51 protein-coding genes, 1 rRNA gene and 1 pseudogene (1 of these 53 cut by a window edge) are annotated in these 56359 nt (G+C 72.3%); 39 read left to right on the forward strand and 14 right to left on the reverse strand.

Annotated features, from left to right (window positions below; genetic code table 11):
• Positions 1-105 (forward strand): 5S ribosomal RNA (rrf, locus tag ACZ7GZ_RS18945); the annotation flags it as partial.
• A gap of 29 nt (positions 106-134) precedes the next feature.
• Here the strand turns inward: rrf and ACZ7GZ_RS18950 are convergent.
• On the reverse strand, positions 135-1139 hold the full coding sequence (locus tag ACZ7GZ_RS18950; RefSeq protein WP_471025715.1) for a hypothetical protein: 1005 nt from the start codon (positions 1137-1139) through the stop codon (positions 135-137).
• 222 nt (positions 1140-1361) lie between these two features.
• Here ACZ7GZ_RS18950 and ACZ7GZ_RS18955 point away from each other — a divergent pair, with 222 nt between their 5' ends.
• Positions 1362-2159: a tetratricopeptide repeat protein gene (locus tag ACZ7GZ_RS18955; protein WP_471025704.1), complete on the forward strand. Its 798-nt coding sequence runs from the start codon at positions 1362-1364 to the stop codon at positions 2157-2159.
• 104 nt (positions 2160-2263) lie between these two features.
• On the opposite strand, the gene ACZ7GZ_RS18960 is transcribed toward ACZ7GZ_RS18955, so the two are convergent.
• Positions 2264-3547, reverse strand: a complete 1284-nt coding sequence (locus ACZ7GZ_RS18960) for a DUF1015 domain-containing protein (protein WP_471025390.1) — start codon at positions 3545-3547, stop codon at positions 2264-2266.
• 93 nt (positions 3548-3640) lie between these two features.
• Between ACZ7GZ_RS18960 and ACZ7GZ_RS18965 the strand changes: the two genes are divergently transcribed.
• The 4 genes from ACZ7GZ_RS18965 (at position 3641) to ACZ7GZ_RS18980 (ending at position 7715) form a co-directional block, all read left to right on the forward strand.
• Positions 3641-4669, forward strand: coding sequence for an HAD hydrolase-like protein (locus ACZ7GZ_RS18965; protein WP_471025392.1), 1029 nt, complete (start codon positions 3641-3643; stop codon positions 4667-4669).
• A gap of 108 nt (positions 4670-4777) precedes the next feature.
• Entirely contained in the window at positions 4778-5821 is a 1044-nt protein-coding gene (locus tag ACZ7GZ_RS18970) for a FecCD family ABC transporter permease (protein ID WP_471025394.1), read from the forward strand.
• Positions 5818-6864, forward strand: a complete 1047-nt coding sequence (locus ACZ7GZ_RS18975; protein WP_471025397.1) for a FecCD family ABC transporter permease — start codon at positions 5818-5820, stop codon at positions 6862-6864. The genes ACZ7GZ_RS18970 and ACZ7GZ_RS18975 overlap by 4 nt, the downstream gene beginning before the upstream one ends.
• Positions 6861-7715 (forward strand): ABC transporter ATP-binding protein, encoded by an 855-nt coding sequence (locus tag ACZ7GZ_RS18980; RefSeq protein WP_471025399.1) that lies wholly within the window; start codon positions 6861-6863, stop codon positions 7713-7715. Before ACZ7GZ_RS18975 ends, ACZ7GZ_RS18980 begins: the two co-directional genes overlap by 4 nt.
• On the opposite strand, the gene ACZ7GZ_RS18985 is transcribed toward ACZ7GZ_RS18980, so the two are convergent.
• On the reverse strand, positions 7699-8046 hold the full coding sequence (locus ACZ7GZ_RS18985; RefSeq protein ID WP_471025401.1) for a sterol-binding protein: 348 nt from the start codon (positions 8044-8046) through the stop codon (positions 7699-7701). The genes ACZ7GZ_RS18980 and ACZ7GZ_RS18985 overlap by 17 nt on opposite strands.
• Before the next feature lie 42 nt (positions 8047-8088).
• Here ACZ7GZ_RS18985 and ACZ7GZ_RS18990 point away from each other — a divergent pair, with 42 nt between their 5' ends.
• The 6 genes from ACZ7GZ_RS18990 (at position 8089) to ACZ7GZ_RS19015 (ending at position 14155) form a co-directional block, all read left to right on the forward strand.
• Positions 8089-8397 (forward strand): hypothetical protein, encoded by a 309-nt coding sequence (locus tag ACZ7GZ_RS18990; protein WP_471025404.1) that lies wholly within the window; start codon positions 8089-8091, stop codon positions 8395-8397.
• A gap of 7 nt (positions 8398-8404) precedes the next feature.
• Positions 8405-9220, forward strand: a complete 816-nt coding sequence (locus ACZ7GZ_RS18995) for a TlyA family RNA methyltransferase (protein ID WP_471025406.1) — start codon at positions 8405-8407, stop codon at positions 9218-9220.
• Complete coding sequence (locus tag ACZ7GZ_RS19000) at positions 9217-10122, forward strand: NAD kinase (RefSeq protein WP_351242375.1); 906 nt, start codon at positions 9217-9219, stop codon at positions 10120-10122. The genes ACZ7GZ_RS18995 and ACZ7GZ_RS19000 overlap by 4 nt, the downstream gene beginning before the upstream one ends.
• Positions 10123-10173: 51 nt before the next feature.
• A complete protein-coding gene (gene recN / locus ACZ7GZ_RS19005) occupies positions 10174-11916 on the forward strand; it encodes a DNA repair protein RecN (RefSeq protein WP_471025408.1) in 1743 nt (580 codons plus the stop codon).
• An 82-nt stretch (positions 11917-11998) separates the two neighbouring features.
• Entirely contained in the window at positions 11999-12751 is a 753-nt protein-coding gene (locus tag ACZ7GZ_RS19010) for a hypothetical protein (RefSeq protein ID WP_471025410.1), read from the forward strand.
• 267 nt (positions 12752-13018) lie between these two features.
• Positions 13019-14155 (forward strand): glycosyltransferase family 4 protein, encoded by a 1137-nt coding sequence (locus ACZ7GZ_RS19015; RefSeq protein WP_471025412.1) that lies wholly within the window; start codon positions 13019-13021, stop codon positions 14153-14155.
• Here the strand turns inward: ACZ7GZ_RS19015 and ACZ7GZ_RS19020 are convergent.
• From ACZ7GZ_RS19020 to ACZ7GZ_RS19030, 3 genes are all read right to left on the reverse strand, one after another.
• Entirely contained in the window at positions 14152-15798 is a 1647-nt protein-coding gene (locus ACZ7GZ_RS19020; protein WP_471025413.1) for a PucR family transcriptional regulator, read from the reverse strand. The two genes, ACZ7GZ_RS19015 and ACZ7GZ_RS19020, sit on opposite strands and share 4 nt — an antisense overlap.
• A gap of 68 nt (positions 15799-15866) precedes the next feature.
• Positions 15867-17198 (reverse strand): FAD-binding oxidoreductase, encoded by a 1332-nt coding sequence (locus ACZ7GZ_RS19025; protein WP_471025416.1) that lies wholly within the window; start codon positions 17196-17198, stop codon positions 15867-15869.
• Between the two features lie 46 nt (positions 17199-17244).
• On the reverse strand, positions 17245-19047 hold the full coding sequence (locus ACZ7GZ_RS19030) for a glycoside hydrolase family 15 protein (protein WP_471025705.1): 1803 nt from the start codon (positions 19045-19047) through the stop codon (positions 17245-17247).
• A 572-nt stretch (positions 19048-19619) separates the two neighbouring features.
• Here ACZ7GZ_RS19030 and ACZ7GZ_RS19035 point away from each other — a divergent pair.
• The 11 genes from ACZ7GZ_RS19035 (at position 19620) to ACZ7GZ_RS19085 (ending at position 32188) form a co-directional block, all read left to right on the forward strand.
• Positions 19620-21287 (forward strand): CTP synthase, encoded by a 1668-nt coding sequence (locus tag ACZ7GZ_RS19035; protein ID WP_471025417.1) that lies wholly within the window; start codon positions 19620-19622, stop codon positions 21285-21287.
• A gap of 82 nt (positions 21288-21369) precedes the next feature.
• Complete coding sequence (locus ACZ7GZ_RS19040) at positions 21370-21996, forward strand: NUDIX domain-containing protein (RefSeq protein WP_471025419.1); 627 nt, start codon at positions 21370-21372, stop codon at positions 21994-21996.
• 166 nt (positions 21997-22162) lie between these two features.
• Positions 22163-24220: a tetratricopeptide repeat protein gene (locus ACZ7GZ_RS19045; protein WP_471025422.1), complete on the forward strand. Its 2058-nt coding sequence runs from the start codon at positions 22163-22165 to the stop codon at positions 24218-24220.
• A gap of 147 nt (positions 24221-24367) precedes the next feature.
• A complete protein-coding gene (gene ald / locus ACZ7GZ_RS19050) occupies positions 24368-25483 on the forward strand; it encodes an alanine dehydrogenase (RefSeq protein WP_471025707.1) in 1116 nt (371 codons plus the stop codon).
• Positions 25484-25907: 424 nt separating this feature from the next.
• Positions 25908-27041 (forward strand): ParA family protein, encoded by a 1134-nt coding sequence (locus ACZ7GZ_RS19055; RefSeq protein ID WP_351242396.1) that lies wholly within the window; start codon positions 25908-25910, stop codon positions 27039-27041.
• Positions 27026-27574: a hypothetical protein gene (locus tag ACZ7GZ_RS19060; protein WP_471025425.1), complete on the forward strand. Its 549-nt coding sequence runs from the start codon at positions 27026-27028 to the stop codon at positions 27572-27574. Before ACZ7GZ_RS19055 ends, ACZ7GZ_RS19060 begins: the two co-directional genes overlap by 16 nt.
• An 18-nt stretch (positions 27575-27592) precedes the next feature.
• Positions 27593-28636, forward strand: a complete 1044-nt coding sequence (locus ACZ7GZ_RS19065; protein WP_471025428.1) for a segregation and condensation protein A — start codon at positions 27593-27595, stop codon at positions 28634-28636.
• Complete coding sequence (gene scpB, locus ACZ7GZ_RS19070; protein ID WP_471025431.1) at positions 28633-29283, forward strand: SMC-Scp complex subunit ScpB; 651 nt, start codon at positions 28633-28635, stop codon at positions 29281-29283. The genes ACZ7GZ_RS19065 and scpB overlap by 4 nt, the downstream gene beginning before the upstream one ends.
• Positions 29284-29295: 12 nt before the next feature.
• Complete coding sequence (locus ACZ7GZ_RS19075) at positions 29296-30360, forward strand: pseudouridine synthase (protein WP_471025433.1); 1065 nt, start codon at positions 29296-29298, stop codon at positions 30358-30360.
• 66 nt (positions 30361-30426) lie between these two features.
• On the forward strand, positions 30427-31434 hold the full coding sequence (locus ACZ7GZ_RS19080) for an ADP-ribosylglycohydrolase family protein (RefSeq protein ID WP_471025434.1): 1008 nt from the start codon (positions 30427-30429) through the stop codon (positions 31432-31434).
• A gap of 4 nt (positions 31435-31438) precedes the next feature.
• Positions 31439-32188: a nucleotidyltransferase domain-containing protein gene (locus ACZ7GZ_RS19085; RefSeq protein ID WP_471025437.1), complete on the forward strand. Its 750-nt coding sequence runs from the start codon at positions 31439-31441 to the stop codon at positions 32186-32188.
• Here ACZ7GZ_RS19085 and ACZ7GZ_RS19090 read toward each other — a convergent pair.
• Positions 32114-32857 (reverse strand): nucleotidyltransferase domain-containing protein, encoded by a 744-nt coding sequence (locus ACZ7GZ_RS19090; RefSeq protein ID WP_471025440.1) that lies wholly within the window; start codon positions 32855-32857, stop codon positions 32114-32116. The two genes, ACZ7GZ_RS19085 and ACZ7GZ_RS19090, sit on opposite strands and share 75 nt — an antisense overlap.
• A 22-nt stretch (positions 32858-32879) precedes the next feature.
• The gene (locus tag ACZ7GZ_RS19095) at positions 32880-33347 is read right to left on the reverse strand and encodes a Rieske (2Fe-2S) protein (RefSeq protein ID WP_471025443.1); all 468 of its coding nucleotides are present in this window, start codon (positions 33345-33347) and stop codon (positions 32880-32882) included.
• A 159-nt stretch (positions 33348-33506) separates the two neighbouring features.
• On the opposite strand from ACZ7GZ_RS19095, the gene aroH reads away from it, so the two are divergent.
• The 5 genes from aroH to der all read left to right on the forward strand — a co-directional run bounded on the left by aroH (position 33507) and on the right by der (position 37972).
• Complete coding sequence (gene aroH, locus ACZ7GZ_RS19100; protein WP_471025444.1) at positions 33507-33869, forward strand: chorismate mutase; 363 nt, start codon at positions 33507-33509, stop codon at positions 33867-33869.
• Entirely contained in the window at positions 33866-34951 is a 1086-nt protein-coding gene (locus tag ACZ7GZ_RS19105) for a prephenate dehydrogenase (RefSeq protein ID WP_471025446.1), read from the forward strand. Before aroH ends, ACZ7GZ_RS19105 begins: the two co-directional genes overlap by 4 nt.
• Positions 34952-35066: 115 nt before the next feature.
• Complete coding sequence (cmk, locus tag ACZ7GZ_RS19110; protein WP_471025449.1) at positions 35067-35762, forward strand: (d)CMP kinase; 696 nt, start codon at positions 35067-35069, stop codon at positions 35760-35762.
• Between the two features lie 62 nt (positions 35763-35824).
• Complete coding sequence (locus tag ACZ7GZ_RS19115; RefSeq protein ID WP_471025710.1) at positions 35825-36412, forward strand: lysophospholipid acyltransferase family protein; 588 nt, start codon at positions 35825-35827, stop codon at positions 36410-36412.
• A 78-nt stretch (positions 36413-36490) separates the two neighbouring features.
• Positions 36491-37972, forward strand: coding sequence for a ribosome biogenesis GTPase Der (gene der, locus ACZ7GZ_RS19120; RefSeq protein WP_471025450.1), 1482 nt, complete (start codon positions 36491-36493; stop codon positions 37970-37972).
• A 74-nt stretch (positions 37973-38046) separates the two neighbouring features.
• Here der and ACZ7GZ_RS19125 read toward each other — a convergent pair whose 3' ends face one another.
• Together ACZ7GZ_RS19125 and ACZ7GZ_RS19130 are read right to left on the reverse strand one after the other, a co-directional pair.
• Positions 38047-38445, reverse strand: a complete 399-nt coding sequence (locus tag ACZ7GZ_RS19125) for a hypothetical protein (protein ID WP_471025451.1) — start codon at positions 38443-38445, stop codon at positions 38047-38049.
• Between the two features lie 125 nt (positions 38446-38570).
• Positions 38571-39359: a hypothetical protein gene (locus ACZ7GZ_RS19130; RefSeq protein ID WP_471025453.1), complete on the reverse strand. Its 789-nt coding sequence runs from the start codon at positions 39357-39359 to the stop codon at positions 38571-38573.
• A gap of 539 nt (positions 39360-39898) precedes the next feature.
• Between ACZ7GZ_RS19130 and ACZ7GZ_RS19135 the strand changes: the two genes are divergently transcribed.
• The 3 genes from ACZ7GZ_RS19135 (at position 39899) to ACZ7GZ_RS19145 (ending at position 42290) form a co-directional block, all read left to right on the forward strand.
• Positions 39899-40591, forward strand: a complete 693-nt coding sequence (locus tag ACZ7GZ_RS19135; RefSeq protein WP_471025456.1) for a transglycosylase family protein — start codon at positions 39899-39901, stop codon at positions 40589-40591.
• Between the two features lie 80 nt (positions 40592-40671).
• Complete coding sequence (locus ACZ7GZ_RS19140) at positions 40672-41712, forward strand: helix-turn-helix transcriptional regulator (RefSeq protein WP_471025459.1); 1041 nt, start codon at positions 40672-40674, stop codon at positions 41710-41712.
• 362 nt (positions 41713-42074) lie between these two features.
• Positions 42075-42290 (forward strand): I78 family peptidase inhibitor, encoded by a 216-nt coding sequence (locus ACZ7GZ_RS19145; protein WP_450798906.1) that lies wholly within the window; start codon positions 42075-42077, stop codon positions 42288-42290.
• A 196-nt stretch (positions 42291-42486) separates the two neighbouring features.
• Here ACZ7GZ_RS19145 and ACZ7GZ_RS19150 read toward each other — a convergent pair whose 3' ends face one another.
• Together ACZ7GZ_RS19150 and ACZ7GZ_RS19155 are read right to left on the reverse strand one after the other, a co-directional pair.
• Entirely contained in the window at positions 42487-43515 is a 1029-nt protein-coding gene (locus ACZ7GZ_RS19150) for a phosphatase PAP2 family protein (RefSeq protein ID WP_471025462.1), read from the reverse strand.
• A gap of 237 nt (positions 43516-43752) precedes the next feature.
• Positions 43753-45072 carry a hypothetical protein gene (locus ACZ7GZ_RS19155; RefSeq protein ID WP_471025464.1) on the reverse strand — a complete coding sequence of 440 codons (1320 nt, stop codon included), beginning with the start codon at positions 45070-45072 and terminating at the stop codon, positions 43753-43755.
• Between the two features lie 261 nt (positions 45073-45333).
• Here ACZ7GZ_RS19155 and ACZ7GZ_RS19160 point away from each other — a divergent pair, with 261 nt between their 5' ends.
• Positions 45334-46953, forward strand: a complete 1620-nt coding sequence (locus tag ACZ7GZ_RS19160; RefSeq protein WP_471025465.1) for an MFS transporter — start codon at positions 45334-45336, stop codon at positions 46951-46953.
• Between the two features lie 88 nt (positions 46954-47041).
• The gene (locus ACZ7GZ_RS19165) at positions 47042-48232 is read left to right on the forward strand and encodes an acyl-CoA dehydrogenase family protein (RefSeq protein ID WP_471025468.1); all 1191 of its coding nucleotides are present in this window, start codon (positions 47042-47044) and stop codon (positions 48230-48232) included.
• A gap of 37 nt (positions 48233-48269) precedes the next feature.
• Here ACZ7GZ_RS19165 and ACZ7GZ_RS19170 read toward each other — a convergent pair whose 3' ends face one another.
• A complete protein-coding gene (locus ACZ7GZ_RS19170; protein ID WP_351242442.1) occupies positions 48270-48707 on the reverse strand; it encodes a cell division protein SepF in 438 nt (145 codons plus the stop codon).
• A 342-nt stretch (positions 48708-49049) separates the two neighbouring features.
• Positions 49050-49991: an ABC transporter substrate-binding protein gene (locus ACZ7GZ_RS19175; RefSeq protein ID WP_471025470.1), complete on the reverse strand. Its 942-nt coding sequence runs from the start codon at positions 49989-49991 to the stop codon at positions 49050-49052.
• A gap of 409 nt (positions 49992-50400) precedes the next feature.
• Between ACZ7GZ_RS19175 and ACZ7GZ_RS19180 the strand changes: the two genes are divergently transcribed.
• The 6 genes and pseudogenes from ACZ7GZ_RS19180 to ACZ7GZ_RS19205 all read left to right on the forward strand — a co-directional run.
• Positions 50401-51258 (forward strand): amino acid ABC transporter permease, encoded by an 858-nt coding sequence (locus tag ACZ7GZ_RS19180; protein ID WP_471025472.1) that lies wholly within the window; start codon positions 50401-50403, stop codon positions 51256-51258.
• Positions 51255-53015: an FAD/NAD(P)-binding protein gene (locus ACZ7GZ_RS19185; RefSeq protein ID WP_471025474.1), complete on the forward strand. Its 1761-nt coding sequence runs from the start codon at positions 51255-51257 to the stop codon at positions 53013-53015. The genes ACZ7GZ_RS19180 and ACZ7GZ_RS19185 overlap by 4 nt, the downstream gene beginning before the upstream one ends.
• Positions 53012-53773, forward strand: a complete 762-nt coding sequence (locus ACZ7GZ_RS19190) for an amino acid ABC transporter ATP-binding protein (protein WP_471025475.1) — start codon at positions 53012-53014, stop codon at positions 53771-53773. The genes ACZ7GZ_RS19185 and ACZ7GZ_RS19190 overlap by 4 nt, the downstream gene beginning before the upstream one ends.
• A gap of 100 nt (positions 53774-53873) precedes the next feature.
• On the forward strand, positions 53874-54938 hold the full coding sequence (locus tag ACZ7GZ_RS19195) for an LLM class flavin-dependent oxidoreductase (protein ID WP_471025476.1): 1065 nt from the start codon (positions 53874-53876) through the stop codon (positions 54936-54938).
• Positions 54935-56194 (forward strand): NtaA/DmoA family FMN-dependent monooxygenase, encoded by a 1260-nt coding sequence (locus ACZ7GZ_RS19200; protein WP_471025479.1) that lies wholly within the window; start codon positions 54935-54937, stop codon positions 56192-56194. Before ACZ7GZ_RS19195 ends, ACZ7GZ_RS19200 begins: the two co-directional genes overlap by 4 nt.
• A 24-nt stretch (positions 56195-56218) precedes the next feature.
• Positions 56219-56359, forward strand: a pseudogene (locus ACZ7GZ_RS19205) (DUF1684 domain-containing protein) (it continues 644 nt past the right edge of the window).

Consider the following 56359-nt stretch of genomic DNA (forward strand, 5'->3'; position numbering starts at 1 on the left):
AGCGTGAGGGAAACGCCCGGTTACATTCCGAACCCGGAAGCTAAGCCTCACAGCGCCGATGGTACTGCAGGGGGGACCCTGTGGGAGAGTAGGACGCCGCCGAACAATCTTTGGAGGACCCTTGGTCCCAGCGTTCAGCTGGGACCAGGGGTCCTTTTGTTTTTACAATGCTTGCGGTACCGAAGACAGGAGTCACCATGTCCACCAACTCGCCCGACGACCGACCGGAGCGCGACCAGCGGCGACGGGACAGTGGTGACCGCCCTGATCGTGGTGGCTACCGGGGCGACCGTGGTGGCTACCGCCGTGACGACGACCGTGGCGGTTACGGCCGGCGCGAGCGCGATGACAACCGTGGCGACCGCGGCGACCGCGGCGGCTTCCGCCGCGACGACCGGCGTGACGACCGCCGTGACGACCACCGGCGGGACGACCGGGGTGGCTTCCGGCGTGATGACCGTGGTGGTTACGGCCGTCGGGATGACCGTCGTGAGGGGGACCGGGGTTCGCGTCCGGCGTTCCAGCGCGACGACCGTGACCGTGGGCCGCGTCGGGACGACCGCCGTGACGACCGCGGCGGCTTCCGTCGCGACGACCGTGGCGGCGTCCGTCGCGACGACCGTGGCGGGGACCGCCCGTCCTACCGCCGTGACGACGACCGCGGCGGTTACGGCCGGCGCGAGCGCGATGACAACCGCGGCGACCGTGGCGACCGCGGCGACCGCGGCGACCGCGGCGGCTTCCGCCGCGACGACCGGCGTGACGACCGCCGTGACGACCACCGGCGGGACGACCGGGGTGGCTTCCGGCGTGATGACCGTGGTGGTTACGGCCGTCGGGATGACCGTCGTGAGGGGGACCGGGGTTCGCGTCCGGCGTTCCAGCGCGACGACCGTGACCGTGGGCCGCGTCGGGACGACCGCCGTGACGACCGTGGCGGCTTCCGTCGCGACGACCGTGGCGGGGATCGCCCGTCCTACCGCCGTGACGACGACCGCGGCGGTTACGGCCGGCGCGAGCGCGATGACAACCGTGGCGACCGCGGCGACCGCGGCGGCTTCCGCCGTGACGACCGCCGTGACGACCGCCGTGACGACCGTCGCGATGACCGTCGGGACGACCACCGTCGGGACGACCACCGCGGCGAGCGCGGTGGCGAGCGCGGTGGCGAGCGCGGTGGGTTCCGGGGCCGCGACGACCGCGGTGGCCGTGGGCCCCGTCGCGACGACCGTGGCGGTCGCCCCGGTGGCTTCCGGGGGCGTGACGACCGGCGCGACGACCGGCGTGACGACCGCCGGGGCGGTGGTGGCCGCTTCCGCGACGAGCGCGACCGCGACCGTGACCGGGAGCCGATCAAGCGGCTGCCGATCCCGGAGGACGTCACCGGCGACGAGATCGACAAGGACGTCCGGCAGGAGCTGCAGAGCCTGCCCAAGACGCTCGCGGAAGACGTCGCCAAGAACCTGGTGATGGTGGCCCGGCTCATCGACGAGGACCCCGAGGGCGCCTACGGCTACTCCAGGGTGGCTCTGCGTCTGGCGTCCCGCGTGGCCGCCGTACGCGAGGCCGCCGGGTTCGCGGCGTACGCGAACCAGAAGTACTCCGAGGCCCTCGCCGAGTTCCGGGCCGCGCGGCGGATGACCGGCACCGTGGAGCTGTGGCCGGTGATGGCCGACTGCGAGCGTGGGCTCGGGCGGCCGGAGAAGGCGCTGGACATGGCCGGTGCCTCCGAGGTGCACAAGCTGGACAAGGCCGGTCAGGTCGAGATGCGGCTCGTCGCGGCCGGCGCCCGGCGTGACATGGACCAGCTGGACGCGGCCATCGTTACCCTGCAGAGCCCGGAGCTGGCCTCCAATTCGGTCCAGCCGTGGACCGCGCGCCTGCGGTACGCCTACGCCGACGCCCTGCAGGCCGCCGGCCGGGGGACCGAAGCGCGGGAATGGTTCGCCAAGGCCGTGGAGGCCGACCGGGACGGCAGCACGGACGCCTCCGACCGGCTCGCCGAACTGGACGGCGTGGAGTTCGTGGACGCCCTGGACGAGAGCGGGAGCGAGAACGAGAGCGGGAGCGAGAACGAGAGCGGGAGCGAGAACGAGGGCGGGAGCGAGAACGAGGGTGCGCCCGAGAAGCCGTCGCAGGAGGACGGCGAGGAGGACTGACGCGTAGCCGGTGGCACCGGAAGAGGGCGGGCTCCCCAGGGGCCTGCCCTCTTCCGCGTTCCGAAGACGCGTCCCGAAGTCCGCGTTCCCGGGCCCCGAAGGGCTCAGACCTCCAGGGCCCGCAGTACCAGCCCCGACGCCGGTTTCGGGCCGAACGACGTCGACTTGCGGGGCATGGTCACGCCCTGGCGGGCCAGGTCGCGTACGACCTCCTCGCGGACGGGGTGCATCAGGACGGCCGTACTGCCGTCGTGTTCCGCCTTGGCGACCGTCGCGGCCGTGTCATGGATGTAGGCGATGTGGGCCGCGGAGTCCTCGGGGATGTGCCAGACGTGGTCCAGCAGCGTGGCGTGCAGGACCGTGGCGTCCAGGGAGCGCCAGGCGGCCGGGCGGTCGGCCGGGATCGTCCGGGCCAGCAGGTCCGGGTCCGGGCGGTCGAGCAGGTGGAAGGCGCCGTCGCCGGCCAGCAGGAAGGCGTTGCCCGCGCAGGACGCGTCCGCGAGCGCCGCCAGTGCCTCGGTGAGCGGTGCGTCCAGGTGCCGTACCCGGAACAGGCCCTCCACCGCCGCGAGCGCGTCCTCGACCGGCAGGCCGTGCAGCAGGCGGTGGATGGCGCGGACGCGCAGCGGGTAGCGGGCGGTGTCGACGAGCAGGACCAGGCCGTGGTCCCAGGGGCTGGGGGACGGGTGTTCCGCGCGCAGCCGCAGGTAGGTGGCCCAGCGGTGGTGGCCGTCGGCGATCAGGGCCTGCTGGTGGGCGAGGTCGGACTGGATGCGGGCCAGGTCGGCGGGATCGGTGATGGACCAGAGGCGGTGGTGGTAGCCGTCCTCGGTGGTCGTGTCGAGCAGCGGGGGCTTCTCCGCCGTGCGCTCGACGACCTCGGCGGCCGTGCCGTCGCCGCGGTAGGTCAGCAGCAGCGGCTCCAGGTTCGCGCGCGTGGCCCGCATCAGGGCCGCGCGGTCGGCGACCACGGGCGGCATGACGTCCTCGTGCGGCAGCACCACGCCCTCGGCGGGCTCCGAGACCCGCAGCGCGCCGATGACACCGCGCTGCAGCATGTCGCCTCCGTCCCGCTGTTCGTAGACGTACAGGCCGGGCTCCGGGTCCGCGGCGAGGATGCCTTCGTCCAGCCAGCGGCGCAGGGTGTCGGCCGCCTGCTCGGTGCGGGTGCTGGGGGTGTCGGCCTGGGGCAGGATCAGCCGAACGATGTTGTGCGGATCCGCCGACTGGAGGTGGTGCACCCCGTCGGGACGGACGACGACGTCGTACGGCGGTGAGGTGACGGAGGCCAGGCTGCCGACCCGGTCGGGGTCGTAGCGAAGGCCACGGAACGGGGTGAGTTCCAGGCCTCGGCGCGCCGTTGCTTCCGAGTGACCTGCAGTGTTCATCCCGGCATCGTACGTGTGTCAGTGGCGTGCGGGATGATCGAGGGAAAGGCGATGGGAAGCCTTTGAACGTCGGCGAACGAGGAGCGATGTGGAATGAGCCAGGCGGTCAGGACGAGGCCCGAGGGCAGTGGGCAGCCCCTGAGCGAGGCGTACGACACGGCGCTGCTCGATCTGGACGGGGTCGTGTACGCGGGCGGGCACGCGATCGCGCACGCGGTGGACTCGCTGGCGGTAGCGCGCTCGGGCGGGATGCGTCTGGCGTACGTCACCAACAACGCGCTGCGGACCCCGGACACGGTGGCGGAGCATCTGACGGAGCTGGGGATACCGACGGGCGCCGCCGATGTCATCACGTCGGCGCAGGCGGTCGCGCGGCTGATCAGTGAGCAGGTGCCGGCCGGGGCGCGGGTGCTGGTGATCGGCGGTGAGGGGCTGCGGGTGGCGCTGCGCGAGCGGGGGCTGACGCCCGTGGAGTCGGCGGACGACGATCCGGCGGCGGTGGTGCAGGGGTACGGCGGGCCGGATCTGACCTGGGGGCGCTTCGCCGAGGCGGCGTACGCGGTCGCGCGCGGCGTGCCGTGGTTCGCCTCCAACACCGATCTGACGATTCCGAGCGGGCGGGGTATCGCGCCGGGCAACGGGGCGGCGGTGGAGGTCGTACGGATCGCGACCGGTGCCGAACCGCAGGTGGCGGGCAAGCCGCTGCCGCCGATGCACCGCGAGACGATCATCCGGACCGGTGCGATGCGGCCGTTGGTGGTGGGGGACCGGCTGGACACGGACATCGAGGGCGCGTTCAACGGCGAGGTCGACTCCCTGCTGGTGCTGACCGGTGTCACGGACGGCGCCCAGCTGCTGGCGGCGCCGCCGCGGCACCGGCCGACCTATGTGGACGCCGATCTGCGGGGGCTGCTCACCGGGCAGCCCGAGGTCACCGCGGTCTCGGGGGGCTTTCGCTGCGGCGGGTTCACGGCGACGGCCGGGGCGGACCGGCTGGGGCTGGAGGGGGACGGCGAGGCGCTGGACGGGTTGCGGGCCCTGTGCGCGGCGGCCTGGACGGCTGCCGGGGACGGTGCCTGCGAGCTGGACGGGGGGAAGGCGCTGGCGCGCCTGGGGCTCTGACGCATACGCAGTCCGGCGCATACGCACTCCGAGGCTTACGGGCGCCGGCGCCGGCGCGGACGCACCCGGGGATCGAGAATGGGGGCGAGGGTAGGCTAACCTAACCTCGTGTTGGTCGACAGTCCTCCGGAACAGCGCGCGGAGACCGCCCCCGCGCCCCCAACCCGCCAGGCGGTCAAGGCCCTTGGGCTCCTGCTGTCCGTCGTGATCCTGGTGTTCGTCGCCGTGGCGAGCGTCGCGATCGGGGCGAAAGCGCTGTCGCCGGACCAGGTCTGGCACGGCCTGTTCCACGACACGGGGACCTACGGCGACGTCGTCGTCGACGAGCGGCTCTCGCGCACGGTCCTCGGCCTGCTGGCCGGTGCCGCGCTCGGCCTCGCGGGCGCGGTGCTCCAGGCGCTCACCCGCAATCCGCTGGCCGACCCCGGACTGCTCGGCATCAACGCGGGTGCCTCCGCCGCCGTCGTCACCGCCATCACCTGGTTCGGCGTCACCAGCCTCACCGGCTATGTGTGGTTCGCCTTCCTCGGGGCGGCGGCGGTCGGCGCGCTGGTGTGGTTCCTCGGCGGCAGCCGGGGCGCCACTCCGGTACGGCTCGCCCTCGCCGGCACGGCGATCAGCGCCGCCCTGTACGGCTATCTCCAGGCCGTGATGATCATGGACGACGCGGCGCTGGGCAAGATGCGCTTCTGGACGGTGGGTTCGCTGGCCTCCGCCACCAACGCGACCATCCTGCAGGTCCTGCCGTTCCTCGCGGTCGGCACGATCCTCGCACTGGCGCTGGCCCGGCCGCTGAACGCCATGGAGATGGGCGAGGACACCGCCCGCGCGCTCGGCGCCCACCTGGGCCGCACCCGCGCCCTGGCCATGCTGGCCGCCACCGTGCTGTGCGGTGCCGCGACCGCCGCCTGCGGTCCGATCGTGTTCGTCGGCCTGATGGTGCCCCACGTGGTGCGCTCCTTCACCGGTCCCGACCTGCGCTGGATCCTGCCGTACGCCACGGTCCTGTCGCCGGTGCTGCTGCTCGGCGCCGACGTCATCGGCCGGGTCGTGGCCCGCCCCTCGGAACTCCAGGTCGGTATCGTCACCGCGCTCATCGGCGGCCCGGTCTTCATCTTTCTCGTACGACGGCGGAGGACGGCCCAGCTGTGAAGACCCGCTCCGTGAACCGGGCCGTACGCACTCCCGGCGGGCTCTCCCTGCGCCTGGACCTGCGGGCCCTGGCCGTCGTCGCCCTGCTGCTGGCCGCCGCCGGTGCCGCGGGCGTCGTGCTGATGGGCACCGGCGACGCGAACATACCCGCGGACGATGTGCTCAGGACCCTCGCCGGGAACGGCACCGCGTACCAGGACTTCATCGTCAACGAACTGCGCCTGCCGCGCGTGCTGGTGGGGCTGCTCGTCGGCGCTTCGCTGGGCCTCGGCGGCGCGCTGTTCCAGTCCGTGTCGCGCAACCCGCTCGGCAGCCCGGACGTGCTGGGCCTCTCCCAGGGCTCGACGGCCGGTGCGCTGGTCGTCATCGTGCTGATGTCCGGTACGGCCTCCCAGGTCACCTTCGGCGCGCTGGCCGGCGGCCTGGTGACCGGACTCGCCGTCTATCTGCTCGCCTGGAAGCAGGGTGTGCACGGGTACCGGTTCGTCCTGGTCGGCATCGGTGTCTCCGCGATCATGACGGCGGTCAACGGCTATCTGCTCACCAAGGCCGACCTGGTCGACGCGGCCCGCGCGGTCGTGTGGATGACCGGCTCCCTCAACGGCCGCGACTGGGACCAGGTCTGGCCGCTGCTCGCGCTGTGCGCCGTCCTCGTCCCGCTGGTCCTCGCGAACGCGCGCGGGCTGAGGATGATGGAGATGGGCGACGACGCCGCCAACGCCCTCGGGGTGCGGGTGCAGCGAGTCCGGCTGGTGCTGATGGTCTCCGCCGTGCTGCTCACCGCCGCCGCCACCGCCGCCGCCGGACCGGTCAGCTTCGTCGCGCTCACCGCGCCGCAGCTCGCGCGGCGCCTGACCCGCTCGCCGGGCCCGAACCTGGTGCCCTCCCTCTGTATGGGCGCCACCCTGCTGGTCACCGCGGACTGGGCCTCGCAGCGCGCGTTCGGCGCCGACCAGCTGCCCGTCGGCGTGGTCACCGGTGTCCTCGGCGGCTGCTATCTGCTGTGGCTGCTGGTCACCGAGCGCAAGGCGGGCCGGATATGAGCGCCGTCCCCGAGTCAGACCGCAAGAGGAGCACTGTGAACCGCCTGTCCGCCGAGAACGTCACCCTCGCCTACGACCAGCGCGTCATCGCCGAACAGCTGTCGGTGGAGATCCCCGACGACTCCTTCACGGTGATCGTCGGCCCGAACGCGTGCGGCAAGTCGACGCTGCTGCGGGCGCTGTCGCGGATGCTCAGGCCGAGCGGGGGCAGGGTGCTGCTGGACGGGCAGGTCATCCAGTCGATGCCCGCCAAGAAGGCGGCGCGGATCCTCGGCCTGCTCCCGCAGTCGTCCATCGCGCCCGACGGCATCACCGTCGCCGACCTCGTCGGCCGGGGCCGCTACCCGCACCAGGGCCTGCTGCGCCAGTGGTCGGCGCAGGACGAACGGGTCGTCCAGGAGTCGATGCGGCAGACCGGGATCGCCGAACTGGCCGACCGGTACGTCGACGAGCTCTCCGGCGGGCAGCGGCAGCGGGTGTGGATCGCCATGGCGCTCGCCCAGCAGACCCCGCTGCTGCTCCTGGACGAGCCGACCACCTACCTCGACATCCAGCACCAGATCGACGTCCTCGACCTGTGCGCCGAGCTGCACGAGACCCAGGGCCGCACCCTGGTCGCCGTCCTGCACGACCTCAACCACGCCGCCCGCTACGCCACCCATCTCATCGCGCTGCGCGGCGGCGAGGTGATCGCCGAGGGCGCTCCGGACGACATCGTCACGGCCGAGCTGGTGGAGCAGGTGTTCGGGCTGCGGTGTCAGGTGATCGACGACCCGGAGACCGGGACCCCGCTGGTGGTGCCGGCGGCGCGGAAGGCACGCGCCGGGAAGAGCGTCACAGCAGCTTCCTGAGCCGGAACAGGTCCAGCAGGTTCGCCTCCAGCCTGACCCGGCCCGAACCCCAGGCGGTCGCGAAGTTCAGCTCACCGGCCACCAGGGCCACCAGGTTGTCCCCGGCCAGGGCGAGCCTGATCTGCGCCTTCGTCCGCGGGGGGCCCGGGTGGGTGTCGTCCACCTCGATCCGGCCGCCCGTCATCCGGCCCACGAAGGTCACGTCCAGATCGGTGATGTGGCAGCTCACCGAGCGCTCCAGGGCGGCGGCCGCGCGAACGTCACCGTCGGCGCCCTGCATGTTGTCCGAAAGCTTCCCCAGTGCGGCGCGGCACTCCTCGATCGTGGCCATCGCCCACGACGGTACCCCAGCGGTTCGCGGTAGCGTCTGGGCATGAGCGACTCGGTTCCGGAGACGGAGATCCCGGTGGAGGCAGTGGAGTCACCGGAGGCGTACGACCCCGCCGCACCCGCCCCCCTGAACGTCCCGCGCACCCCCACCGGCAACGCCGAGGTCGACGCGCAGTTGGAGCGGCTGGGTGACGCCGACCACCTCGCCACCGACGGGCAGGTCGAGGTGTACGAGGATGTACACCGGGGGCTGCGCGACGCGCTCACCGCGCTCGACGCCCGCCCGGGACCTCCGGTGCCCCCGCCTTCGCACGAACAAGCGCCCTCACCGGCGTACCGACACAGGAGCTGAACCGAACGTGGCAGGAGTCGCACGTCGCCGTCTGGACGCGGAGCTGGTCCGCCGGAAGCTCGCGCGGTCGCGTGAGCACGCCAGCCAGCTGATCGCCGCCGGGCGGGTGACCGTCGGCAAGACCGTGGCGACGAAGCCGGCCACCCAGGTGGAGACGGCCGCCGCGATCGTGGTCCAGGCCGACGCCAGCGACCCGGAGTACGTCTCCCGGGGCGGACACAAGCTCGCCGGCGCACTTGAGGCGTTCGTCCCGCGGGGGCTCGTCGTCGAGGGCCGGCGCGCGCTGGACGCCGGCGCCTCCACCGGCGGCTTCACCGACGTCCTGCTGCGCGCGGGCGCCGCGCACGTGGTCGCGGTGGACGTCGGATACGGACAGCTCGCCTGGTCTCTCCAGAGTGATGAACGCGTCACCGTCAAGGACCGTACGAACGTTCGCGAGTTGACGCTCGAGGCGATCGATGGGGAACCGGTGGATCTTGTCGTGGGTGATCTGTCCTTCATCCCGCTCGGGCTGGTGCTGCCGGCCCTCAAGCGGTGCGTGAAGCCGGACGCCGACCTGGTGATGATGGTCAAGCCGCAGTTCGAGGTGGGCAAGGAGCGGCTGGGCAGCGGGGGTGTCGTACGGAGTCCGCAGCTGCGCGCGGAGGCCGTGCGGGGAGTGGCCGAGAAGGCCTGGGAGCTGGGACTCGGGGTGCAGGCAGTCACCGCCAGTCCGCTGCCCGGCCCCTCGGGGAACGTCGAGTACTTTCTCTGGCTGCGGGCGGGGGCACCCGAGGTGGACCCGGCCGACGTCGACCGTGCAGTGGCGGAGGGGCCGCGTTGACACAGAACCTGGTGCGTACTGTTTTCCTGCTCGCCCACACCGGGCGGCCCGCGGCGATCCGCAGTGCGGAACTCGTCGTCAAGGGCCTGCTGCGGCATGGCATCGGGGTGCGGGTGCTGGAGGAGGAGGCACGCGACCTGCCGCTGCCGGACGAGGTGCAACTGGTCAAAGAGGCCACCCCGCAGTGCCTCGACGGGTGCGAGCTGCTGATCGTGCTCGGCGGCGACGGCACGCTGCTGCGGGGCGCCGAGTTCGCCCGGGCGTCCGGGGTGCCGATGCTCGGCGTCAACCTCGGACGGGTCGGATTCCTCGCGGAGGCCGAACGGGACGACCTCGATCGGGTGGTCGACCGGGTGGTGGCGCGGTCGTACGAGGTCGAGGAGCGGATGACCGTCGACGTCGTCGTGCACCGCAACGGGGACATCGTGCACACGGACTGGGCGCTGAACGAGGCGGCCGTGCAGAAGGCCGGCGCCGAGAAGCTGCTGGAAGTCGTGCTGGAGATCGACGGGCGGCCGGTGTCGGAGTTCGGGTGTGACGGGGTGATCCTCTCCACGCCCACCGGGTCCACGGCGTATGCCTTCTCCGCGGGCGGGCCGGTGGTGTGGCCGGAGGTGGAGGCGCTGCTGATGGTGCCGATCAGCGCGCACGCGCTGTTCGCCAAACCGCTGGTGACGTCGCCGGATTCGGTGCTCGCGGTGGAGGTCCTGCCGCACATTCCGCCGGGCGTCCTGTGGTGTGACGGGCGGCGGACCGTCGAGCTGCCGCCGGGAGCGCGGGTGGAGGTGCGGCGGGGGGCTGTGCCGGTGCGGTTGGCGCGGCTGCACCATTCGTCTTTCACCGATCGGCTGGTGGCGAAGTTCGCGTTGCCGACCACCGGGTGGCGAGGGGCGCCCCACTAGAAGCATCACCGGAAAGAGCGGCCCGTGTGCACTCCCCGCCCCGGACCTCGTATGGTCTGTTCCGTGTTGGAGGAGATGCGGATACGGTCGCTCGGGGTCATCGACGATGCGGTCGTCGAGCTGTCGCCCGGGTTCACCGCCGTCACCGGTGAGACGGGTGCGGGCAAGACCATGGTGGTCACCAGCCTCGGGCTGCTGCTCGGTGGGCGGGCGGACCCGGCGCTCGTGCGGATCGGGGCCGACAGAGCGGTCGTGGAGGGGCGGGTCACCGTCCCCGCGGACGCCGCCGTCGCCGTGCGCGCCGAGGAGGCGGGGGCCGAGCTGGACGACGGGTCCCTGCTGATCAGCCGTACCGTTTCCGCCGAGGGCCGTTCCCGGGCCCACCTGGGCGGGCGCAGCGTCCCCGTGGGGCTGCTCGCGGAGCTGGCCGACGAGCTGGTGGCCGTGCACGGGCAGACCGACCAGCAGGGGCTGCTGAAGCTGTCCCGGCAGCGGCAGGCCCTGGACCGGTACGCGGGCGACGCCGTCGCCGTGCCGCTCGCCAAGTACTCCGAGGCCTACCGGCGGCTGCGGGCCGTCTCCGCCGAGCTGGAGGAGATCGTCACACGCGCGCGTGAGCGGGCGCAGGAAGCCGGCATGCTGCGGTACGGGCTCGAGGAGATCGCCGCCGTCGAGCCGCGGGCCGGGGAGGACGCCGAGCTGGCCGAGGAGGCCGAGCGGCTGGGGCACGCGGAGGCGCTGTCGTCCGCCGCGACGGCCGCGCACGCCGCTCTCGCGGGCAATCCCGAGGACCCCGAGGGGATCGACGCCTCGACGCTCGTCGCGGGTGCCCACCGGGCGCTGGAGGCCGTGCGCTCGCACGATCCGGCGCTGGCCGCCCTCGCCGACCGGATCGGGGAGATCGGGATCCTGCTCGGCGATGTCGCCGGGGAGCTGGCGGGCTACGCCGACGACCTCGACGCCGATCCGCTGCGGCTGGCCGCCGTCGAGGAGCGCCGGGCCGCCCTCACCGCCCTCACCCGGAAGTACGGCGACGACATCAACGCCGTACTCGCCTGGGCCGAGCAGAGCGCCGCGCGGCTGACCGAGCTGGACGGCGACGACGAGCGGATCGAGGAGCTGACCGGCGAGCGGGACGCGCTGCGGACCGAACTGGGCGGTCTGGCTCAGGCGTTGACGGATGCCCGGGCGGAGGCCGCCGAGCGGTTCGCCGCCGCCGTGACCGCCGAGCTGGCCTCGCTGGCGATGCCTCACGCGCGCGTGTCCTTCGACATCCGCCAGACCGAGGACCCGGAGGGCGTCGAGGTCGGCGGGCGTACGGTCGCGTACGGGCCGTCGGGCGTGGACGAGGTCGAGCTGCTGCTCGCCCCGCACCCGGGCGCGCCGCCGCGGCCCATCGCCAAGGGCGCGTCCGGCGGTGAGCTGTCCCGGGTGATGCTCGCCGTCGAGGTCGTGTTCGCGGGGACGGACCCCGTGCCGACCTATCTCTTCGACGAGGTCGACGCCGGTGTCGGCGGCAAGGCCGCGGTCGAGATCGGGCGGCGGCTGGCGAAGCTCGCCAGGACCGCGCAGGTCGTCGTGGTCACCCACCTGCCCCAGGTCGCCGCCTTCGCCGACCGGCAGCTGCTGGTCGAGAAGACCAACGACGGGTCGGTCACCCGCTCCGGTGTGAAGGTGTTGGAGGGTGAGGAGCGCGTCCGCGAGCTGTCCCGGATGCTGGCCGGCCAGGAGGACTCCGAGACGGCCCGCGCACACGCGGAGGAACTGCTGGCCACGGCGCGGGCCGACCTGTAGACGGGTGTCCACGACGCGGGCAGGTCTGTAGACGGGTGTCCACGGCGTGGGCCGGCCGGTGGGCGGGTTCTAGGGTGGCGGGATGATCGCCAAGCGAGGGTTCCGCTCGTTCGTGCTGTCCGCCGCGCTCACCCGGGCCGGCCAGACCCTGCTCCGTACCGCTTTGCCCGGCGGGCGGGAGCGCTGGGAGCGGACGAACCACGCGGGCCGGACCGTCGAGCTGTACGCCGGGCCCGCCTGCGCCGTCTCGGTCGCCGTCGGGGCCGGCCGGGCGCACCCCGGTGCCGGGCTCGCCGTGCTCGCGGCCGGGGTGTGCGGGGCGTACGACGACGTCGCCGGGGCCGGGGATCCACGGCGCGGGTTCCGGGCGCATCTGGGGGCCCTGCGGGACGGGGAGGTCACCAGCGGGGCCGTGAAGCTGTTCGGGATATCGGCGGCCGGGCTGGTGGCCGGTGCGCTGATGAAGGAGCGGTTCGTCGACAAGGTGCTCGCCGGAGTCGTCATCGCCGGTGCCGCACACGTCGTCAATCTCGTCGACGTACGGCCGGGTCGGGCGGCCGGTGCCGTGCTCGCGCTCGGGGCGCCGGGGCTGCTGCGCGGCGGTCCGGCGGGGGAGCTGGCCGCCGCCGCGGCCGGCGCCGCCGCGGCCGTCCTGCCCGACGACCTCGGCGAGCGCACGATGATCGGGGACACCGGGGCGCACGCCCTCGGCGCGGCGCTGGGGGCGGCCGTCGTGGCCGGCAGCCAGCGCCCCGGCCTTCTCGCGCACGCCGTCGCGGTCGTGGCCGCCACCGTGCACGGGGACCGGGTGAGCGCCTGGGCGCGGGCGTGGTGAGCGTCTGACCTTGCCGTATGCGGTGGGGGCCGGTCGTCCGTGCCGGGGCGTCGCTCACCCGTGTGGGTGACGTGCTCCGGCGCATTGCCCCGGCCCGCCGCACTGTGCGCCCGCCGGATTTCCCGTAACGGCCGGTCCCCCTGGCATGCTTGAGGGAACACGGTCCGCGCGGGAGGCGCGCGGGGTACGTCCTTCCGCCCCCCTGAGCCCGCTACCTTCTGTACGTTTCCTCGTGACCGCCCACGCAGAACCAGGAGCGACGGCCCCGTGACCCCCCTGATCAGCAACGCACCGCACGGCCAGTCGCCGCTGCGCACCGTGCAGGTGCTGGGTGGAGGCAACGCCGGCAGCAGTGCGCATGTGCGCTCGCTGGCCGAGGGGCTCGTGGCGAGGGGCGTGCGGGTCACGGTGTGCGCCCCCGTCGAGGCCGACCGCGCCTACGACTTCACCGGCGCCGGCGCCGAACACGTGCACGTGCCCCGCAGCAGCGACCCCGTCTCGGTGGCCGCACTGCGCACGGCCTGCGCACACGCGGACCTGGTGCACGCGCACGGGTTGCACGCCTCCTTCCGCGCCGTCCTCGCGCTCAGCGGCCGGCCCACCCCGCTGGTGGTCACCTGGCACAACCGGGCACAGGCGGAGGGCCCCCGGGCGCATCTGCTGCGGCTGCTGGAACGTCGGGTGATGCGAACGGCGGCCGTGGTCCTCGGCACCAGCCCCGACCTGGTGGACCGGGCCAGGCGGACGGGGGCGCGGGACGCCCGGCTCGCCGCCGTCGGCCTGCCGGGGCAGCGCCGGCCCGTCGTCCTCGACGACCCCGACCGGCTGCGCCCCAAGGTGCGGGCCGAACTCGGCGCCACCGGCCGCCCGTTGCTCATCGCGGTCGGCTCCCTCGACCGGCAGCGCGGCTACGACGTCCTGCTCGACGCGGCCCGCGCCTGGCGCGACCTGGACCCCGTGCCGCTGGTCGTCATCGCGGGGGAAGGGCCGCTGCGGGCGGTGCTGCAGCGGCGGATCGAGGACGAGGACCTGCCGGTGCGGCTCATCGGGCACCGCGAGGACGTGCCCGAGCTGCTCGCCGCCGCCGATCTGGCGCTGCTGACCAGCAGTTGGGAGTCCCGGTCCGTGCTCGCCCAGGAGGCGCTGTACGCGCGCGTGCCGCTCGTCGCGACCCGGGTCGGCGGCATCCCCGACCTCGTCGGCGACGCGGCCGAACTCGTCCCGTACGGCGACCCGGAGGCGCTCGCGGACACCGTCGTACGGCTCCTGGCGGATCCGGAGCGCCGGGAGGAGCTGCGCGAGCGGGGCCTGCGGCAGGCCGCCGGATGGCCGACCGAGGACGAGACGGTCGCCCAAGTGCTCAGCGTCTACGATGAGTTGACGCAGCCCAGGCCCCTGGCTTAGGGCACGTGCCGGCGCGCCCTGAGCGCCAGGCTCAACGCCAGGACCGTCTGCGGGTCGTCGAGGTCGGTGCCCAGCAACTCGCCGATGCGGGCGAGCCGGTTGTAGAGGGTCTGGCGATTGAGGTGCAGCTCGCGGGCGGTCTCGGCCTTGCGCCCCGCGTGCGCCAGATAGGTCTCCAGGGTGGGCAGCAGCGGCGGCTTGGAGCGGTGGTCGTGGTCGCGCAGCGGGCCGATCGCACGGTCCACGAACGCGGCGAGGTCCGGATGGTCGCGCAGCCGCCACATCAGCAGGTCGATGTCGAGGCGGCGGGCGTCGTACCAGGGCCGGTCGGTCAGGCCCTGCGCCGCCGTCGCCGTCTCCGCCGCGTGCCGCAGCCCGGCCGACGCGGCCGCCCAGCCGCCCGCCACACCGACGACCACCACGGGCGGCGGCGAGCCCGGCCGGCGCATCCCGGCCCGCTCCACGCCCGCCCGCAGCGCCGCCGCCACCCGGTCGGCGACCGCCGAGCGCTCCGACTCCGAGCGCAGCCCGAGCAGCACCAGCACCCGGCCCTCCACCGGCCGTACGCCCAGCAGCACCGGCACTCCCACCGCGGCCAGCTCCTCGGACACCGCCCGGGCCAGCACCGCCCAGCCACCGCCGGGGGAGAGGGAGTCCCCGATCCGCATCACCACCGGCAGCAGCGGGCTGTCGCCGGGCTTGAAGCCGAGGACCCGGGCCTGCGCCGGGGCGTCCTCGGCCGTGATACGGCCCTCCGCGAGATCGGTGAGGAAGTCACCACGCCCCCGGGCGGCCAGCTCCTCCTCCTGCCGGGCCTGCATCAGCACCACGGCCAGGATGCCGGCGGCCCGCTCGGCGGCGATCCGGTGGACCGGTGCCAGGGACGCGCGGACCGGCAGCAGGACCAGCCGGGCCCGCACCGAGCCCGCCGTACCGGGGCCGCCGCCGGGCACGTCCACCAGGACCGAACCGGCGGGCGGCGGGGCGTCCTTGTGCGGGCCGCGCAGCCCCTCCCACACCTGGAGCGGGTCCGCGCCCTCGGGCCCTTCCCCGGCGGCGTACAGCAGCCTGCCGTCGGCCGTCTCCAGGAACACCGGGTTGGTGCTGAAGTCCGCAAGGATGCCCAGTACCTGCGGTACCCCGCCGCCGCCCAGCAGCGCCTCGGTGCAGCGCCGGTGCACCTCCTCGGCCCGCTGCAGCAGCGCGTAGTGGCCGTTGACGATCTCGGTGTGGATCTCCTCGGTCACCGTCACGAACGGCACCTCGCGGTGCAGCTGCACCAACGGCAGCCCGGCGCTGCGCGCGGTGTCCACCAGGGCGGCGGGCAGCCGGGAGAAGCGCGGGCCCAGCTCCACCACCAAGGCGGCGATCCCGCGCTCGGCGAGGGTGCGCACGAACGCCCGCTGCTCGGCCGGGCGGGTGCCGAGGCCGTAGCCGGTGGTGAGCAGCAGCTCGCCGCCCTTGAGCAGCGAGGCGATGTTCGGCACCTCGCCCGCGTGCACCCAGCGCACCGTGCGCCCCAGCCGGTCGGCACCCGCGAGGATCTCCGGCAGTCCGCTGCGCAGCCCGGGCAGTTCCAGCGCCCGCTGCACGGTGATCCCGGCGCCCTGGGTGTCGGGTCGATTGTCCGTACGGCTGTCCATGCAGCGGACGCTACCTGCGGGAACGCCCGGAGCACATCTCCTGGCCGCACCGGCTGAACATCTCCTGCCTACACCGGCTTGATGTTGTGGTTGAAGCGGAAGACGTTGTCGGGGTCGAAGCGGCGCTTCACCTTCTCCAGCCGGAGCAGATTCCCGGCACCGAAGCCCGCCCGCACCCGGTCCGGCCCCTCGTCGCCTATGAGGTCGAGGCAGACGGCACCGGCGCGCCACGGCCGGACGTCCGCGCACGCGTCCCACACCCGGGCGAGGGCACGCTCGTCGTCGGCCGGATCCGTCCAGCGGGCGAAGGGGTGCAACAGCCAGGGCGTCTCCCGGTACGGCACCGGGTACGCGGCCGGGCCGGTGCCGACCGCACCACCCAGCGGGAGGAGGATGTGCCGGAAGCCGCCCGGCACCGGCATGGTCTGCGCTCGGCCGCAGAAGACGTCCACCAGTTCGTCCGGCAGGTCCGTCAGGCACTCCGCCGACCAGTGCGCCCGCCGGCCCGTGGAGTACAGCAGGCGTTGTGCCTCGGCACCGGTCAGCTCCGCCGTGTGCGGCAGCGCCAGCAGCGGTTCGGCGAGTGCGCGCAACCCCGCCTCCCCGCCCGCGTACGTCAGCAGCGCACCGCACAGCACCCTGTCCCGGGCCAGATACAGCACGGCGCCGCTCACCTCGTCCGGACCGGTACGGATGAGCTCGCGGAAGGCGCGGACCACGTCCGGGCCGGACTCCGGCAGGTACAGCAGCAGCGTCACCGAGAACTCCGGCAGCTCGTGCACCTCCAGGGTGAGTGCCGTCGCGACGCCGAAGTTGCCGCCCCCGCCGTGCAGCGCCCAGAACAGCTCGGGGTTCTCGTCGGCGCTGGCGTGCACCCGCTCGGCGTCGGCGGTCACCAGCTCGACCCCGATGAGGTCGTCCACGGCGAGACCGAAGGCACGGTCCAGCCAGCCGGTGCCGCCGCCGAGCACGAAGCCGCCGACCCCGGTGGCCGGAGCCCGGGCGCCGGTGGTCGCGAGGCCGTAGGGCCGGGTGGCCCGGTCCAGGCCGCCCGTCGTGGCGCCGCCCTCGACCCGGACCGCCTCGGCCGCCGGGTCGACGGTCACCCCGTGCATCCGGCGCAGGTCCACCACGAGCGCGCCGTCGACCCGGGCCCCCGCCAGGCCGTACCCGCCGCCGCGCACCGCGATGTGCAGGTCCAGCTCGCGCGCGAAGCGCACGGCCCGGACGACGTCGGCCGCGTCCGCGCACTGCGCGATCACGGCCGGGCGGCGGTCGGCCATGGCGCCGGAGACGACCCGGGTGTCGTCGTAACCGGGGTCCCCCGGGGCGAAGACGCTCCCGGTCAGATCCTCACGGAGTGCGGCGAGGGCCGTGTGCGCCTTGGAACGGGTGGCCATGGCGGGGCCCCCTTCCAGGAGGGGTCACCTTCCAGCCTAGGGGCCGTCACCCCCCGTACGCCCCGGACGCGGTGAGCCGCAGTGCCGTATCGATCAATGGCACATGGCTGAACGCCTGCGGGAAGTTGCCCACCTGCCGCTGCAGGCGCGGGTCCCACTCCTCCGCCAGCAGGCCGAGGTCGTTGCGCAGCGCGAGGAGTTTCTCGAAGAGCTTCCTCGCCTCGTCCACGCGGCCGATCATCGCCAGGTCGTCGGCCATCCAGAAGGAGCAGGCCAGGAAGGCGCCCTCGTCGCCCGGCAGACCGTCGACGCCCGCGTGGTCGCCCTCCGTCGGGTAGCGCAGGATGAACCCGTCCGGTGTGGACAGCTCGCGCTGGATCGCCTCGATCGTGCCGATCACGCGCTTGTCGTCGGGCGGCAGGAAGCCCATCTGCGGGATGAGCAGCAGCGAGGCGTCCAGCTCCCGGGAGCCGTAGGACTGCGTGAAGGTGTTGCGCTCCTTGTCGTAGCCCTTCTCGCACACGTCCCGGTGGATGTCGTCGCGCAGTTCCTTCCAGCGCTCCAGCGGGCCGTCGGCGTCCCCGGACTCGATCAGCTTGATGGTGCGGTCCACCGCGACCCAGGCCATCACCTTGGAGTGCACGAAGTGCCGGCGCGGGCCGCGCACCTCCCAGATGCCCTCGTCCGGCGCCTGCCAGTGGTCCTCCAGGTAGCGGATCAGCTTCAGCTGGAGCAGGGAGGCGTAGTCGTTGCGGGCCAGGCCCGTCATGTGCGCCAGGTGCAGGGCCTCGGTGACCTCGCCGTACACATCCAGCTGGAGCTGGTGCGCCGCGCCGTTGCCGACCCGGACCGGGGCGGAGTTCTCGTAGCCCGGCAGCCAGTCCAGCTCGGCCTCGCCCAGCTCGCGCTCGCCCGCGATGCCGTACATGATCTGCAGGTTCTCCGGGTCGCCGGCGACCGCGCGCAGCAGCCACTCGCGCCAGGCGCGGGCCTCCTCGCGGTATCCGGTGCGCAGGAGGGAGGACAGGGTGATCGCGGCGTCGCGCAGCCAGGTGTAGCGGTAGTCCCAGTTGCGCACACCGCCGATGTCCTCGGGCAGGGAGGTCGTCGGCGCGGCGACGATGCCGCCCGTGGGCGCGTACGTCAGGGCCTTCAGGGTGATCAGGGAACGGACCACCGCCTCGCGGTACGGCCCGTGGTACGTACAGTGCTCGACCCACTCGCGCCAGAACGCCTCCGTCGCCTCCAGCGAGGCCTCCGGCTCCGGCAGCGCCGGCGGCTCGCTGTGCGAGGGCTGCCACGAGATCGTGAACGCGATCCGGTCACCCGGGCCGACCGTGAAGTCGGCGTACGTCGTCAGCGACTTTCCATAGGTCTCGGCCTCCGTGTCGAACCACACCGAGTCCGGCCCGGCGACCGCCACCGTGCGGCCCTCGTGCTTGTGCACCCAGGGCACGACACGGCCGTAGGAGAACCGCATGCGCAGGGCCGAGCGCATCGGCACCCGGCCGGTGACGCCCTCCACGATCCGGATCAGCTGCGGCGCGCCCTCACGCGGGGGCATGAAATCGGTCACGCGGACCGTGCCACGCGGGGTGTCCCACTCCGACTCCAGGATCAGCGAGTCGCCCCGGTAGCTCCGCCGGGCGGCCGTGGGCGGCTGCACGTCGGCCGCGTGAGCCGGGCCGAGCCGCCAGAAGCCGTGCTCCTCGGTGCCCAGCAGGCCGGCGAAGATGGCATGCGAGTCGAAGCGGGGCAGGCACAGCCAGTCCACTGTGCCGTCCCGGCAGACCAGTGCCGCGGTCTGCATGTCTCCGATGAGTGCGTAGTCTTCGATGCGCCCGGCCACGTGCAACTCCAGTCGAACGGCCACGTCACCCCCGCGCAGGGGGCTGTCGCTAGTGCGGTCAAGGGGTCGTTGTTGTGCGTCGTTGAGCGGTGAAGCAAAGCAGCCCGCCGAGCCCTGAGGCAACACGGCGGTCTTTGCTCAACGAACTGCCGCGCTCTCGTTGTTCCGGGTGGTGCAGGCGGGGGTGTGCCGTCGTTCCGGCCGGGCTCGGCAGCGAGTGTCCGAGCAGGATACGACGCACGTAGATGATCTGCGTGCCGCTCCGGGCAACCCGTGTGGGCCGAACGGGTGAGCAGCGGGTGATAACCATGTGACCTGTGCGTGCCTGTGATGACACATGTGGCGACCCGCCCCGTGCCCGCGCCCCGTACCGGGAGGGCGGGGGGAGCCGCCCGTGCGCGGATGAGCGCGGAGCGTGGCCGGAAGCCATCTCGTCCAGGCGCTGATACCCTGGTAGCCCGTGGACCGGTGGGCCTGAAACCCCCGAACCGCAGCGACGGCACCCCCGGAGATCTCCGGGACGGCAGCCGCACCGCACGACAGACCGCGACCACGGGAGCCCCCTCTTGGCCATGCCGCCCGCTGCTTTCCGAAACAGCACAGCCACGACGACCAAGCACATCTTCGTCACCGGGGGTGTCGCCTCCTCGCTCGGCAAGGGCCTGACCGCCTCCAGCCTGGGCATGCTGCTCAAGGCCCGCGGCCTGCGCGTCGTGATGCAGAAGCTGGATCCGTACCTGAACGTCGATCCGGGCACCATGAACCCCTTCCAGCACGGTGAGGTCTTCGTCACCAACGACGGCGCCGAGACCGACCTGGACATCGGACACTACGAGCGCTTCCTCGACCGCGACTTGGACGGCTCCGCCAACGTCACCACCGGCCAGGTGTACTCGACCGTGATCGCCAAGGAGCGGCGCGGCGAGTACCTGGGCGACACCGTGCAGGTCATCCCGCACATCACCAACGAGATCAAGCACCGCATCCGGCGCATGGCCACCGACGAGGTGGACGTCGTCATCACCGAGGTCGGCGGCACCGTCGGCGACATCGAGTCGCTGCCGTTCCTGGAGACCGTCCGCCAGGTCCGCCACGAGGTGGGCCGGGACAACGTCTTCGTCGTGCACATCTCGCTGCTGCCGTACATCGGCCCGTCCGGCGAGCTGAAGACCAAGCCGACCCAGCACTCGGTCGCCGCCCTGCGCAACATCGGTATCCAGCCCGACGCGATCGTGCTGCGCTGCGACCGCGAGGTCCCGACCGCGATCAAGCGCAAGATCTCGCTGATGTGCGACGTCGACGAGGCCGCCGTGGTCGCCTGCCCGGACGCCCGCTCGATCTACGACATCCCGAAGACCGTGCACGGCGAGGGCCTGGACGCCTACGTCGTGCGCAAGCTCGACCTGCCGTTCCGTGACGTCGACTGGACGACCTGGGACGACCTGCTGGACCGCGTCCACAACCCCGACCACGAGATCACCCTCGCGCTCGTCGGCAAGTACATCGACCTGCCCGACGCCTATCTGTCGGTCACCGAGGCGCTGCGCGCCGGCGGCTTCGCCAACCGCGCCCGCGTGAAGATCAAGTGGGTCACCTCCGACGACTGCAAGACCCCGGCCGGCGCCAAGGCCCAGCTCGGCGACGTCGACGGCATCTGCATCCCGGGCGGCTTCGGCGACCGCGGTGTGCTCGGCAAGGTCGGCGCGATCCGCTACGCCCGCGAGAACAAGATCCCGCTGCTCGGCCTCTGCCTCGGCCTGCAGTGCATCGTGATCGAGGCCGCGCGCAACCTGGCCGACATCCCGGACGCCAACTCCACCGAGTTCGACCCGGCCACCGGCCACCCGGTCATCTCCACCATGGCCGAGCAGCTGGACATCGTCGCCGGTGAGGGCGACATGGGCGGCACCATGCGGCTGGGCATGTACCCGGCCAAGCTGGCCGAGGGCTCCATCGTCCGTGAGGTGTACGACGGCAAGGAGTACATCGAGGAGCGGCACCGTCACCGCTACGAGGTGAACAACGCCTACCGCGCGGAGCTGGAGAAGAAGGCCGGGATCCTGTTCTCGGGCACCTCGCCGGACGGCAAGCTGGTCGAGTACGTGGAGTACCCGCGTGACGTCCACCCCTACCTGGTCGCCACGCAGGCGCACCCCGAGCTGCGCTCGCGGCCGACGCGTCCGCACCCGCTGTTCGCCGGCCTGGTGAAGGCCGCCGTGGAGCGGAAGATCTCGCAGTAACACAAGAGTTGTACGGTGGCCGGGGCGCGAGCATTCAAAACGATCGCGCCCCGGCCCCTTGTGTACGTGTGGAAGGACAGGCATGACGATCAAGGACACCGCCGAGGCGTGGGAGATCCGGGCGACGGAGACCCCCTTCACGGGCAACAAGACCTCCGTGCGCACCGACGATGTGGTCATGCCCGACGGTTCTGTGGCCCGCCGTGACTACCAGGTCCACCCCGGTTCGGTCGCCGTTCTCGCCCTGGACGAGGAGGACCGGGTGCTGCTCATCAACCAGTACCGCCACCCGGTGCGCTACCGGCTGTGGGAGATCCCGGCCGGCCTGCTCGACGTGCCCGGCGAGAACCCGCTGCACGCCGCCCAGCGCGAGCTGTACGAGGAGGCGCACGTCAAGGCCGAGGACTGGCGGGTGCTGACCGACGTCTACACCACGCCCGGCGGCTGCGACGAGGCCGTACGGATCTTCCTCGCGCGTGGCCTGTCCGCGGCCGAGGGTGAGCGGTTCGCGGCGGAGCACGAGGAGACCGACATGGAGCAGGCGCGCGTACCGGTCGAGGAACTGGTGCGCCGCGTTCTGGCCGGCGACGTGCACAACAACTGCCTGGTCGTCGGCGTCCTCTCCCTGGTGGCCGCCCGCGGCGGCGACGGCCTCGACGCGCTGCGCCCGGCCGACGCGCCCTGGCCGGCCCGCCCCTTCACGTCCTGAACAGCACCCGTACGGCGTACTGGTGTGACGATCGCCTGATCCGATCAGGGGACCCGTCCGCCACGCTCGTCCCGGCACGTCGCAGAGCGTGAACTAGGCTCTTGCAACGCCCGCACCGGGAAGATCCCGGCGGGCTTGCGCGTGCGGTGGGACGGGAGTGTGGCCCGTGACGGATCAGGCGGTGGACACAGGTTTCGTGCGGCTGTCGGCGCACGCGGACGACCGTTTCCTGGGCCGTACAAGGGAGTTGAAGGAGCTGCGCGCCGACATCGAGCGCGCGGGCCTGGACACCCTCTCCGGCCGCAAGGCACCCCGCGCGCGCGTGCTGCTGATCGCGGGCCGCCCCGGCTCCGGCCGCACCGCCCTCGCCGAGGAACTCGTACGGCAGGTGGCGTCGCGTTACCCCGACGGGGTGCTGCGGGCCCGGCTCAGCGAGCCCGACGGCACCCCCGTCCCCCTCGCCCGCACCGCCCGCGAGCTGCTCGCCGCGCTGGAGCTGCCCGCCCCGGCCGGTGCCGCCGAGGACGACCTGACCGCGGCGCTGCGCACCGCCCTCGCCGACCGGCGCGCCCTGCTGCTGCTGGACGACGCGGCCGGCGCCGACCAGGTCGACGCACTGCTGCCGGAAGCCCCGGACTGCCTGGTGGTGGCCGTCTCCTCGGGCCCGCTCACCGGCATCGCGGACGTACGGCCCTGCACCCTGGGCGGCCTGGACACCAAGTCCGCGGTGGAACTGCTCACCCGCTACACCGGCGCGGTCCGCATCACGGTCGACCCGCGCTCCGCCGAGAGCCTGGTCGAGGCCTGCCAGGGCCACCCGGCCGCGCTCGTCCTGGCCGGCGGCTGGCTCGCGGCCCGTCCCAAGTCCGCCGTCTCCGACCTGGCCAAGCGGCTGCACACCGCCGACGACGGCACGGACGGCACCCCGCTGGCCCGCGTCTTCCGGCATGTCCGCAGCGAGCTGCCCGGCCCGGCCGCCCGGATGCTGCCGCTGCTCTCCCTCGCCCCGGCCGGCCTGATCGACCCGCACACGGCCTCGGCCCTCGCCGGCTGCTCGCTCGGCGCGGCCCGCGCCGTGCTGGACGACTTCGTCGCCCTGGGCCTGCTGCGTCCCGTGGACTCCCCGCTGCCCCTCTACGACGTCCCCGGCTGTCTGCACCCCATGCTGCGCGCCCTGGCCGAGAGCCACGAGCGGCCCGCGGAGCTGCAGCTGGCCCGGGCCCGGATGCTGGAGCGGACCGTGCGGCTGCTGCAGTCCTGCCGGGCGATCACCGAGACGGACAGCCCGCAGGCCCGGGAGAAGCTGAACGCGATGCCCCGCGAGGTGCGCTTCCCCCATCCCCGCGCGGCAGCCGACTGGCTGCGTATCCGACGGCCCGCGCTGCTGGCGTCCGCGCGTCTCGCGGTGGCCGACGGTGAGCTGGACACCCTGGCCCGGCGGCTGATGTCCCAGCTGGTCAGGGCCATGGTCGCGCATGTCGGCACCCAGGCCGCGGCCGCCGACCTGTACGACGTGCACAGCCTCGTCCTCGATGTCGCAGAGCGGCGCGGGCTGGTCCGGGAGAAGGCCGCGGCGCTGCTGAACCTCGGTGACGTGGACGCGCAGACCGGCCGTACCCGGGCCGCGCTGGCACGGTATCGGCTGGCTCTGGACGCCGGACGCAGAGCGAACGACCCGTACGCCACCGGTCGCGCAATGGAATCCGTAGGTGGCGCGTACCAGGAGCTGGGGGACTACGACCGGGCCGCCGACTGGTTCGGCCGGGCCCTGGCCGAGCGGCTGGCCCGCGGCGAGCGCGAGCAGGTGGCCCGGCTGTACGGCCGGATCGCCGCCACGCACACCTACGCGGGCCGCTACGGCGAGGCCCTCAGGAACTGGCGGGCCGCCGTCGCCGGCCACCGCAGGAGCGGCGATGTCGCGGCCCATGCGCGGGCGTTGAGCGAGCTGGCCCGGGTGCAGGAGTACGCCGGGCGGTTCGAGGAGTCGCTGCGCACCTGTCAGGAGGCGGTGGAGTGGGCGCGGCGCGCCGAGGACGTCCGGCTGCAGGCCGCGGTGCAGCTGCGGCTGGCCGACACCCTGGAGCACCTCGGCGACCCCACCGCCGCCCGTCTGCACCGCGCGGCGGCCGGGCGCATGCTGGACGAGGAGGCCCAGAACAGCGAGGCAAGCCCGAATCAAGACGCTAACGCCTGCGAAATCCGCAGTACATCCAGCGAAGATTGATGCAATGAAAGGCTAGACAGGCGGAACGCCTTCATTAAACTGGCTCTGCCGCACGTTCTCCTGCGGTGTCTCCCGGTGTGCCCTGCATGCCTGGGTATGTCATGTAATGCACCCCCCATACCCTCTGAGCCAAGGACCGTGATCGACGTGAAGGTCGGCATCCCCCGCGAGGTCAAGAACAACGAGTTCCGGGTGGCCATCACCCCCGCCGGTGTGCACGAGCTGGTGCGCAACGGCCACCAGGTCGTCATCGAGCGGGGCGCCGGCCTCGGCTCCTCGATCACGGACGAGGAGTACGTCTCCGCCGGTGCCGGGATCCTCGACACCGCCGACGAGGTGTGGGCCACCGCCGACCTGCTGCTGAAGGTCAAGGAGCCCATCGCGGAGGAGTACCACCGTCTCCGCAAGGACCAGATCCTCTTCACCTACCTGCACCTGGCCGCCTCCAAGGAGTGCACGGACGCGCTCATCGAGTCCGGCACCACGGCCATCGCCTACGAGACCGTCGAGCTGCCGAACCGCGCGCTGCCGCTGCTCGCCCCGATGTCCGAGGTCGCGGGCCGCCTCGCCCCGCAGGTCGGCGCCTACCACCTGATGCGCGCGGCCGGCGGCCGTGGCGTGCTGCCGGGCGGTGTCCCGGGCGTCACCCCGGCCAAGTGCGTGGTCATCGGCGGCGGTGTCTCCGGCTGGAACGCCACCCAGGTCGCCGTCGGCATGGGCTTCGACGTGACCCTGCTGGACCGCGACATCAACAAGTTGCGCGAGGCCGACAAGATCTTCGGTACGAAGGTCAAGGCGATCATGTCCAACTCCTTCGAGCTGGAGAAGGCCGTCCTCGACGCCGACCTCGTCATCGGCGCGGTCCTCATCCCGGGCGCCAAGGCCCCGAAGCTGGTCACCAACGAGCTGGTGGCCCGCATGAAGCCCGGAAGTGTTCTTGTCGACATCGCGATCGACCAGGGCGGCTGCTTCGAGGACTCCCACCCGACGACGCACGCCGAGCCGACCTTCCAGGTGCACAACTCGGTCTTCTACTGCGTCGCCAACATGCCCGGCGCGGTGCCCAACACCTCCACCAACGCCCTCACCAACGCGACGCTGCCGTACATCGTCTCCCTCGCCAACAACGGCTGGGTCGAGGCGCTGCGCCGCGACGCCGCGCTCGCCAAGGGTCTCAACACCCATGACGGCAAGGTCGTTTACAAGGAGGTCGCGGAGGCGCACGGCCTGGAGAGCGTGGAGCTGGAGTCCCTGCTCGGCTGACGCCGGCCGAGTCCTGTGACCTGATGAATCGCTAAGTCACCATCAGGTAAAAGGCGATTCGTCAACACACCTCGTCAACCCGTCGCACCCGGCCGGACCTTGCCCGACAAGGTCCGGCCGGATGTGTGTATGGTCACTTTGCGGCTCTCGGTCAACTCGCCTCGAACGTAACCCTTCGACCGATTCGCACACCGGTGAAACCTGCTGTGCGACGGCCGTACGCCCTTGACAGCGGGATGTTTCATTGCCGACACATCCTGCCGGGTCCGGCGGATTGTGTTGCTGCGGACCGCCGACACGCCATAGAGTCGCCAACCGTCGGCATGGTGCCACGCTGACCTTGTCTAGAAGTTTCCTGGTCACCAAGGAGGTAAGACGACTTGTGAATGAGTCGACATTTTCTCCCGGGGGTGGTCAACCAGGAATGCCGGTACGGGGCCAGGGCCCCACGGGATTCGAGGCTGTCGGCTCCGTAGCTGTGCGCACCTTCGCAGCCCACCAGAGTCCGGGACCGCAGACCGCCCGGACAGCACACCAGAGCATGGATGGCCATCACGTGAACGCCATGGCCGGCGACGGAAGTGGCGCGCCCCACAACCACTTCGCCGACTACGACGAACTGCCCGAGGGGCACTTCTACGACCCCGACGCCGAGTACGAGCCCGATCCGGAGTACGCGGCCACGCTCGCGCCCGACGCGGCCCGCCAGCGCCGTGAGCGCATCGGGCCGACCGGACGCCCGCTGCCGTACTTCCCGATCCCGGGCCCGCTGACCGACCACGGCCCCGCGACGATCATCGCGATGTGCAACCAGAAGGGCGGCGTCGGCAAGACGACGTCGACCATCAACCTGGGTGCCGCGCTCGCGGAGTACGGCCGGCGCGTGCTGCTCGTGGACTTCGACCCGCAGGGCGCGCTGTCGGTGGGACTCGGCGTCAACCCGATGGAACTCGACCTCACCGTCTACAACCTGCTCATGGAACGGGGCATGTCCGCGGACGAGGTCCTGCTGAAGACGGCGGTCCCCAACATGGACCTGCTGCCCTCCAACATCGACCTGTCGGCCGCAGAGGTCCAGCTGGTCTCGGAGGTCGCGCGCGAGTCGACCCTCCAGCGGGCGCTCAAGCCGCTGATGTCCGACTACGACTACATCGTGATCGACTGTCAGCCCTCGCTCGGCCTGCTCACCGTCAACGCCCTGACGGCCGCCCACAAGGTGATCGTGCCGCTGGAGTGCGAGTTCTTCGCCCTGCGCGGTGTGGCCCTGCTGACCGAGACCATCGAGAAGGTCCAGGAGCGGCTCAACCCCGAGCTGGAGCTGGACGGCATCCTCGCCACGATGTACGACTCGCGCACCGTCCACAGCCGCGAGGTCCTGGCCCGTGTGGTCGAGGCGTTCGACGACCACGTCTACCACACGGTCATCGGCCGCACGGTCCGCTTCCCGGAGACCACGGTCGCCGGTGAGCCGATCACCACCTACGCCTCCAACTCCGTCGGTGCCGCCGCCTACCGCCAGCTCGCCAGGGAGGTGCTCGCCCGGTGTCACGCCGAGTGAGTCTGCCCGGGGCCGACGAACTCTTCCGTACGACAGGGGGGATGGCACTTCAGCCGTCGTCTCCGCGGCGCGCGGCAGGCGGTGAGGCCCGGGTGCCGGCTCCCGCGGGGGAGAGCGACGACATGGCCGCCGCCGAGGACGCGCCGCAGTCGGTGCCCGTCCAGAGCGGCGACGGAGAAGGCGCGGAACATGCCGCGGCGGAGGCGGACCCCGCCGACGCCGGTGAGTCCCGCACCCGGCCGGCCAGGCGGCAGGCGGCGCAGGAAGGTTCTGGCGCCGCTCAGCCGCGCAAGCGGGGGCGGGCGGCGGCGCGGCGGCCCAGCGGGCGCGAGCGGCACGACGAGAAGATCACAGTGTATGTGTCGGCCGAGGAGCTGATGGACCTGGAGCACGCCCGGCTGGTGCTGCGCGGCGAACACGGTCTCGCGGTGGACCGCGGGCGCATCGTACGAGAGGCGGTGGCCGTGGTCCTGGCCGACCTGGAGTCCCGCGGGGACGCGAGCATCCTGGTACGGCGGCTGCGGGGGCGGTAGGGGTAGCCTGCGGGGGCCATGACCTCGAACGACGTTCCCCTCCCCGGCGCCGGAGCCGGCCGCCGGCGTGCGCTGGGGCGGGGCCCGGGGGTCGTACCCGCACCCACACCCGAACCGCCGGCTCCCGAGCCCGCCCCCGAGCCCGAGCCCCAGCCTGCTCCCGAGGCCGAGCGCACGCCCGCTCCTGAGCCCGAGGCCGTCCCGGCACCGCATCCGGAACCGGAAGCGGCACCCGGACCCGAAGAACCCCGCGACGGTGTCTTCAAGGTCCGGCTCGCCAACTTCGAGGGGCCCTTCGACCTCCTCCTCCAGCTGATCTCCAAGCACAAACTGGACGTCACCGAGGTGGCCCTCTCCAAGGTCACCGACGAGTTCATGGGGCACATCCGGGCCATGGGGCCGGACTGGGACCTGGACCAGACGACCGAGTTCCTCGTCGTGGCCGCCACCCTGCTCGACCTCAAGGCGGCCCGGCTGCTGCCCGCAGCCGAGGTCGAGGACGAGGCCGACCTCGCGCTGCTGGAGGCGAGGGACCTGCTGTTCGCGCGGCTGCTGCAGTACCGCGCGTACAAACAGATCGCCGACATCTTCAACCGGCGCCTCGACGACGAGGCCCGCCGCTGGCCCCGTACCGTCGGTCTGGAACCGCACCACGCCGAGCTGCTGCCGGAGGTCGTGATCAGCATCGGCCCCGAGGGGTTCGCCAAGCTCGCGGTCAAGGCCATGCAGCCCAAGCCCAAGCCCCGGGTCTATGTCGACCACATCCATGCCCCGCTGGTCAGCGTGCAGGAGCAGGCCGGGATCGTGGTGGCGCGGCTGAAGGAACTGGGTGAGGCGAGCTTCCGGGCGCTGGTCGAGGACACCGACGACACCCTGACCGTCGTGGCCCGGTTCCTCGCCCTGCTGGAGCTGTACCGGGAGAAGGCCGTCGCCCTGGAACAGGAGGCCGCGCTCGGGGAGCTGCTCGTGCGCTGGACCGGCGGGGACACCGACACGGCACCGATGGTCACCGACGAGTTCGACCGGCCGCCCGAGCCGCCCAAGGAGGAGAAGAAGCCGTGAGCGAGCAGACCACCGAGGTTCCGGCCGGGCTGCGGGCCGTGTCCGGTCTCGATCTCAGGCCCGCACTGGAGGCCATGCTCATGGTCGTGGACGAGCCCGCGACCGAGGAGCACCTGGCGAAGCTGCTGGAGCGGCCGAAGCGGCAGGTCGCGGACGCGCTGCGGGAGCTGGCCGACGAGTACACCGTGCAGGGGCGCGGCTTCGAGCTGCGGTACGTCGCCGGCGGCTGGCGTTTCTACACGCGCGCGCAGTACGCGCCGGCCGTCGAACGGCTCGTCCTGGACGGCCAGACCGCCCGGCTCACCCAGGCCGCGCTGGAGACCCTCGCGGTCGTCGCCTACCGCCAGCCGGTCAGCCGCAGCCGCGTCTCCGCCGTGCGCGGAGTCAACTGCGACGGTGTGATGCGCACCCTGCTGCAGCGGGGTCTGGTCGAGGAGGCGGGCACGGAACCCGAAACAGGTGCGATCCTGTACAGGACGACGAACTACTTCCTGGAGCGGATGGGCCTGCGTGGCCTGGACGAACTTCCGGAGCTCGCGCCCTTCCTCCCGGAGGCGGAGGCGATCGAGGCCGAGACCCAGGAGGGGGTCCCGTCGTTCGACCCGGACGCGCCGGACGCGCCCGGCGTAGAGGACGCAGACGACTAAGACGGAACTTTGATGCGAAGCAGCGGCAGCGGCAAGAGTGGCGGACGCGGTAACTACCGTGGCGCCGGCAACAACCGGGACGAGCGGCAGGGGCAGGGCCGTCCCCGCAAGCCCCGCCCCGAGGAGCGCCGCTACGACGTGGGCCCCGGCGCCTCCCAGGACGGCCCCAAGTCCGGGCGCGGCGGCAGCGCGCGCGGCGGTGCCAAGGGCGGTCCGAAGAAGCCCCAGCAGGGGCATGGGCGTACGGCCCCCGCGCGCTCGCGTGAGTACGAGACGCGCGCCGAGGAGCGGAACCGGGAGCGGTACGCGGGCAAGAAGGACATCAAGCTGCCCAAGACCTTCCCGGGTGCCGAGCAGGAGGGCGAGCGGCTGCAGAAGGTCCTGGCGCGCGCCGGCTACGGCTCCCGGCGGGCCTGCGAGGAACTGATCGAGCAGGCGCGGGTCGAGGTCAACGGCGAGATCGTGCTGGAGCAGGGCCGCCGGGTCGACCCCGAGAAGGACGAGGTCAAGGTCGACGGCCTCACGGTCGCCACGCAGTCGTACCAGTTCTTCTCGCTGAACAAGCCCGCCGGTGTCGTCTCCACCATGGAGGACCCGGAGGGCCGCCAGTGCCTCGGTGACTACGTCACCAACCGCGAGACCCGCCTCTTCCACGTCGGCCGGCTCGACACCGAGACCGAGGGCGTCATCCTGCTCACCAACCACGGCGAGCTGGCGCACCGCCTCACGCACCCCAAGTACGGCGTGAAGAAGACCTACCTCGCGGCCATCGTGGGTCCGATCCCGCGCGACCTCGGCAAGCGCCTGAAGGACGGCATCCAGCTGGAGGACGGCTACGCGCGCGCGGACCACTTCCGGGTCGTGGAGCAGACCGGCAAGAACTACCTGGTCGAGGTGACCCTGCACGAGGGCCGCAAGCACATCGTGCGGCGCATGCTGGCGGAGGCCGGCTTCCCGGTCGAGAAGCTGGTGCGCACCTCGTTCGGCCCGATCACCCTCGGCGACCAGAAGTCGGGCTGGCTGCGCCGCCTGTCGAACACCGAGGTCGGCATGCTGATGAATGAAGTCGACCTCTAAAACGCCTTGCCGTGATCACCGTTCCCCTTTACTGTCAGGGTGACGATAAAGGGGGATGGTGATCCTATGTCCAAGCGTGCGGCCACCGGGGCGCTCCTGGGCCTCGCCCTCGGGGACGCCCTCGGCTTCCCGACCGAGTTCAACGACGTGCCGTCGATCCTCGCCAAGTGCGGGCCCTGGCGGGAGATGGAGCTGCCGCGACGCGCCTTCGTCTCCGACGACACGCAGATGACCCTCGCCCTCGGGCGCGCGCTGCGGGCCGCCATGGAGCGCGGCTTCCTGGCCCCGAAGCGGCTGGAGCGGCCGCTGCGCGAGGAGTTCGTGGACTGGTACGACTCGCCCGAGAACAACCGGGCACCGGGCAACACCTGCCTGACCGCGTGCGCCCTGCTGAAGGAGGAGGGCCGGGTCTGGCAGGACGCCAGCCAGGTCGGCTCGAAGGGCTGCGGCGCCAACATGCGGGTGGCCCCGATCGGACTCGCCCCCGGCCTGAGCGCCGAACAGCGTTCCGGTGCCGCCCAGTTGCAGTCCGCCCTCACCCACGGCCACCCCACCGCGCTCGCCGCCTCCGACCTCACCGCCCACGCCGTCCACCTGCTCGCACAGGGCGTCGATCCGACCGGACTGGTGGGCCGGCTGCGCTCCTACGCGCTCGACCACCGCACCCGGTACGACCACACCTGGCTGGGCGACCTGTGGACCCGCTCCCAGGACCCCAGCCCCGAGCACTTCGTCGCGCGCGGCTGGGACGAGTGCCTGGCGGTCCTGGACCGCCTCCAGGAGGCCGTGCGGACCGTCTCGCCGGAGACCGACCCGTGTCTGGCCACGGGCGCGGGCTGGATCGCCGAGGAGGCCTTCGCCACCGGACTGCTGTGCTTCCTGCTCTTCCCCGGCGAACCCGTCACGGCCCTGCGCCGGGCCGCCTGCTCCTCCGGCGACTCCGACTCCATCGCCTGCCTCACCGGCGCGTTCGCGGGCGCCTGGCTGGGTGCGGACGCCTGGCCGGCCGACTGGTCGGCGCGGATCGAGTACCGGGGCGATCTGTTGGCGCTGGGTGCACTCTGGGACGCTTAGGGCCATGATCGACGACCTCGACATCGACCTGAAGCCCGTGGTCGCGGAACAGCCCGACCCCCTGCTGTTCGCGACCGTCTCCGGGGCGCATCTGTACGGCTTCCCCTCGCAGGACTCCGACGTGGACCTGCGGGGCGTCCATCTGCTCCCGGCGGCCGAGCTCGTCGGTCTGCGCGAGCCGGAGGAGACCCGCTCGCGGACCTGGGTGCGCTACGGCGTCGAGCTGGACCTCGTCACCCACGACCTGCGCAAGTTCGTCCGGCTGATGCTGCGCCGCAACGGCTACGTGCTGGAGCAGCTGCTCTCGCCCCTGGTCGTGCACACCGGTGACACCCACCGGGAGCTGGCCGCCCTCGCCCCCGACGTCCTCACCAGCCACCACGCCCACCACTACCGCGGGTTCGCGGTGACCCAGTGGCGGCTGTTCGAGAAGACCGGGGAACTCAAGCCGCTGCTCTACACGTTCCGGGTGCTGCTCACCGGCATCCACCTCATGCGCAGCGGCGAGGTCCAGGCGCACCTGCCCACGCTCCTGGAGCTGGTCGACGCACCCGGCTATGTGCCCGACCTGATAGCCGCCAAGGGTGAGCGCGAGCACGGGGCGGCCGGCGTCGCACGCGCGCGCGTGGAGGCCGACGTGGAGCGGCTGCACGCCGTGCTCGACGAGGCCCAGGCCGCCTCAGCCCTGCCGGACGCTCCCGCCGCGTACGACGCCCTGCACGACTTCGTGATACGCGTCCGTCTGCAGGGCTGAGTTGCGGCGCACCCGGAAGAGGAAGCCGGCCACGCGCGCGTGGTCCGGCTCCGGCGGAAGCGGGGTGCCGTCCAGGGCCCGCTCCGTCTCCGCCCCCAGCCGGGCCATCCACGCCTCGACCCCGGCCCAGGGAACCTCGCCCCGCTTCACCGCGAGCAGCGGCTCCCGCTGCTCGCCGACGTCGATCCGCAGCTCGCCGGTGCGCAGCAGGTCGCGGGCGGACATCAGCAGGCGCAGCAGGTGCATGGCGTGCTTCCAGCGCGGGGCGCCGGTCCTGCGGACGTCGGCCTCCAGTTTCCTGCGCTGGCCGAGGGCGTAGCGGGTGAAGGTGTCGTGGGCGCGGCGGGAGAGGAAGGCGTCGCGCAGGCTCAGCAGCTCCCGGCCGGTGTCGTCCATCTGCTCCACCAGCGGGGAGTGCAGGCACTCCAGGACGTTCGGGTTGCCCCGCAGCGCCAGCTCGCAGAACCGCTCCAGCTCCCAGGAGAACCGCTCGTCTCCCGGGCCCTCGACATGCGTGGGCGGCTTGTCGAACCGCCAGAACAGGGGAGTGGGGGCGAGGAACACACCCCGGCGGTCGGTGTCGCTCGTGTCCGTCGCCAGCCCGAAGGCCCGGGACCCCATGACACAGGCGTAGACGGTGTGGTCGCGTACCAGGGTCTCGGGCTGCATGTCGGGAGCGTACGCGGACCGCTCACGTGAGGTGGATCGAATTCCTCTCGACCTTGATCGACTTCTTCGCGAGCGGCCTGGTCGCGGGACCGTGGGCCACCGCGCCGTCGGCGATGTGGAACCTGCTGCCGTGACACGGGCAGTCGATCGTGCCGTCCGCGACCTTGCTCACCGTGCAGCCCATGTGCGTGCAGATCGCCGAGAAGGCCATGAACTCGCCCTTCTTCGGCTGGGTGACGACGATCTTCTGCTCCGCGAAGACCCTGCCGCCGCCCTCCGGGATGTCGCCCGTGCTCGCCAGCTCCTTGCCCTGGGAGGAGTCGGAGACGGGCGACTCGGGGACCGAGGAGGCGGGCGCCGGGGACGAGGACACGGAAGACGCGGACGTCGGCGAGTTCTTGTCGTTGCTGCCGCCGCATCCCACGCATCCCGCGGCGAGCGCCGCCGCGCCCGTCGCCAAAGCCGTGCGCCGCGTCGCGGGCTGGTTCATGTCACCACTCCGTACAGAGGTTGAAGAACAAGGGGGCGAACCGGTGCGTACCGGAACATCCGCATCGTCTCAGCGATCGGGCGCCGGGCGCCGTGTCCGCGCGGGCTGACTACGCTGGACGGACCAAGAACAGATCCGCATGTCAGCAGGGAGGACGCCGTGGCGGTACGAGCGGTCCGGGGGGCCGTCCAACTGGAGCGGGACGAGGCCGGGCACATGGACGAGCAGGTGGGAGCCCTGCTCACCGCGGTCCTGGAGCGGAACGGGCTGACCGCCGACGACCTGATCAGCATCTGGTTCACGGCCACCCCCGACCTGCACAGCGACTTCCCGGCCGCCGCGGCCCGCAAGCTCGGCATCGTCGACGTGCCCCTCATCTGCGCCCAGGAACTGGACATCGAGGGCGCCATGCCCCGGGTCGTGCGGATCCTCGCGCACATCGAGTCGGACACGCCCCGCGCCGACATCCACCACGTCTACCTCGGCGCCGCGGCCGCCCTGCGCAAGGACATCGCCCAGTGAGAACCGCACTCGTCATCGGAACCGGCCTCATCGGCACCTCCGCCGCCCTGGCCCTCGTCCAGCGCGGCGTCGTCGTGCACCTCGCCGACCACGACCCCGAGCAGGCCCGAACGGCCGCCGCGCTGGGCGCCGGCACCGACGAGGCCCCCGAGGGTCCGGTCGACCTGGCGGTCGTGGCCGCCCCGCCCGCGCACGTGGCCGGCGTCCTCGCCGACGCGATGCGCCGGGGCGTGGCCCGCGGCTACCTGGACGTGGCCAGCGTCAAGGGCGGGCCGCGTCGCGAGCTGGAGGCACTCGGCCTCGACCTGACGGCCTACATCGGCACGCACCCCATGTCCGGCCGCGAGAAGTCCGGCCCGCTGGCCGCGACCGCCGACCTCTTCGAGGGCCGCCCCTGGGTGCTCACCCCGACCCGGGACACCGACACCGAGGTGCTGAACCTCGCCCTGGAGCTGGTCTCGCACTGCCGGGCCGTCCCGGTCGTCATGGACGCCGACGCCCACGACCGCGCCGTCGCCCTCGTCTCGCACATGCCCCATCTGGTGTCCAGCATGGTCGCCGCGCGCCTGGAGCACGCCGAGGAGGCCGCCGTACGGCTGTGCGGGCAGGGCATCCGGGACGTGACCCGGATCGCCGCCTCCGACCCGCGCATGTGGATCGACATCCTGTCCGCGAACCCGGGCCCGGTCGCCGACCTGCTCTCCGACGTCGCCGCCGACCTGGGCGAGACCGTCGAGGCCCTGCGCGCCCTGCAGTCCTCCGACGAGGCCAAGCGGCGCGAGGGCGGCGCCGGCATCGAGGACGTGCTGCGCCGCGGGAACGCGGGCCAGGTGCGGGTACCGGGCAAGCACGGCAGCGCGCCGCGGGTGTACGAGACCGTCGTCGTGCTCATCGACGACCAGCCCGGCCAGCTGGCCCGCATCTTCGCGGACGCGGGACGCGCCGGGGTCAACGTCGAGGACGTCCGCATCGAGCACGCGACCGGGCAGCAGGCCGGTCTGGTCCAGCTCTGGGTCGAACCGGCGGCGGCGCCCGTCCTCATGGAGGCACTGCGGGAGCGCGGGTGGGCCCTGCGGCAGTAGCACCCGGCACCGGGTTCCGTGTGCGTCCGGACGAGTGACCCGCACCCAGTAACCTTGTGCAGGGCGCTCTCGCTCCCCGCCCCCCGCCAGCACCGCACCAGGAAGGTGTCCCTCCGTGGAAAACGGCGCCGCCCCGACCGCCAAGCCCGTGATCGTCGCGATCGACGGCCCCTCCGGCACGGGCAAGTCGAGCACGTCGAAGGCCGTCGCCGCGCAGCTCGGCCTGAGCTACCTGGACACCGGCGCCCAGTACCGGGCGATCACCTGGTGGATGGTGAACAACGGCATCGACCTGGAGGACCCGACCGCCATCGCGGCCGTCGCCGGCAAGCCGGAGATCGTCTCCGGGACCGACCCGGACAAGCCGACCATCACGGTCGACGGCGTCGACGTGGCCGGGCCGATCCGCACCCAGGAGGTCACCTCCAAGGTCAGCGCGGTCAGCGCGGTGCCCGAGGTGCGCTCCCGGATCACCGAGCTGCAGCGCTCGCTGGCCGCCGGCGCGGAGAACGGCATCGTCGTCGAGGGCCGTGACATCGGTACGACCGTGCTCCCGGACGCCGACCTGAAGGTCTTCCTCACCGCCTCCCCGGAGGCCCGCGCGGCCCGCCGCAGCGGCGAGCTGAAGGGTGCCGACGTCCACGCCACCCGAGAGGCGCTGATCAAGCGGGACGCGGCCGACTCCAGCCGCAAGACCTCGCCGCTCGCCAAGGCCGGCGACGCGGTCGAGGTGGACACCACCGAGCTCACCCTCGCCCAGGTCATCGAGTGCGTCGTCACCCTGGTCGAGGAGAAGCGGGCGGGGAAGTGAGCCGACCTCCGGTTCCCTCGCCGCGGGGCGCCGACGTCGGGCGGCGCATCGGCGTCGGCCTGATGTACGGCCTGTGGAAGCCGCGGGTGCTCGGCGGCTGGAAGGTGCCGGCCACCGGCCCGGTGATCTTCGCCGTGAACCACTCCCACAACATCGACGGCCCGATGGTCATGGGTGTGGCGCCCCGGCCGACGCACTTCCTGATCAAGAAGGAAGCCTTCATCGGCCCGCTGGACCCCTTCCTGACCGGCATCGGCCAGCTGAAGGTGGACCGCGCCACCGCCGACCGCACGGCGATCACCCAGGCGCTCGGCGTGCTGCAGAACGGCGGAGTGCTGGGCATCTTCCCGGAGGGCACCCGGGGCGAGGGCGACTTCGGCTCACTGCGCGCCGGGCTCGCCTACTTCGCGGTACGCAGCGGGGCGCCGATCGTGCCCATCGCCGTACTGGGAAGCGCGGAGAAGCCCGGACGGTTGATAAAGGCACTGCCTCCGCTGCGCTCCCGCGTCGACGTCGTCTTCGGCGACCCCTTCGACGCGGGCGACGGCAGCGGACGGCGCACGCGCAGGGCGCTGGACGAGGCGACCGAGCGCATCCAGAAGCAGCTCACCAGCCACCTGGAAAACGCCAGGCGCCTGACCGGGCGCTAGGCGACACTTGAGTAGTGGATCAGCCCATGCGGGGCTTTTCCACCGATCACCACGAATGAACGACGAGGTACGGACTTCATGAACGACGACATCCAGCCCGGCGACTCGGCTGAGCACGAGTACGACCACGGGGCTCTCGGCGACGCCGAGTACGCGGAGTTCATGGAGCTCGCCGCGGAAGAGGGCTTCGACATCGAGGACGTCGAGGGCGCCATCGAAGCGGCGGGCCATGGTCCGCTGCCCGTGCTCGCCGTCGTCGGCCGCCCCAATGTCGGCAAGTCGACCCTGGTGAACCGGATCATCGGGCGCCGCGAGGCGGTCGTCGAGGACCGGCCGGGCGTCACCCGCGACCGCGTCACCTACGAGGCCGAGTGGGCCGGCCGCCGCTTCAAGGTCGTCGACACCGGCGGCTGGGAGCAGGACGTCCTCGGCATCGACGCCTCCGTGGCCGCCCAGGCCGAGTACGCGATCGAGGCGGCCGACGCGGTCGTCTTCGTCGTGGACGCGAAGGTCGGCGCGACCGACACCGACGAGGCGGTCGTACGGCTGCTGCGCAAGGCCGGCAAGCCGGTCGTGCTGTGCGCCAACAAGGTCGACGGCCCGAGCGGCGAGGCCGACGCGGCCTACCTGTGGAACCTGGGCCTCGGCGAGCCCCACCCGGTCTCGGCCCTGCACGGCCGCGGCACCGGCGACATGCTGGACGCCGTCCTGGAGGTCCTGCCGGACGCGCCCGAGCAGTCCTTCGGCGCGGCCGTCGGAGGTCCCCGCCGCATCGCCCTCATCGGCCGCCCGAACGTCGGCAAGTCCTCCCTGCTGAACAAGGTGGCAGGCGAGGAGCGCGTCGTCGTCAACGAACTGGCGGGCACCACCCGCGACCCGGTCGACGAGCTGATCGAACTCGGCGGTGTCACCTGGAAGTTCGTCGACACCGCCGGTATCCGCAAGCGCGTCCACCTCCAGCAGGGCGCCGACTACTACGCCTCCCTGCGCACGGCCGCCGCCGTGGAGAAGGCCGAGGTCGCCGTCATCCTGATCGACGCCTCCGAGAACATCTCCGTGCAGGACCAGCGGATCATCACCATGGCCGTCGAGGCGGGCCGCGCGGTGGTCGTCGCCTACAACAAGTGGGACACCCTAGACGAGGAGCGCCGCTACTACCTGGAGCGCGAGATCGAGACCGAGCTGGGCCAGGTCGCCTGGGCCCCGCGGGTGAACGTCTCGGCGCGCACCGGCCGCCACATGGAGAAGCTGGTCCCGGCGATCGAGACCGCCCTCGCCGGCTGGGAGACCCGCGTCCCCACCGGCCGCCTCAACGCCTTCCTCGGCGAGCTGGTCTCGGCTCACCCGCACCCGGTCCGGGGCGGCAAGCAGCCACGCATCCTGTTCGGCACCCAGGCCGGCACCAAGCCCCCGCGGTTCGTCCTCTTCGCCTCCGGCTTCATCGAGGCGGGCTACCGGCGCTTCATCGAGCGCCGCCTGCGCGAGGAGTTCGGCTTCGAGGGCACCCCGATCCACATCTCGGTGCGGGTGCGCGAGAAGCGCGGCGCGAAGAAGAAGTAACGCAAGACGCACCGCCGGTACGACGTGAAGGGCGGCACCTGGTCCTCCAGGTGCCGCCCTTCACGTCGTACCGGTCACATGCCCCGGCGTGGCCCCGGAGGCAGCGCCGCCGGGACATGCTGCATCCCGGTGTCGTGCTGCTGCCGCCCCAGCGTGCCGATCCGCTGCCACTGCGACTGCTGCCGCGCGCTGTAGGCCCCCGCGCTGTAGGCGCTGTACGAGCTGCTGAACGACCCGGCCCGGTGGCCGCCGTAGCCGCCCGTACGGTCCGGAAGCTGACCGAAGGGGCTGAACCTCAGCCCCTCCTCCCCGCTCCGGTCACCTGGCAGCGTACGAAAGCTCTTGACCCACTCCGCGTAGAGCGAGTCGTAGATCGGCGTGGCCGAGGCACCACCAGTCCCTTCGTGCCCCGTCCGTGCGGAGGGAATGGAGGAGAACGATGACCGGCGGGGAGGAGTGTCGTATGCGTGCACGTATGTCCAAACGACGGTTCCTTTGAAGAGATACGGGCACCCAGGGGGCGCGAGGAACTGCGCGACCGGCCACAACGTGCCCGCGGTCGCCGGACTACACGCAGTCCCCGCCGATCAGGCGCCCCTCACGTACCCGCAAGAGGAAGCGCCGCAGCAACCAGCTTCCCGTTCGCCGCAGCCTTGTCGAGGGAATCCCGCAGCAGATCCTCCCGCGGCTGCCGCCCGATCGACCCCACCGGCGCCGCGAACATCAGCACCTGCTGGTGCTTGTTGGCGGCGGCCCGCCAGCTGTCCGTCACCTGCAGCGGCTGATGCGCCTGCCACCAGGCGACCGGCTGCCCGCCGCCCGCCGACGGCTGCAGCACCGCGTGCAGCTGGCCCGCGGCGAGCAGCACCGACCAGCCGTGCAGCACCGGCGGCACGGACGCCAGCTCGGTCACCGGCATGAACCCCTGCTCGATGAGGAGCGGAAGGAAGTCGTCGCCGGCCCCGGTGGAGCCGGGACGCACGATCGGCGAGGTCGGCTCGACGACGAGCGCGGGGTGCAACTCGCCCTCGACCAGGACGAGTCCGCTGGTCACGCCGAGCACCGCCTGCTCGGCCGCGGCCTGCTGCGGCGCGCCCGCGGCGTCGCCGGCGATCCCGCCGATGGAGCGCACGGCCCCCTGCAGCTGCTCCTCGGTGACCTGGACGACCTGCGAGGGCAGGCAGCTGGCGTGGGCGAAGGCGAGGACGGCGGTCTCGTCGCCGACGAACAGAACGGTGCTGGTGCGCTCCTGCTCGGAGTCGCCCGGGGTGCGGCAGGACGTGCAGTCGTAACTGCCCGGGGCGTTCTCTCCGGCGAGCAGCCTGTCGGCTTCTTCGTCGCCGATCTCGGCGCGTACGGCGTCACTGACGTCGAGCATGCGCGGCACGGTGGCTCCCTCGGGATGCGGTGCTGGGTCGGCCGGGTGGCTCCCGGCCGATGAGCCCCGGGGTTCCGGGCTCATGAAGAAGACAACGGGCGTCCTGTGGTGGGGGTCACGCCTCAAGGGCGACCGGTTCGAACCAAGCAGCGCACACGGTCACCTTATGTGCGGAATCCGCCACTCACGGTCAACTCCTCGCCACGTCAAGGAACTTGGCAGGGTGAAGTGAGTCACAGATCACTTCGATCGCCGGTCGACAAATCAGGAAATCAGCGCATGTAGTGGGTGGCTGAAAATCGCCGATACTCGCGGTAACGGGCAACTGGCCTGGAATGACGGCGAGTTGGTTGATTCCGGCCGCTCGACCTCCCTACATTCCTCCGCCGTGTGCAACGAGCACCGCTCGGGTACGTCCGACGGCCGGCACCGGCAGGGCACCAACGCCGGCACCGGCCACGCGGACGGGGCGGGCACGACCAACCGCGGTCCTACGCGGCGAGCCGTGCTCCGCCTGGGGGAGCCCGGGTTCGTGGAGAGGGAATTACATGTCCGAGTGTGCCGATACCACCCGCAGCACCGCCCGTCACGACGGCGCCCGCAAGGGCCGTACGACGGCCGCGCTCGCCGGAGCCGCCTTGCTGGCCCCGCTGGGCCTGCTGGCCGCCACCGGCAACGCCGCAGCGGCGGACAACGGGGTGTGGGACCGCATCGCCCAGTGCGAGAGCGGCGGCAACTGGCACATCAACACCGGCAACGGCTACTACGGCGGACTCCAGTTCTCCGCCGGCACCTGGCGCGCGTACGGCGGCTCCGCCTACGCCCCGACGGCCGACCAGGCCTCCCGGAGCGCGCAGATCGCCGTCGCCACCAAGGTCCAGCAGGCCCAGGGCTGGGGCGCCTGGCCCGTCTGCTCGGGCCGCGCCGGAGCCTCCGGTGCCGCTCCCGCGGCGGCGCACAACGGCTCCTCCGGTACGGCGGCCTCCAAGGGCGTGACGACGAAGTCCGCCCCGACGAAGTCCGCCCCGCGGAACCCCGCTCCGGCCAAGACGCCGGAACGCCCGTCGGCGCACACGGGCCGCGGCGCCTCCCGCGGTGACTACACCGTCCGCGAGGGCGACACCCTGAGCGCCATCGCCGCCCGGCACGGGACCACCTGGCAGCGGATCTACGCCGCCAACAAGAAGGTCATCGGTGACGACCCCAACCTGATCGTGCCCGGCCAGCGCCTCGCGCTCTGAGCCCGGCCCGGTCCGCCCGAGACAGCCGCTGTCCCCGCCGAGGACAGCGGCTGTCCGCATCCCCTGGCACACTCGGCCCCATGTTGGAGACCTCGGCACGCCTCCTGCGCCTGCTCTCGCTGCTCCAGGCCCACCGCGAGTGGTCCGGCGCCGAACTCGCCGACCGGCTCGGCGTCACCCCGCGCACGGTCCGCCGGGACGTGGACCGGCTGCGCGAGCTGGGCTACCCGGTCAACGCCAGCCCCGGCACCGGCGGCGGCTACCAGCTGGGCGCGGGCGCCGAACTCCCGCCGCTGCTGCTGGACGACGACGAGGCGGTCGCCGTGGCCGTCGGCCTGCGCACCGCCGCGGGCCAGGGCATCGAGGGCATCGGCGAGACCTCCGTACGCGCCCTCGCCAAGCTGGAGCAGGTGCTGCCGAACCGGCTGCGCCGCCGGGTGGGCGCCCTCAACGCCTTCACCGTGCCGATGATGAGAAGCGGCCCGCCGGTCACGCCGGTCGACCCCGCGGTGCTCACCGAACTCGCCCACCTGTGCCGGGACGCCGAGCGGCTGCGCTTCGAGTACCGGAACCACGACGGGGCCGTCGGCCGGCGGACCGTCGAGCCGCACCGGCTGGTGTGCAGCGAGCGGCGCTGGTATCTGGTCGCCTGGGACGTCGACCGGGCGGACTGGCGGACGTTCCGCGTCGACCGGATCACCCCCACGCTGCCGCACGGGCCCCGCTTCACCCCGCGCGAGCCGCCCGCCGAGGACCTGGCGGCCTATGTTTCCAAGGGCGTCTCCACGCGCGCGTACGCCACGCACTGCGCCGTACGGCTGCTGGTGCCGCTGCACGAGGCCGCCGAGCGGATCTCGCCCTCCGCCGGCACGCTGGAGGCCGACGGCGCGGACGCGTGCATCCTGCGCTCCGGCGCGGCGAACCTGGACGTGATGGTCGTTCACGTCATGATGTTCGGCTTCCCGTTCGAGGTGATCGAGCCCGCCGAGCTGACCGAGGCGATCAGGAGGATCCGGGACCGGCTCGATGCGGCTCTGGCCCGGGCCGCGGCGCCCGGCCCGGGTACGGAGGGTGATGCAGGCCGAACGCCGGGGACTCCGAGCGGATCCGGGAGAGGGTGACGAAGTGCCGGACTTCTCGCCCGGGCCGTCGCGGGGGCCGGGCTCTCGGACGAGGGGCGTATGGCGGTCATGTACCGAATCCGTGGATTTCCTATGCGGTGTCAACCGGCCCGGCTTCGCTCCGGATTGCGCGGGGAATCACGCACCGGGCCCGTCCGGATTCCCGCCGCGGTACTTTCCGCGAGGCAATTCGGACAGGTGCTGCGCGGCGCGTGAATTCGGTCCGGCGGGCCCGGTGAGTCCCGGGGAAACCCCCGTACGTGTGACGGAGTTCGAGGGAATCGCCGGCCGGGAAGCTGTGACAGAAGTGTGACAGGAGGCAGATAGGACTCTTACCCTGCGCCGCGCGGTAGCGTGGCGGCATGGCACCGATTCCCACTCCGTCAGCGGAGCCCCAGGACAGTCCGGACGGGTACGTCGGCCTCGACGCCGCGCACGCCGAGCGGCTCGCTCGGCAGCGGGGGTGGTCGACGGTGCGGTCGCTGCCGCCGGGCGCGATCATCACCATGGAGTACCGGGTGGGGCGGCTGAACTTCGAGGTACGGGACGGCCTCGTCGCCCGCGCCTGGAAGGGGTAGCAGGCCTTCCGGCTGCGGGTCCGTCGCGGCTGGCGCGCCCACGCGGCGGTGGCCGCGATCGATACGGCCCCGCGGCCCTTACGGGGGCGCTGTCCCGCCCCGGTATGCCAAGGCCCCGCTTCCCTCCCCGGGGAAGCGGGGCCTTCTTGCGGCGGGCGGGCGGCTGTGCGTACCGGGCCCCCTGCCGTTCCGTACGTCAGCCGCCCGTCAGCGGGCGGGCCGGCTGGGTGGTGCCGCGCGGTGGGCGGTGGTCGGCGTGCGGTGGGCGGCGACTGCCCGCCGGGGTGACCGGGGTGCGTTCCGAACGGGTCGTGTGCGGACCCGGGGCGAGATGCGCCAGCCCTCTGGAGGCGCGGGTCGAGGCGACCGGCTCGCGTGCCGGGGCCGGCTGCTCGGCCGGCGTGGCCCGCGGCCTGAGCACCACCGGCGTGACCGGGACGGCCGGTTCGGGCACGGGGCGGCCGCGGCGGGCGCGCAAACGGTCGCGCAGATCGAACAGCGCGGTCTCGGCCTTGGCGATCAGCGGCTCGAACCACGGCAGGGCGAGCAGGATCAGCAGGCCCGCGGCCCAGCCCAGCAGGACGTCGCTCAGCCAGTGCGTACCGAGGTAGACGGTGGTGAGGCCGACGCCCAGAGCCGTGATCGCGGACACTGCCGACAGCCACCGGCGCGCTCTCGGGGTGGAGGCCAGATAGGCCAGGATGCCCCAGGTCACCACCGCGTTGGCGGTGTGGCCGCTGGGAAATATATCGCCGCCCAGGCCCATCTCGTTCGAGCCGATCACGGTCGCGTAGTGCGGACCGAGGCGTCCCATCCCGAGCTTGGCGGCGCCGACCGTCATGTTCAGCAGCAGCAGGGAGGTGGCCAGGGTGAGCAGCGGGCGCAGCGTGTGCTGCCGCCAGGAGCGCCAGCCCAGCCAGGCCGCGACCATCACCGCGGTGGGGCCGCGCTGGCCGAGCACCACGTAGTAGTCGAGGAAGGCGTGGATCTGCGGCCACTGCTGGTACGGCCGGAAGAACATGACCTGCCAGTCGAGCCGGACCAGCCAGGACGTGATCACCACGGCCCACACGATCGCCAGGTAGAAGGCCAGGGTCGCCGTGAAGAGAACGACCCGGTGCCGGCTCATCCTTGGCACATCGATGTGGGCCGGTCGTTCCGGCTCACGGTCGAGTCTGGCGAACACCCGGTCCAGACGCCGGGTGAGGTTTCGTTCGGTACGCACCCAATCGACGTTACAGCGAGTGAGCTGTGTTCCCGGTCGTAACAGCGGCTTTGTGATGACGATGTGATGTGGGAAACCTCTCAAGCGAGGCCCGAATTCCAGCGATTCCGCAATCCTGTGACGCTGTTCTCTTCAATTCCTTTGATCATGCCGGGCGTTGTTTATATGGCGCTTATGAATGCGTTAACCCGGTCCTGGCGCGGAATTATCCGGTGTGTCATCGGCCGTCGATGTTGATCATGGTGGGCCGGAGCCGTTCAGCCAGAAGGCCCCATAGACCGCCGAGGCGACCGCCAACAAGCCCGTGACCAGCACAGATCTGGACGTGCGCAGTCGGGCGAGGGCGCAGGCGAGCGGCAGCAGCACCGGGAAGGCGGGCAGCAGCAGCCGGGGCTTGGAGCCGAAGTAGCTCGACGCGCACAGGGCGAGTGCGAGGACGACCCCCGTGTACACCAGCAGTTCGACGGGCTGACGCCGGCGCACGCAGGTCAGGTAGAGCCACAGCAGCAGGGCGACCCCGACGATCAGGCCGAGACCGGCGAGGGCGGACGGAAATGACGTGAACTTGGCGGCCACGAAGCGTGCGAATGCATAGCCGCCGTCGAAGCCGTTGCGCCATCCGGCCTGCACGTCCAGGTATCCGAGCGGCCCCTTGCCGGTCCGCTGTCCCACCCAGAGCACGTATCCGGCGGCCCCGAGGGGCGCGACGGCCATGCCCAGTGCACGCCGCCAGGCGGGGGCCGGCGGGAGTCCAGGAGTGTGCGCAGAGGCCTGTGCGCCTGGAGTGGGCGCCGGGGGTTGTGTGGCCTGCGGTGCGCCGGGTGTGTGCGCTGGGGCGCGGTGGCCGTCGACGGCGCTCGGCGTGTGCGCCGGGGCGTGTTGACCGTCGTACGCGCTGGGTGTGTGCATCGCGCTCCGGTCTCGCACGAACGAGATCACGCCCGCCACCCACACCGCGGCGACCACGGCCGCCCCCACCGGCCGGGTCAGCCCCGCCAGCGCGGCCAGCGTGCCCGCGCTGACCCAGCGGCCGGTCAGCAGCGCGTACAGCGACCAGGCCGCCAGCGCCGTGAACAGCGACTCGCTGTACGCCATCGACTGCACGATCCCGACCGGCAGCACCGCCCACAGCAGGACGGCGCAGACCCCGACCCGGGCGCCGTGGACCCGGTCGGCGACCGCGAAGATCCCGCAGGCCGCGGCCAGCGAGGCGAGCAGGCCGACGACGAAACCGGCGTCCGCGTACGACAGCGGCAGGGCCGCGTGCAGCAGCCGCTCCAGCCACGGCAGCAGCGGAAAGAACGCCAGGTTGGAGTGCACGTCGCCGTTCGGCAGCCGCACCTCGTAGCCGTACCCCAGTCCGGCGACCCGCGTGTACCACAGCGAGTCCCAGCGCGCGGTCAGCAAGGTGTAGGCGCTCTTGCCGCGCGCCGCGCTCCACACCGCCAGCACCACCAGCCCCAGGGCGCGGACCGCCGCATAGCCCAGGAGGGCCGGTACCGCCCGGCGCAGTAGTGGGGCGCGAGGTGGGGCCGCGCGCGTGTCGAGATCGGTCACGGACTCGATTATCGACCGACGCGGGAACCGGACCGGGCCCCGGGGGCGTGGTCAAGAGGGAGCGACGTGGCGTACGCCACACGGGTTCCGTCGAGCGTGTGAGAGGTCCGCCACGTGACCCCGTGCCGAACTCGCGTACGCTGGCGAGTCACCCGCGTGGGTTTGCGCGGGCCGGAGAGACCGCTCCTCTCCGGCCGTACGACAGGGAGTCCCCACCCCGTCGGTCCGCCCCGTCGCGAGGCTCATCTGGGAGGTACGTACATGTCCGGGACGACCACGGCTGCCCTACGGCCGCGCCGTCGGCCGGCCGGGGCCGGTGCGGACCGCTGGGTCGTCCTCGTCGTCCTCTGCGTCAGCCTGCTGCTCGTCGCCCTCGACGCGACCGTCCTGCACGTGGCGGTGCCCGCCGTCACCGAGGACCTCAAGCCCGGTGCCATACAGCTGCTCTGGATCGTCGACGTCTATCCGCTGGTCTGCGCCTCGCTGCTGATCCTCTTCGGCACCCTCGGCGACCGGGTCGGGCGCAGACGCGTCCTGCTGCTCGGCTACGGCCTGTTCGGTGTCGCCTCCGCGGCGGCCGCGTTCGCGCAGACGGCCGAGATGCTCATCCTCGCCCGGGCGCTGCTCGGTGTCGGCGGCGCCATGATCATGCCGGCGACCCTGTCGATCCTGCGCCAGGTCTTCCCCGACCGGCGCGAGCGCGCGCTCGCCATCGGTATATGGAGTGCGGTGGCCGCCGTCGGCGCGGCCGTCGGACCGCTGCTCGGCGGGTTCCTGCTGGAGCACTTCTGGTGGGGCGCCGTCTTCCTCGTGAACATCCCGCTGATGCTGGTCAGCCTCCCGGTGGGCCGGATCCTGCTGCCCGAGTCCCACGGTGACCGCGGTGGCCCCTGGGATGTCGTCGGTGCTCTGATGGCGGCCGGCGGTCTCTTCGGTGTCGTCCTCGGCGTGAAGCGGCTGGGCGGCGGCGAGGCGCCGGCGAGCCCCTTCACCGTGCTGCCGCTGCTGGCCGGTGCGGCCCTCCTGTTCCTCTTCCTGCGGCGGCAGCGGCGGCTCCCGCATCCGCTGGTGGACCTGGGGATGTTCCGCCGGCCCGCGTTCAGCACCTCGGTTTGCTGCATCGTGCTGGCGATGCTCGCGCTCGTCGGCCTGGAGCTGGTCGCCGCCCAGTACCTGCAACTGGTGCTCGGGCTCTCCCCGCTGCAGACCGGCCTCAGGCTGCTGCCCCTGACCATCGCGGCGATGGCGGCGGGCCTGGCGGGCGCGCGGATGCTGCGCCGTTTCGGACCGCGCCGGATGGTCGGTTTCGGCTTCTGCCTGACCGCGGCGGCGGTCGTGACGCTCACGGCGATGGGCGGCACGGACAACGCCCCGCTGCTGCTGTCCGGTTTCGTGCTCCTCGGCTTCGGCCTGGAGACCACGCTCTTCGGGGCGTACGAGTCGATGCTCAGCGAGGCCCCCGTGGACCAGGCCGGCGGTGCGGCGGCGATCGGCGAGACGTCGTACCAGCTCGGCGCGGGCATCGGCATCGCGCTGCTCGGCAGCGTGATGAACGCGGCCTACGCCCCGGGCCTGCGCTCGGTGCCGGGCGTCCCGCGGCCCGCCTCGGACGCGGCGGGCCACTCGCTCGGCGAGGCCTACGACATCGCCGGACGCCTCGGCGGTTCGGCCGGGGCGGCGCTGCGCCGGGCCGCGCGGGACTCCTTCGTGCACGGGCTGCATGTGACGCTGCTGGTCAGCGCCGGTCTGTTGTTGCTGGGCGCGGCGATGGCACTGCGGCTGCCGCGGGTCATGCAGTGCGGGGAGCCCGCGGCGGCGGTGGAGCTGCCCGCGCCGAGGGAAGTGGCAGCGGAAGTGGCGGAGGCCCACGTCTCCGTCTGACGTACTGGACGTGCGGGACACCGCACCGTAACGTCGGCAGCGAAATATAACTAGCGGTGCTAGTTTCTCGTGTGCCGGAGGGTGTCCCATGTCCGCGTCCTCGAAGTTGCCCCCCTTCGATTCCGCCGACCCGCTCGGGATCGACGACCTGCTGGAACCGGAAGACCTGGCCGTGCGGGACACCGTGCGGGCCTGGGCGGCGGACCGGGTCCTGCCCTACGTCGCCGACTGGTACGAGAAGGGCGAGTTGCCCGGCATCCGGGAACTCGCGCGCGAACTCGGCTCCCTCGGCGCCCTCGGCATGTCCCTGACCGGTTACGGCTGCGCGGGCGCGTCGGCCGTGCAGTACGGCCTGGCCTGCCTGGAACTGGAGGCGGCGGACTCGGGCATCCGGTCCCTGGTCTCCGTGCAGGGCTCCCTCGCCATGTACGCGATCCACCGGTTCGGCAGCGAGGAGCAGAAGCAGGACTGGCTGCCGCGCATGGCGGCCGGCGAGGTGATCGGCTGCTTCGGGCTGACCGAGCCCGACCACGGCTCCGACCCCGCCTCCATGCGCACCCACGCCAAGCGGGACGGCGACGACTGGGTCCTCAACGGCCGCAAGATGTGGATCACCAACGGGTCGGTCGCCGGGGTCGCCGTCGTCTGGGCGCAGACCGAGGACGGCATCCGCGGGTTCGTCGTGCCCACCGACCGCCCCGGCTTCTCGGCGCCCGAGATCAAGCACAAGTGGTCCCTGCGCGCCTCCGTCACCAGCGAACTCGTGCTGGACGACGTACGGCTGCCCGCTGCCGCCGTACTGCCGCAGGTCACCGGGCTGCGCGGACCGCTCAGCTGTCTGTCCCACGCCCGGTACGGCATCGTCTGGGGTGCGATGGGCGCGGCGCGCAGCAGCTTCGAGGCGGCGGTCGACTACGCGAAGACGCGGGAGCAGTTCGGGCGGCCCATCGGCGGCTTCCAGCTCACCCAGGCCAAGCTCGCCGACATGGCGGTCGAACTGCACAAGGGAATCCTGCTCGCCCACCATCTCGGGCGGCGGATGGACGCCGGCCGCCTGCGCCCCGAGCAGGTCAGCTTCGGCAAGCTCAACAACGTCCGCGAGGCCATCGAGATCTGCCGTACGGCGCGGACGATCCTCGGTGCCAACGGGATCTCCCTGGAGTACCCCGTGATGCGGCACGCGACGAACCTCGAGTCGGTGCTCACCTACGAGGGCACCGTCGAGATGCACCAGCTCGTGCTGGGCAAGGCACTCACCGGGCTCGACGCCTTCCGGTGAGCCCCCGAAGGAGGCGGGGCCGGTGGGCGGCCCTGCCTCAGCTCTGGTTGAAGAAGCCGTCCTCGCGGTGGGCGGACGCCTCGCCGCTGATGATCTCCGTGTCGGCGGGCGTCAGCAGGAACACCCGGTTGGACACGCGGTCGATCGAGCCGCGCAGACCGAAGATGAGCCCCGCCGCGAAGTCCACCACGCGCTTGGCGTCGGCGGGCTCCATCGCGGTGAGGTTCATGATGACCGGGACGCCGTCCCGGAACAGCTCGCCGATGGCGCGGGCGTCCCGGAAGCTGTCCGGGGTGACCGTGCCGATCCGGCGGCCCTTCTCCTCGGCCGTGTCCGCGGCCACCTTCACCCGGGGGTCCGTGACCCAGGCGTCCCCGGATTCGGTGCCCTCGGAGTACTCGTCGTCGTAGTAACGCTCGTCATCGTTGTCGTCGACGAGGCCGAGCCACGCACTCGCCTTGCGTACCGATCCCATGGACGCCTCCTCTCACAGCGGTCTTTCTTGCTTTCCGCATCCCTATGGTCATCCATGATGCGGACGGCGCGCCAAGTGGATAGACGCCGCGCGGGGGGTTTGTGACGGTACTGGTGCACAGAGGATCCGTCGAGAGTCCTTGTGCCCCAAGGGTCCTGACACATACGGCTGCTGACTGAGAGTGAAATATGATAGTCGGCGGCGGATGGGTGACGATCGGTGCGTCCGGGTGAACGTCAATCTCGTACCACATCGCGAGGGATCGCCGTGTGCGGAATCGTCAGACCGTGTGTTCATCGTGACGGACTATGACGGGCTTCTCCTCTCGGTCCTGACGGGGGATCAGGCCAGGCGGCCCACCCGGTCCTTCAGTTCCGGCGGGCTGATCTGGGACTTCTTGACGGCCGAACCCGTCGTGCCCCACTTCTTCAGGATCCTGGCGTACGTGCCGTCGGCCAGCAGTCTGTTGACCGCCGCCTGGAAGGCCGGGGCCAGCTTGGTGCCCTTCTTGAAGGCGAAGCCCACGTCCAGGCGGTGGTACTCGTTCAGGAACTTCAGTCCCGACTGGTGGGCCACGGCGTAACGCAGGCCGTTGATCGTGGACATCACGATGTCGCTGCGGCCCTGCTGGACGGACGACCAGATCGCGCTCTGCTCGGAGTACGTCTGCACCCGGTACGCCTTCTTGCCCGCGTCGGTGCACACGTGCGTGTTCTCCTCCAGCGTGGCCTCGAAGGTGGTGCCGGCGCCGGTCGCGACGTTCAGACCGCACAGTTGCCGCAGGTCGGTGATCTTCGTCAGCCTGCTGTCCCTGCGGGTGGCGAAGCCCTGGCCGTCGTTGACGTAGGTGACGAAGTCGATGGTCCGGCGGCGCTCGTCCGTGACGCCGAAGTTGCTCGCGCCGAAGTCGTACTTGCCGCTGTCCAGCGCGGGCAGGATCGCCTCGAAGCTCGCCTGCTCCACCTTCAGTTCGATACCGAGCACCTTGGCGACCGCCCGAGTGAAGTCGACGTCCTGGCCGGTCAGTGTCTTGCCGTCGGACAGGTAGGTGGTGCCGGGCGGAGTGCCGCCGACGCTGATCGCGACGGTGAGGCGGGTGGTGCCGGCGGGCAGCAGCCCGGCCGCCGTGTCGTCCCTCCTCTCGCCGGAGACGATGTCCGTGGTGGGCACCTCGCCGGACTTGGCCGCCGCCGCGGACGGGTCCGTCCCGCCCGAGCCGCAGGCGGTGAGGAGCATGGCGGCGGACACAACGCCGACAAAAGGTGCGAAAAGACGCGTACGCATCGGTGGCGGTCTCCTGGGAGCAGACAGGGTGCAGAGCGCGAGGGGAGGGGGCGCGTGTGAAGGCGAGGAAGAGAGGGAGAACGCGAGGGCGCCCGCTCACAGGGCAGGCGCAGGCAGGGGGTCAGCTCAACAGGAAGAGGACCACACGCGACCGAAGTCGATGTGGGAGCGCGTGACCAGCCACTGCTGTGGATGCATGGGCCAAGTGGAACAGGCATCCGGTTTCGCGTCAACTGACGTGAGACGTACGGCTCAGAGTTCGGACAACCTTGACAGTGCACCGAAACGCCCGCGTACTCTCGGTGGACGGCCCTGCTGAGGGGCTCGGCCGTACTCGCGCCACGCGGCGCTTCCGTGTGAAGGCACTCACCGTGTTCTGACGTTCCACCAAGCGTCACGGAGCCTTCGCATGTCATCCGACACCCTCGCCAAAGTGCCCACCACGGCGGACCTTCCCGAGCCTTCCCACGCCCCGCGGATCGTCCCGCGGCGCCGGTACGGCCAGTGGGCGGCAGCCGTCGCCGTCCTCGCCCTGCTCGGGCTCGCCGTCAACTCCGTCCTGCGCAACCAGGCGTTCCAGTGGGACGTCGTCGCCGAGTACTTCACCACGGACCCCATCCTGCGCGGACTGTGGCTCACGCTGTGGCTGACCGCGGTCGTGATGGTCCTCGGCTTCGCCCTCGGCACCCTGCTCGCCGCCTTCCGGCTCTCCGCCAACCCCGTGCTGCGGGCGGTCGGTTGGGGCTATGTGTGGCTGTTCCGGTCGATCCCGATCCTGGTGCAGCTGCTCCTGTGGTTCAACATCGGGGCGCTGTACCCGCAGGTGTTCGGCGTGCGGACCGTCAACCTGCTCACCCCGGTCGCCGTCGCGATCCTCGGACTCACCCTGCACGAGGCCGCCTTCGCCGCCGAGGTCGTCCGGGCCGGCATCCTCTCCGTGGACCGCGGGCAGACCGAGGCCGCCCAGGCACTCGGCCTGAGCCGGTGGCGGCGCTGGTGGCGGATCGTGCTGCCACAGGCCATGCGGTCCATCGTGCCGCCCGCCGGCAACATGCTCGTCGGCACCCTCAAGGGCACCTCGATCGTCAGCGTCATCGCCGTCAACGACCTGCTGTACTCCGCCCAGTTGGTCTACCACCGCACCTACCAGGTCATCCCGCTGCTGATGGTCGCGACCCTCTGGTACGCGGTCGTCACCTCGCTGCTCGGCCTCGGCCAGCACTTCATCGAGAAGTACTACGCGCGCGGCACGGAGAACGCCCGATGAGGCCGCAACTGGTGATCGTGGGAGCCGGGCCGCGGGGGACCGGCCTCCTGGAGCGCATCGCCGCCAACGCCCCCGAGCTGTACGCCCGTACGGGCCTCGACATCCATCTCGTCGACCCGCATCCGCCGGGCGGCGGCCGCATCTGGCGCCAGGCCCAGTCACCGCTGCTGTGGATGAACTCGCACGCCGAGGACGTCACCATGTTCACCGACGAGACGGTGGCCATGGACGGCCCGGTGCGCGAGGGCCCCACCCTGCACGAGTGGGCCGGGCTGGACGGCACCACCTTCGCCGACCGGCAGCTCCAGGGCCGCTATCTGCGCTGGGTGTACGAGCAGGCCGTGGCCGCCCTGCCCGCGGACGTCACCGTCCACCACCATCCCCGGCGCGCCCTGCGCGTCAGCGGCCCGCGCGAGGGCCGCCAGCAGGTGTGGCTGGCGGGCCGCTCGCGTCCCCTCCTCGCCGACCTGGTGGTCCTCGCCATCGGCCACCTCGACGCCGAACCCGACGACGAGCAGGCCGCGCTGGCCGCCTACGCCCGCGAACACGGCCTGGTCCACCTGCCGCCCGACTTCACCGCAGACAGCGACCTGTCCCCGCTGGGACCCGGCGAACCCGTCCTCGTGCGGGGCTTCGGACTGGCCTTCGTCGACCTGATGGTGCTGCTCACCGAGGGCCGCGGCGGGCGGTACGAGGGCGACGCGTACCTTCCCTCGGGGCGGGAGCCGGTGCTCTACGTCGGCTCCCGGCGCGGAGTGCCGTACCACTCGAAGATCGGATACGACTGGACCGGCGAACGGCCCCCGCTGCCCCGCTTCTTCGGCCCGGCCGAGGCGGACGCCCTGCTGGCCCGCCCGGACGGCTTCGAGTTCCGGCGCGATGTGTGGCCGCTGGTGGAGAAGGAGCTGGGCTTCGCCCACTACCACCGGCTGTTCACCGCCCACGCCGAGCGAACGGCGATGGCCTGGGCCGACTTCGAGGAGAAGTACGCCGTCGCGAGCGGCCCCGCCGAGGTGCAGGCGCTGGTCGCCGCCGCCGTGCCGGACCCGGCCGACCGGCTCGACCTCGCCGCACTCGATCATCCGCTGGACGGGGTGCGCCATGCCTCGCACGAGGACTTCCAGGACGGCTTGCGGGCGTACGTCGAGGCGGACCTGAGCCGCCGTCACGACGCCTCGTACAGTGCGGATCTCGGTGTCTTCCTCGGGCTGCTCTCCGTCTACGGGCAGCTCGTGCGGCTCGGAAACACCGGCCCCTGGTGGCACGGCTTCTTCAGCTACCTGGCGTCCGGGCCGCCCGGGCCCCGGCTGCGGCAGATGCTCGCGCTGTCCCGGGCCGGGCTGCTGAAGTTCGTCGGCGCCGGCATGAGCGTCACCGCCGAGGACGGGGTGTTCCGGGCCGCCAGTCCCACCGTGCCAGGCTTCTCGGTCGAGGCCCGCGCGCTGGTCGAGGCCCGGCTTCCCGAGCCCGCCGTCGGGCGGGCCCGCGACAGCCTGCTGCGCGAACTGCACACTGACGGCGCCGCCGAGACTCCCGAAGGACTGCTCCGGGTCGCTCCCGCCGACGGCCGGATCCTCGACGCGGCCGGACGGCCGCACCCCCGGCGCTTCGCGCTCGGCCCCTACACCGACGCCCGCACCCCCGGCGCCTTCACCCGGCCGCGCACCGGCGGGGCGGCGTTCCGGCAGAACGACGCCACCGCCCGGGCGGCGCTGGCCTTTCTCAGCGCCTCACACATGAAGGAACCCACGCGATGAGCGTCATGGTCGACATCAGGTCCGTACACAAGAGCTTCGGCTCGCTCGACGTCCTCAAGGGCATCGATCTGCAGGTACGCGCCGGTGAGGTGACCGTCGTGGTCGGCCCCTCCGGCTCCGGCAAGTCCACGTTGCTGCGCACCGTCAACCACCTGGAGAAGGCCGACCGGGGCGAGATCAGCGTCGACGGTTCACTGATGGGGTACCGGCGTGCCGGGGACAAGCTGTACGAGCTGCCCGAGCGCGAGGTGCTCCGGCAGCGCACCCGGATCGGGTTCGTCTTCCAGAACTTCAACCTCTTTGCGCACCTCACGGTCCTGGACAACGTCGTCGAGGCGCCGGTGTCCGCGCTGAAACGGCCCCGGAGGGAGGCGGAGGAGGGTGCGCGCCGGCTGCTGGAGCGGGTGGGGCTCGGCGACAAGGCCGACGCCTACCCCCGGCAACTGTCCGGCGGACAGCAGCAACGGGTGGCCATCGCCCGGGCGCTCGCCCTGGAGCCGAAGCTGCTGCTGTTCGACGAGCCGACCTCGGCCCTCGATCCCGAGCTGGTCGGCGAGGTCCTCGACGTCATCAGGGACCTGGCGGCTCAGGGCACGACGATGATCGTCGTCACGCACGAGATCGCGTTCGCCCGTGAGGTCGCCGACACGGTGGTGTTCATGGCCGACGGCAGGGTCGTCGAACAGGGGCCGCCGGCCGAGGTGCTCGGCGCCCCGCGTCAGGAGCGGACTCGGGCGTTTCTGGCGAAGGTGCTGTGAGGATGGGCGCCGCCGTGGGGTGCGCTGTGTGCGCCGCCGTCCGCCGCCGTCGTGGTTGCTCGCCGTCGCGGCCGAAACACGGGGTGCGGAGGCGTCGGGCATGAGCAGACTGCTGTGTCTTGCCGCCGCCGTCGACCTGCCGGGCTGCTTCGGTGCCGAACCGTACGTCGAGCTGGTCCGGCTCGCCGAGCGCGGTGGGCTGGACTTCGTGACGCTGGACGACTCCTTCGCCCGGCCCGGCCCCGACGCGCTCGCCGTGCTGTCCCGGGCGGCGCCCGCCACCCGGCGCGTCGGCCTGGTCCCGACCCTCACCACCACCCACACCGAGCCCTTCCGGGTGCAGGCCGCCGTGGCGACGCTGGACTGGGTCAGCCGGGGACGGGCCGGCTGGCGGATCGACGTGTCCGCCGGCGAGGGCGAGGCCCGGCTCTTCGGCCGGCGTCCGGCGGAGTCCTGCGAGGCGCTGTGGGACGAGGCGGGCGAAGTCGCCGACGTGGCCGCGAGGCTGTGGGACAGCTGGGAGGACGGCGCCGAGATCCGGGACGTGCCGACCGGCCGCTTCCTGGACCGGGACAAGCTGCACCGCGTCGACTTCACCGGCGGCGCCTTCTCGGTCCGGGGCCCCTCGACCGTGCCCCGGCCGCCGCAGGGCCACCCCGTCCGCGTGGTAGACGCCACCGAGGGCCAGGCCCGTACCGTCGCCGCCCGGTACGCGGACGTGGCCCTGATCCGCGCCGCGACACCGGCGCAGGCCGCCGCCGTACGCGACGAACTGCGCGTCCGGGCCGCCGAGTCCGGGCGGCACCCGGACACCCTGCGGACCCTGGTGAGCCTGCTGGTCGACCTAGGCGACGGAGAGTACGCGGCCGAGCCCGGACACGGTGGCGGCGGCCCGCGGCCGACCGTGCGGGGGCCGCTGTACCGGGGCGGCCCGGTGGATCTCGCCGAGCTGGTCGCCGGCTGGCACGCCGACGGTGTCACCGACGGCTTCCACCTCGTGCCCGTCGAGCCGCGCCGTGACCTGGAGCGGCTGGTCAACGGCACGGTGGCGGTCCTCCAGCACCGCGGCCTGTTCCGCACCTTCTATCCGGGCAGCACCCTGCGCGAGCACCTGGGCCTGGCCCGGCCCGCCAACCGGTACGCCGTGACCGGGGGAACGTCATGACCGTACGACGGCAGATGCACCTGGCGGCCCGGTTCCCGGCGGCCGGCGACACCGCCGTGTGGACCGATCAGCGGCCCGGCGCGCAGATCGCGTTCGCCTCCTACGAACGCCTCGCCCGCACCGCCGAACGCGGACGGTTCGACTTCCTGCTGCTCGCCGAGGAACTGCGGCTGCCCGAGCACCGGGGACGGCCGCACGACCTGGACCCGGTGGGCCGGCCGGAACCGGTCGCCGTACTGAACGCGCTCGCCGCGGTCACCACCCGGCTGGGCCTCGCCGCCGGCGTCAGCACCGCCTTCGGTGAGCCCTACGAACTGGCCCGCCGGCTCGCCACCCTGGACCAGCTCAGCGCCGGCCGGGCGGCCTGGCACACGGTGACCACGACGGACGCCCGCGCCGGTGCGAACCACCGCCCCGGCGGCCATCCGGCCCCCGGCGCCCGGTCGGTGGAAGTCGTGGACGTGGTAAGGGAGTTGTGGGGTTCCTGGACGCCCGACGGGGCGCCCCGGCCGTTCGCGTACCGCGGCCGGTGCTTCGACATCGCGGGCGAGTTCGCCCTGCCCCGCTCCCCGCAGGGGCATCCCGTGCTCATCCGGGCGGGGGAGTCCGGGGAGGCCCGGGAGTCGGCCGCGGCCTCGGCCGACGTGTACCTCGTCCGGCACGGCTCGCCGGAGGCGGCCCGCACCCGCCGCGCCGACATCCAACGGCGGCTCGCGGCGTACGGCCGCGCACCGCACGACCTGAAGGTCATGCCCGCTGTCACCGTCGTCCTCGGAGACACCGCCGCGGAGGCGCAGGAGCGGGCCGCCGGGATCCGTCGGCAGCTGATCACCCCGCGCTACGCGCTGTTCGCGCTGGAGCGGGTCTGGGGGACCGACCTGTCCGCCTGCGATCCGGACGGCCCGTTGCCCGAGAGCGCCCCGCTGGCCCGGGACGGCGAGACCCTGGCGGTCGCCGAGCGGTGGCGTGCGCTCGCGCGGGAGAAGGGGCTGTCCATCAGGGAGACCGTGATCGAGGCGAGCGCAGGGCAGTCCTTCGTCGGCACGCCCGACGCCGTCGCCGCCGAGCTGGACCGGTACGTCCAGGAGGGAGCCGCGGACGGTTTCGTCCTCGTCCCGCAGCTCACGGACGGGCTGCGGGAGTTCGTGGACCGGGTGGTGCCGCTGCTCCAGGAACGCGGGGCGCTTCGCGCGGAATACCAGGGCGGCACTCTCCGCTCGCACCTCGGGCTGGCGTGTCCGGTATGGAAGGGTTGAGCGCAGATGAAAGGAACCGGTGGCATGACGACGGACGCGTCCGAGGCATGGCAGCAGTGGCGCGACACGCGCGTGGAGACGGTCTCGGCGTCCTACGGGCCGCTCGCGCTGACCGCCACCCACTGGATCGACGACTATCCGGAGGGGCGACTTCCGGACATTCCC

This window comes from Streptomyces sp. NPDC037288 (assembly GCF_055603265.1).

Bases quoted from the DNA above. Each gene is read 5' to 3' on its own strand.
- ACZ7GZ_RS18960 (WP_471025390.1), bottom strand. From the start codon at position 3,547: ATGAACACTGCAGGTCACTCGGAAGCAACGGCGCGCCGAGGCCTGGAA.
- ACZ7GZ_RS18965 (WP_471025392.1), top strand. From the start codon at position 3,641: ATGAGCCAGGCGGTCAGGACGAGGCCCGAGGGCAGTGGGCAGCCCCTG.
- ACZ7GZ_RS18980 (WP_471025399.1), top strand. From the start codon at position 6,861: ATGAGCGCCGTCCCCGAGTCAGACCGCAAGAGGAGCACTGTGAACCGC.
- ACZ7GZ_RS18985 (WP_471025401.1), bottom strand. From the start codon at position 8,046: ATGGCCACGATCGAGGAGTGCCGCGCCGCACTGGGGAAGCTTTCGGAC.
- ACZ7GZ_RS18990 (WP_471025404.1), top strand. From the start codon at position 8,089: ATGAGCGACTCGGTTCCGGAGACGGAGATCCCGGTGGAGGCAGTGGAG.
- recN (WP_471025408.1), top strand. From the start codon at position 10,174: ATGGTCTGTTCCGTGTTGGAGGAGATGCGGATACGGTCGCTCGGGGTC.
- ACZ7GZ_RS19010 (WP_471025410.1), top strand. From the start codon at position 11,999: ATGATCGCCAAGCGAGGGTTCCGCTCGTTCGTGCTGTCCGCCGCGCTC.
- ACZ7GZ_RS19020 (WP_471025413.1), bottom strand. From the start codon at position 15,798: ATGGACAGCCGTACGGACAATCGACCCGACACCCAGGGCGCCGGGATC.
- ACZ7GZ_RS19025 (WP_471025416.1), bottom strand. From the start codon at position 17,198: ATGGCCACCCGTTCCAAGGCGCACACGGCCCTCGCCGCACTCCGTGAG.
- ACZ7GZ_RS19035 (WP_471025417.1), top strand. From the start codon at position 19,620: ATGCCGCCCGCTGCTTTCCGAAACAGCACAGCCACGACGACCAAGCAC.
- ACZ7GZ_RS19040 (WP_471025419.1), top strand. From the start codon at position 21,370: ATGACGATCAAGGACACCGCCGAGGCGTGGGAGATCCGGGCGACGGAG.
- ACZ7GZ_RS19055 (WP_351242396.1), top strand. From the start codon at position 25,908: ATGCCGGTACGGGGCCAGGGCCCCACGGGATTCGAGGCTGTCGGCTCC.
- ACZ7GZ_RS19065 (WP_471025428.1), top strand. From the start codon at position 27,593: ATGACCTCGAACGACGTTCCCCTCCCCGGCGCCGGAGCCGGCCGCCGG.
- ACZ7GZ_RS19075 (WP_471025433.1), top strand. From the start codon at position 29,296: ATGCGAAGCAGCGGCAGCGGCAAGAGTGGCGGACGCGGTAACTACCGT.
- ACZ7GZ_RS19080 (WP_471025434.1), top strand. From the start codon at position 30,427: ATGTCCAAGCGTGCGGCCACCGGGGCGCTCCTGGGCCTCGCCCTCGGG.
- ACZ7GZ_RS19085 (WP_471025437.1), top strand. From the start codon at position 31,439: ATGATCGACGACCTCGACATCGACCTGAAGCCCGTGGTCGCGGAACAG.
- ACZ7GZ_RS19090 (WP_471025440.1), bottom strand. From the start codon at position 32,857: ATGCAGCCCGAGACCCTGGTACGCGACCACACCGTCTACGCCTGTGTC.
- ACZ7GZ_RS19095 (WP_471025443.1), bottom strand. From the start codon at position 33,347: ATGAACCAGCCCGCGACGCGGCGCACGGCTTTGGCGACGGGCGCGGCG.
- ACZ7GZ_RS19115 (WP_471025710.1), top strand. From the start codon at position 35,825: ATGTACGGCCTGTGGAAGCCGCGGGTGCTCGGCGGCTGGAAGGTGCCG.
- der (WP_471025450.1), top strand. From the start codon at position 36,491: ATGAACGACGACATCCAGCCCGGCGACTCGGCTGAGCACGAGTACGAC.
- ACZ7GZ_RS19135 (WP_471025456.1), top strand. From the start codon at position 39,899: ATGTCCGAGTGTGCCGATACCACCCGCAGCACCGCCCGTCACGACGGC.
- ACZ7GZ_RS19140 (WP_471025459.1), top strand. From the start codon at position 40,672: ATGTTGGAGACCTCGGCACGCCTCCTGCGCCTGCTCTCGCTGCTCCAG.
- ACZ7GZ_RS19145 (WP_450798906.1), top strand. From the start codon at position 42,075: ATGGCACCGATTCCCACTCCGTCAGCGGAGCCCCAGGACAGTCCGGAC.
- ACZ7GZ_RS19160 (WP_471025465.1), top strand. From the start codon at position 45,334: ATGTCCGGGACGACCACGGCTGCCCTACGGCCGCGCCGTCGGCCGGCC.
- ACZ7GZ_RS19165 (WP_471025468.1), top strand. From the start codon at position 47,042: ATGTCCGCGTCCTCGAAGTTGCCCCCCTTCGATTCCGCCGACCCGCTC.
- ACZ7GZ_RS19170 (WP_351242442.1), bottom strand. From the start codon at position 48,707: ATGGGATCGGTACGCAAGGCGAGTGCGTGGCTCGGCCTCGTCGACGAC.
- ACZ7GZ_RS19175 (WP_471025470.1), bottom strand. From the start codon at position 49,991: ATGCGTACGCGTCTTTTCGCACCTTTTGTCGGCGTTGTGTCCGCCGCC.
- ACZ7GZ_RS19180 (WP_471025472.1), top strand. From the start codon at position 50,401: ATGTCATCCGACACCCTCGCCAAAGTGCCCACCACGGCGGACCTTCCC.
- ACZ7GZ_RS19185 (WP_471025474.1), top strand. From the start codon at position 51,255: ATGAGGCCGCAACTGGTGATCGTGGGAGCCGGGCCGCGGGGGACCGGC.
- ACZ7GZ_RS19190 (WP_471025475.1), top strand. From the start codon at position 53,012: ATGAGCGTCATGGTCGACATCAGGTCCGTACACAAGAGCTTCGGCTCG.
- ACZ7GZ_RS19195 (WP_471025476.1), top strand. From the start codon at position 53,874: ATGAGCAGACTGCTGTGTCTTGCCGCCGCCGTCGACCTGCCGGGCTGC.
- ACZ7GZ_RS19200 (WP_471025479.1), top strand. From the start codon at position 54,935: ATGACCGTACGACGGCAGATGCACCTGGCGGCCCGGTTCCCGGCGGCC.